General features: G+C 40.9%; 42 protein-coding genes. 10 read left to right on the top strand and 32 right to left on the bottom strand.

What is annotated here, in order from left to right:
• Positions 1 to 756: spore germination protein (locus BSG1_RS10550; protein WP_198008227.1), on the bottom strand; the 756-nt coding region annotated here is incomplete at its 3' end.
• A 342-nt stretch (positions 757 to 1,098) separates the two neighbouring features.
• On the opposite strand from BSG1_RS10550, the gene BSG1_RS10555 reads away from it, so the two are divergent.
• Positions 1,099 to 1,911: a hypothetical protein gene (locus BSG1_RS10555; protein WP_006837002.1), complete on the top strand. Its 813-nt coding sequence runs from the start codon at positions 1,099 to 1,101 to the stop codon at positions 1,909 to 1,911.
• Here the strand turns inward: BSG1_RS10555 and BSG1_RS10560 are convergent.
• From BSG1_RS10560 to BSG1_RS10590, 9 genes are all read right to left on the bottom strand, one after another.
• Complete coding sequence (locus tag BSG1_RS10560; RefSeq protein WP_044022736.1) at positions 1,905 to 3,440, bottom strand: rhomboid family intramembrane serine protease; 1,536 nt, start codon at positions 3,438 to 3,440, stop codon at positions 1,905 to 1,907. The genes BSG1_RS10555 and BSG1_RS10560 overlap by 7 nt on opposite strands.
• A 207-nt stretch (positions 3,441 to 3,647) precedes the next feature.
• Positions 3,648 to 3,824: a hypothetical protein gene (locus tag BSG1_RS20845; protein ID WP_006837004.1), complete on the bottom strand. Its 177-nt coding sequence runs from the start codon at positions 3,822 to 3,824 to the stop codon at positions 3,648 to 3,650.
• A gap of 304 nt (positions 3,825 to 4,128) precedes the next feature.
• Positions 4,129 to 4,920, bottom strand: coding sequence for a DUF92 domain-containing protein (locus BSG1_RS10565; RefSeq protein ID WP_006837005.1), 792 nt, complete (start codon positions 4,918 to 4,920; stop codon positions 4,129 to 4,131).
• Positions 4,913 to 5,476: a 5-formyltetrahydrofolate cyclo-ligase gene (locus tag BSG1_RS10570; RefSeq protein WP_006837006.1), complete on the bottom strand. Its 564-nt coding sequence runs from the start codon at positions 5,474 to 5,476 to the stop codon at positions 4,913 to 4,915. Before BSG1_RS10570 ends, BSG1_RS10565 begins: the two co-directional genes overlap by 8 nt.
• A 64-nt stretch (positions 5,477 to 5,540) precedes the next feature.
• Positions 5,541 to 5,690, bottom strand: a complete 150-nt coding sequence (gene rpmG, locus BSG1_RS20330; protein WP_006837007.1) for a 50S ribosomal protein L33 — start codon at positions 5,688 to 5,690, stop codon at positions 5,541 to 5,543.
• A 58-nt stretch (positions 5,691 to 5,748) separates the two neighbouring features.
• A complete protein-coding gene (locus tag BSG1_RS10575) occupies positions 5,749 to 6,366 on the bottom strand; it encodes a hypothetical protein (RefSeq protein WP_156791464.1) in 618 nt (205 codons plus the stop codon).
• 8 nt (positions 6,367 to 6,374) lie between these two features.
• Positions 6,375 to 7,412: a nucleotidyltransferase family protein gene (locus BSG1_RS10580; protein ID WP_006837009.1), complete on the bottom strand. Its 1,038-nt coding sequence runs from the start codon at positions 7,410 to 7,412 to the stop codon at positions 6,375 to 6,377.
• On the bottom strand, positions 7,409 to 9,730 hold the full coding sequence (locus BSG1_RS19840) for a glycosyltransferase family 4 protein (RefSeq protein ID WP_006837010.1): 2,322 nt from the start codon (positions 9,728 to 9,730) through the stop codon (positions 7,409 to 7,411). Before BSG1_RS19840 ends, BSG1_RS10580 begins: the two co-directional genes overlap by 4 nt.
• A gap of 9 nt (positions 9,731 to 9,739) precedes the next feature.
• On the bottom strand, positions 9,740 to 10,435 hold the full coding sequence (locus tag BSG1_RS10590) for a DUF4912 domain-containing protein (protein WP_044022737.1): 696 nt from the start codon (positions 10,433 to 10,435) through the stop codon (positions 9,740 to 9,742).
• 852 nt (positions 10,436 to 11,287) lie between these two features.
• On the opposite strand from BSG1_RS10590, the gene BSG1_RS10595 reads away from it, so the two are divergent.
• Both BSG1_RS10595 and BSG1_RS10600 read left to right on the top strand, forming a co-directional pair.
• Positions 11,288 to 11,647 (top strand): hypothetical protein, encoded by a 360-nt coding sequence (locus BSG1_RS10595; protein WP_006837012.1) that lies wholly within the window; start codon positions 11,288 to 11,290, stop codon positions 11,645 to 11,647.
• 11 nt (positions 11,648 to 11,658) lie between these two features.
• On the top strand, positions 11,659 to 12,123 hold the full coding sequence (locus BSG1_RS10600; RefSeq protein ID WP_006837013.1) for a hypothetical protein: 465 nt from the start codon (positions 11,659 to 11,661) through the stop codon (positions 12,121 to 12,123).
• Positions 12,124 to 12,155: 32 nt separating this feature from the next.
• On the opposite strand, the gene phoU is transcribed toward BSG1_RS10600, so the two are convergent.
• From phoU to BSG1_RS10650, 10 genes are all read right to left on the bottom strand, one after another.
• Positions 12,156 to 12,812: a phosphate signaling complex protein PhoU gene (gene phoU / locus BSG1_RS10605; RefSeq protein WP_006837014.1), complete on the bottom strand. Its 657-nt coding sequence runs from the start codon at positions 12,810 to 12,812 to the stop codon at positions 12,156 to 12,158.
• 164 nt (positions 12,813 to 12,976) lie between these two features.
• Entirely contained in the window at positions 12,977 to 13,804 is an 828-nt protein-coding gene (gene pstB, locus BSG1_RS10610) for a phosphate ABC transporter ATP-binding protein PstB (protein ID WP_006837015.1), read from the bottom strand.
• 18 nt (positions 13,805 to 13,822) lie between these two features.
• Entirely contained in the window at positions 13,823 to 14,707 is an 885-nt protein-coding gene (pstA, locus tag BSG1_RS10615; RefSeq protein WP_006837016.1) for a phosphate ABC transporter permease PstA, read from the bottom strand.
• 2 nt (positions 14,708 to 14,709) lie between these two features.
• Positions 14,710 to 15,657: a phosphate ABC transporter permease subunit PstC gene (gene pstC / locus BSG1_RS10620; protein WP_044022738.1), complete on the bottom strand. Its 948-nt coding sequence runs from the start codon at positions 15,655 to 15,657 to the stop codon at positions 14,710 to 14,712.
• A 125-nt stretch (positions 15,658 to 15,782) separates the two neighbouring features.
• Positions 15,783 to 16,745: a PstS family phosphate ABC transporter substrate-binding protein gene (locus BSG1_RS10625; protein ID WP_044022739.1), complete on the bottom strand. Its 963-nt coding sequence runs from the start codon at positions 16,743 to 16,745 to the stop codon at positions 15,783 to 15,785.
• A gap of 716 nt (positions 16,746 to 17,461) precedes the next feature.
• Positions 17,462 to 19,636 (bottom strand): peptidoglycan D,D-transpeptidase FtsI family protein, encoded by a 2,175-nt coding sequence (locus BSG1_RS10630; RefSeq protein ID WP_044022743.1) that lies wholly within the window; start codon positions 19,634 to 19,636, stop codon positions 17,462 to 17,464.
• A gap of 223 nt (positions 19,637 to 19,859) precedes the next feature.
• Complete coding sequence (locus BSG1_RS10635) at positions 19,860 to 21,077, bottom strand: MFS transporter (protein ID WP_006837020.1); 1,218 nt, start codon at positions 21,075 to 21,077, stop codon at positions 19,860 to 19,862.
• A 106-nt stretch (positions 21,078 to 21,183) separates the two neighbouring features.
• Positions 21,184 to 21,792 carry a superoxide dismutase SodA gene (gene sodA, locus BSG1_RS10640; RefSeq protein ID WP_044022740.1) on the bottom strand — a complete coding sequence of 203 codons (609 nt, stop codon included), beginning with the start codon at positions 21,790 to 21,792 and terminating at the stop codon, positions 21,184 to 21,186.
• A 414-nt stretch (positions 21,793 to 22,206) separates the two neighbouring features.
• Positions 22,207 to 22,689, bottom strand: a complete 483-nt coding sequence (locus BSG1_RS10645; protein WP_044022741.1) for a DUF456 domain-containing protein — start codon at positions 22,687 to 22,689, stop codon at positions 22,207 to 22,209.
• Between the two features lie 74 nt (positions 22,690 to 22,763).
• A complete protein-coding gene (locus tag BSG1_RS10650) occupies positions 22,764 to 24,374 on the bottom strand; it encodes a Na/Pi cotransporter family protein (RefSeq protein WP_044022744.1) in 1,611 nt (536 codons plus the stop codon).
• A 257-nt stretch (positions 24,375 to 24,631) separates the two neighbouring features.
• Here BSG1_RS10650 and BSG1_RS10655 point away from each other — a divergent pair, with 257 nt between their 5' ends.
• The 3 genes from BSG1_RS10655 to ispG all read left to right on the top strand — a co-directional run bounded on the left by BSG1_RS10655 (position 24,632) and on the right by ispG (position 27,277).
• A complete protein-coding gene (locus BSG1_RS10655; protein WP_006837024.1) occupies positions 24,632 to 25,402 on the top strand; it encodes a DUF1189 domain-containing protein in 771 nt (256 codons plus the stop codon).
• Between the two features lie 252 nt (positions 25,403 to 25,654).
• The gene (locus tag BSG1_RS10660) at positions 25,655 to 26,002 is read left to right on the top strand and encodes a hypothetical protein (RefSeq protein WP_006837025.1); all 348 of its coding nucleotides are present in this window, start codon (positions 25,655 to 25,657) and stop codon (positions 26,000 to 26,002) included.
• 162 nt (positions 26,003 to 26,164) lie between these two features.
• Entirely contained in the window at positions 26,165 to 27,277 is a 1,113-nt protein-coding gene (gene ispG / locus BSG1_RS10665) for a flavodoxin-dependent (E)-4-hydroxy-3-methylbut-2-enyl-diphosphate synthase (RefSeq protein ID WP_006837026.1), read from the top strand.
• Between the two features lie 134 nt (positions 27,278 to 27,411).
• Here the strand turns inward: ispG and BSG1_RS10670 are convergent, their stop codons facing one another.
• The gene (locus tag BSG1_RS10670; RefSeq protein WP_006837027.1) at positions 27,412 to 27,813 is read right to left on the bottom strand and encodes a DUF308 domain-containing protein; all 402 of its coding nucleotides are present in this window, start codon (positions 27,811 to 27,813) and stop codon (positions 27,412 to 27,414) included.
• Positions 27,814 to 28,156: 343 nt separating this feature from the next.
• On the opposite strand from BSG1_RS10670, the gene BSG1_RS10675 reads away from it, so the two are divergent.
• Positions 28,157 to 28,723, top strand: a complete 567-nt coding sequence (locus BSG1_RS10675) for a hypothetical protein (RefSeq protein ID WP_006837028.1) — start codon at positions 28,157 to 28,159, stop codon at positions 28,721 to 28,723.
• Positions 28,724 to 28,773: 50 nt separating this feature from the next.
• Here BSG1_RS10675 and BSG1_RS10680 read toward each other — a convergent pair whose 3' ends face one another.
• The 4 genes from BSG1_RS10680 to BSG1_RS10695 form a co-directional block, all read right to left on the bottom strand.
• A complete protein-coding gene (locus tag BSG1_RS10680) occupies positions 28,774 to 29,184 on the bottom strand; it encodes a Fur family transcriptional regulator (RefSeq protein WP_006837029.1) in 411 nt (136 codons plus the stop codon).
• Entirely contained in the window at positions 29,181 to 30,044 is an 864-nt protein-coding gene (locus BSG1_RS10685) for a metal ABC transporter permease (protein WP_006837030.1), read from the bottom strand. The genes BSG1_RS10680 and BSG1_RS10685 overlap by 4 nt, the downstream gene beginning before the upstream one ends.
• Complete coding sequence (locus BSG1_RS10690; protein ID WP_006837031.1) at positions 30,041 to 30,823, bottom strand: metal ABC transporter ATP-binding protein; 783 nt, start codon at positions 30,821 to 30,823, stop codon at positions 30,041 to 30,043. The genes BSG1_RS10685 and BSG1_RS10690 overlap by 4 nt, the downstream gene beginning before the upstream one ends.
• A gap of 748 nt (positions 30,824 to 31,571) precedes the next feature.
• Positions 31,572 to 32,450, bottom strand: a complete 879-nt coding sequence (locus BSG1_RS10695) for a YitT family protein (RefSeq protein WP_006837032.1) — start codon at positions 32,448 to 32,450, stop codon at positions 31,572 to 31,574.
• 109 nt (positions 32,451 to 32,559) lie between these two features.
• Here BSG1_RS10695 and BSG1_RS10700 point away from each other — a divergent pair, with 109 nt between their 5' ends.
• Entirely contained in the window at positions 32,560 to 32,814 is a 255-nt protein-coding gene (locus tag BSG1_RS10700; RefSeq protein WP_006837033.1) for a DUF2624 domain-containing protein, read from the top strand.
• A 46-nt stretch (positions 32,815 to 32,860) separates the two neighbouring features.
• Here BSG1_RS10700 and BSG1_RS10705 read toward each other — a convergent pair whose 3' ends face one another.
• Together BSG1_RS10705 and BSG1_RS10710 are read right to left on the bottom strand one after the other, a co-directional pair.
• On the bottom strand, positions 32,861 to 33,754 hold the full coding sequence (locus tag BSG1_RS10705; RefSeq protein ID WP_006837034.1) for a deoxyribonuclease IV: 894 nt from the start codon (positions 33,752 to 33,754) through the stop codon (positions 32,861 to 32,863).
• Positions 33,755 to 33,789: 35 nt separating this feature from the next.
• Complete coding sequence (locus tag BSG1_RS10710; protein WP_006837035.1) at positions 33,790 to 35,094, bottom strand: DEAD/DEAH box helicase; 1,305 nt, start codon at positions 35,092 to 35,094, stop codon at positions 33,790 to 33,792.
• A 365-nt stretch (positions 35,095 to 35,459) separates the two neighbouring features.
• Between BSG1_RS10710 and vrrA the strand changes: the two genes are divergently transcribed.
• Together vrrA and BSG1_RS10720 are read left to right on the top strand one after the other, a co-directional pair.
• Positions 35,460 to 36,101, top strand: coding sequence for a VrrA/YqfQ family protein (gene vrrA / locus BSG1_RS10715; RefSeq protein WP_006837036.1), 642 nt, complete (start codon positions 35,460 to 35,462; stop codon positions 36,099 to 36,101).
• Between the two features lie 289 nt (positions 36,102 to 36,390).
• On the top strand, positions 36,391 to 37,347 hold the full coding sequence (locus BSG1_RS10720; RefSeq protein ID WP_006837037.1) for a 4-hydroxy-3-methylbut-2-enyl diphosphate reductase: 957 nt from the start codon (positions 36,391 to 36,393) through the stop codon (positions 37,345 to 37,347).
• Positions 37,348 to 37,518: 171 nt separating this feature from the next.
• On the opposite strand, the gene BSG1_RS10725 is transcribed toward BSG1_RS10720, so the two are convergent.
• The 5 genes from BSG1_RS10725 to BSG1_RS10745 all read right to left on the bottom strand — a co-directional run bounded on the left by BSG1_RS10725 (position 37,519) and on the right by BSG1_RS10745 (position 42,030).
• Entirely contained in the window at positions 37,519 to 38,637 is a 1,119-nt protein-coding gene (locus BSG1_RS10725; RefSeq protein ID WP_006837038.1) for a Nif3-like dinuclear metal center hexameric protein, read from the bottom strand.
• Positions 38,624 to 39,337: a tRNA (adenine(22)-N(1))-methyltransferase gene (locus BSG1_RS10730; RefSeq protein ID WP_006837039.1), complete on the bottom strand. Its 714-nt coding sequence runs from the start codon at positions 39,335 to 39,337 to the stop codon at positions 38,624 to 38,626. The genes BSG1_RS10725 and BSG1_RS10730 overlap by 14 nt, the downstream gene beginning before the upstream one ends.
• A 128-nt stretch (positions 39,338 to 39,465) precedes the next feature.
• The gene (gene cccA, locus BSG1_RS10735; protein ID WP_006837040.1) at positions 39,466 to 39,849 is read right to left on the bottom strand and encodes a cytochrome c550; all 384 of its coding nucleotides are present in this window, start codon (positions 39,847 to 39,849) and stop codon (positions 39,466 to 39,468) included.
• Between the two features lie 321 nt (positions 39,850 to 40,170).
• Positions 40,171 to 41,313: an acyl-CoA dehydrogenase gene (locus tag BSG1_RS10740; protein WP_006837041.1), complete on the bottom strand. Its 1,143-nt coding sequence runs from the start codon at positions 41,311 to 41,313 to the stop codon at positions 40,171 to 40,173.
• Positions 41,314 to 41,490: 177 nt separating this feature from the next.
• Positions 41,491 to 42,030: a hypothetical protein gene (locus BSG1_RS10745; RefSeq protein ID WP_006837042.1), complete on the bottom strand. Its 540-nt coding sequence runs from the start codon at positions 42,028 to 42,030 to the stop codon at positions 41,491 to 41,493.
• Positions 42,031 to 42,199: the final 169 nt, after the last annotated feature.

The raw sequence follows: 42,199 nt of genomic DNA on the forward strand, positions 1-42,199 counted from the left end.
CTGTAAGTGGTGCCAAAATGTCGTTGGGGTAATCAACACACTTGGTGACCCATCAACAATTATACAGACATGGCCCTCGTATAAATGGGCTGCTGCAGTATCAGGCCTCTCTGTATACCTGACCATCGGGTATGGATTCCAATGCCTCCCCGAAATAAACTCTTCAAGGGTCTTTTCCCCCATTGGAAGGCCGTCGGTATCCACTTTTGATAAATCTTCTTTAATTCGTTCCACTAATTCCGGGTCAGCTATATCTTCTAAATAACAGACAACGATGTCTGTTTTGGACCTTCTGCCAATCTGTAAATATTCCATCCGTAATGAGCGGTCTCTGATTCTTCGGCGGGTTAAGGCCGTGTTGAACACAAGGGTTTCCACAAAACCATCCCGGGAGCCCCGTACAACCCTTTCCATGTCCGGCTCTTGAGGTCCCCTGACTGGATAGGTCCTTGCATCAATCAAGATAACTTTATCTATCCCATCCACAACGAGTGCTGTTGGACCAGCCAACACCATGTCTACCACATTGTTCAAATCATCTGTTTCTTCCACTTCTACATAAGGAATATAGGTTTTCATCAGTTTTTGCAATGTATCCCCATCGAGCTGTTCCTCATCCAAGTCTGCCAGCAGCTTCATCAAGAAATGCATAATATCATCTTTGACAAAACCGTCAACAAGATACATCGCCATATTTCTTCCGGCATAGAACAGATCCAGTTGTATGACGTCGAAACTTTTGTCCACAGCCAGCATATCTTTAAGGTAATCCGTATTTTCCTTAATTGAAGCAGAAACCGGCTTTTTCTTATCTAACACAAGTAGTTCACCTCATTCTGTAACAAAACTCGCCAACAGTGTCATGCCGCTTCCTTTCAGACTGAACCATTGACGGTTTTTCCAACTAACTTAAACATATTTACCATCCTAGACACTGGCTGCTAAATTCATACATTATGAACATAATATTTTTGCCTGTCTCATAGAATGGCACTAAAAGGGACAAACCTGATTAAGTGGGTGAAGTAGATGAAGGGGAAGTTATTAATACATATACTCTTAGGTTCGGCAGGCCTCTTTCTTACATGGTGGCTATTCATGTGGGGGAATCCTCCTGCGAGGGAGAGCATCATTTTCTTTCCTTTGAATGAGACAGCACAATACAAATCAGCAAATACACTATTAACCCTCAATGATAAAAAGGTAAATGACTTTTATGAAGTGAATTGGAAGATATCTTCCGTGCTTGATCAAGACGCATATTTAAGACAGGATATAGGATTTCTTTATTTTAATGGAAGATTAAAGGCCAGGATGAGTGAATGGGAGCAAAATACAGACAGAATAGTCGAAGAGGAAACTGCCGAGGGAAAGGAGAGCAGTCTTCTGCAGGCAATTTCTTTTCATTATTCGGAAATTCATGAGGATGATGAAAATTATACAAGCGCACAAAGCATGTCAGAAGATGAATTGTATGTCATAGATTCGAATTTCAGTCCCCTAAGTTCATTTAGAAAGCCGGATACTTCTGCAGAAGCAGAGTGGAAATCGATCTTGGACAGAGTGACAAGCCAGCAGCTCCAGTACAACTGGGAGAGAGCAATGAAGGAATTTAATATTGACAGTGAAGGTTATCTGCAAATACCTTTGATTGATCTTCCTGAATACAGCAGCTCGCCTCCGGAAGGTCTGCAAGCTGAACAATGGAATAGAATTGTGGGGAATTTATGGGAAGGGCTTTATAAAAACTATTTCCTTGGCATTAAAACAAATTCCGGAAAAATCGTGGACCCGACAGACAGTTCTATGCCTCTTATCTTAATCGGGCCAAAAACCGGGAACTTGCTCGTCCTCCTGACGACAAAAGAGGGCGAGCCGGCATTGCTTCAGCAAAAATTCCCTGTTCAGTAACCTTCCAGTTCATCATACAGGTCTTCGAATTGTTTATTATCTTTTTGAAGCCTGTAAGCTTTTTCAGCATGTTCCTTCGCTTGGCCTTCTTCTCCTCTCTCAACAAGGAGAACCGCTAAATTATAGTGCGCCTCGGGAAAATCCTCATCAAGGTCCAATGCCTCGTGAAGAAGCGTTTCCGCTTCGGCATATTGCTCATTCTTAATCTTAACGATTGAATATAAGAAGTAAGTATGGGCGTTTCCCTTGTCCTCTTCAATCATTTCCTTAAGAATGGATGAGGCACCTTCCGTGTCTCCATCATTGAGCAGCTGCTGTGCTTCAGCGTTGTTGATTGAAGGGTCCGAAAATACAGGTCCATTTTGATACCCATAAAATAACAGTGCTGGTATGATAACCACGGCCAGTAACAGTGCTGCAAGCTGCATGACCATTCTTTTGGCCCTGGGTAAATGAACGATAGCTGCTGAGAGGGCCCCGCCTGCCAGTCCTCCGATATGCCCGGCATTGTCAATCCCCGGAATCGTGAACCCGAATGCAAGGTTGATTCCGATGACAACCAGGATATTAGTGCCCATCGTACGAAAGAAAATCTTCGGATGCGCAGTGCCAAAGTACAGCAGTGCTCCAAAACAACCGAAAATTGCTCCGCTGGCTCCCGCAGATAATGAATCGTTAAAAACAAAACTGGCCAGGGTGCCACTGAAACCTGCAAAGAGATAAATAAATAAAAATCTTGCGCTGCCGAATATCCTTTCAACTGCAGGACCTAAAAAGTATAGTGCAAAGGTATTCATCAACATATGAAGGAAACCGATATGGATCACAATCGGGGTAAAGAATCTCCACCACTCGCCATCGACTATTAACGGGTTATATTTCGCCCCAAATCTGATTAAGTTCTCTGTATCCTGTGTTCCTCCAGCCATCTCCATAACGAAAAATACCAGCAGCTGCAGAGCAATGAATATATAGGTAAAAAACGGTTTTCCTCTTGTGAAAAGTGACTTTTCTTCGTTTGCCTTATTAGCTGCATAAGATAAGACACTTTCTTTTAAAGCATGAACTTCAATCTCTTCTGTATCTTCTTTCACTTCCCAGTTCTTCTCATCATTAAAAAGATCTGATACTTCCCTTGCCTCGTTTTCATAATCATTCCACGTGATAATGGATGACTGCACAGTTGTCTTAGACGCCTTTGGAAGCGTAACTGTTTCAGAAACCAACGTTTCATAATCATCAACTGGCGGATAAGCAGTTATATAGTAATTTCTAAGAAATAATTTGTTTTTCTTTAGGGCTCTTCGGATTTTTTCTCCATTAACAGCTGTTAAATGAACGTCCCGTTTCATCTTGCTGCCCCAATCAAGGTCCTGACGCAGAAGCCTGATAACAGGTGCCTGCTTATTAGATGGATTTTCAAGCCAAAGCTGTTGTTGGTCTTGAGACATATTTATGATGCGAAACCCTTTTTCTACTATTAAATAGTGTGCGATTCTCCAGAATAAATAGTTAAGATTGGTATTCAAAAATTCTCCTCTGCCTTTTTTGATAATTTTGACTTTCTTCTACTAAATCACCAACCGGATTAAAAGTAAAGGCATATGATTTTTGAAAGCCTTTTTTAACAAAACAAAAAAGATGTTCTCCGAAAATAGATGGCCCATTGTTTCACAGACTACTAGCTGCCTGAGGACAGAACCCCTATTTATGTTGAACATCTTTCTTATTGCCTGTTAGCGAAATGCTGAATTCAGGAACTTCGAACGCAGCCATGGCAAGCTCATAGTCGCCCTGACCACCAGTCTCCGGATTGTAAAATTCCCAAGAATCACATTTAAAAGTTTATAGCGGTACTGGTAAAACACAGAAACAAAGCTGGCGATGATGAGCCATTTAATAATTCCGTTCATAGTAATCAGCCTCCTCGTTCTATGTTGTGTACCTTCCTGAAATTTTATTCTTGGGTTTTATCACATTTAGTTCGCACTTTTCATTCTTAATTATGTAGTTTGTTTCCACTACAGACATGATACTTTGAGAGGGTGGAAGCTGCAGAGGACGTTTCATTCAATCTAAGGATCACCCCGTTGTTGCAATCTGACCAATATGAATATAAAAAAAGATATTCGTTTGCATTAGCGTATTTATCAAGATGATGATTGTTAGTTCTTTTCTCAAACGGCGTTAAAGAGGACACTTTTCAACCGAAAAAACTCATGCAATTATCTGCACAAAAACGGCCGCTGCTAAACCAGCCAGCAGACTGGCGGCAAAATTAACAAATTCATTGTTCACGACATATGTCCCTTTTATTTTTTGGCACTTCGCTCGGCAGTGAACCGGTGCCTCTGTTACCAGCCCGCAGCGGGGACATTTATATTGCACTTGCAGCGTAGCACCAAGCAGAGTATCGATGAGACTCCCAGAAAATCCTGTGACGGCAATGATCACTCCACCCATCCAGCCTATATCCTTAAACACTCCAACTGAAATAAAGGCGATTACTATAGCACCTGCAAAGCTGGCAAAGGTTCCAAGCAGTGAAACAGCTCCGGATGTGCCGCTCTCGACCCTTCTCCATGTCTTAATCGAAACAGGACTGACTTTGCTTAAAGGTCCTATTTCCGATGCCCAGGTATCTGCATTGGATGCAGCAAGTGAGGCGAACGCTCCCAGCAAGTAACTAATGTCTTGTGTTGAACTGTACAATAGGGCAAAAACCATAGCACTTCCGCCATTGGCGAATACTTGCTGCCAGTCCCTCATTGAAGTCTTTGCCAGCTTTTGCTCTATTGCTGATTTTTCGCTGCTTTTGAATTTGGACCAGAAACTGGATGAGGCAAAAAAGACTCCCAGTACCAGCAGCCCCGGCCATCCGAAAGCCCATGCGACCGCTGTTCCGGTCATTACAGCAGCTACACTTCCGCTGACACTTAAATTTTTCGTCTTCCATCCTGCTATGCTTACCAAAACAATTAACGAAAAAAGCAAAACAGGATCACTCACACTTCATTACAACTCCCTCACTGACTATTTTATCAACCGGAATATCAAATTCCTGGACAGGCACTTCTTCTACTAACTGTTCCTGAAATGCCAAGGAAAGAGTGCTTCCTTGGTAATTTACCAGAAACCGGTCATAGTAGCCTCCACCAAAGCCCAGTCTGTATCCTGAATTCATGAACGCCAGTCCCGGAACGATAACCAAATCGATATCAGCTGGATCTGCGAGGATGTTTTTCTCTGGTGCCGGCTCAAACAAGCCATAGAATACCTTTTCCAGTCCGGCAAATGAGTCCAAATAATAAAAATTAAGCTCTTTGTCCATCGGCACACACTTCGGGACCAGCATTCGTTTTCCTTCTTCCCAGCCTTTGCGGATGATCTGCCATGTATCTACTTCAGGAAAGTTCGAAACGGTAACGGCAATCGTTTCAGATCTTTTCCATTCTTCCGTCTCATACAAACGGCTGGCTATAAGATAAGATTTATGTTCATAGACATGACGCTCAAGGGCAGACAGCAGAGCCTTCTGTTTCTTTCGCAATTCTTTCTTGTCCATATAGGCAGCTCCTCATTTTGTTATTTTAAAGCACAAAAAAAGCAGCAGGAAAAATCCCGGCTGCTTACTTTGTTTCACGATGCACTGTAGTGCGTTTTTCTCTAGGGCAATATTTTTTTAGCTCTAAACGGTCTGGGTTGTTACGTTTGTTTTTTGTAGAAATATAGTTACGCTCACCGCAATCAGTGCAAGCTAAAGTAATGTTTACACGCATTGTTTATTTCCCTCCAAACTTAGCTATCTTCATCTGTTCATACGACTTTTCTATAATATCACTTTTTCAGATGAAATGCTAGTCTGTTTTTAAAGTGTTTGTGTAAATTTCGTAAATCTTCTTTGGATTGTGCTTCAATCCCTATAACATGGCCCTGAATCTTCTGCTGGGGAGTGAATATCAGGTCAAAACAAACAACTGTCAGTGCAGCTTCTTTCAACAGAGGCTGGTAAGGAATTGACCCGGTCCTTAATGTTTCTTTCCAATGGTAAATTCCCTTATCGGAAAGCGGATAAACGGACCTTCTGATCATACCGTTGCTGTTATTCACCTGGTAATCCACCAACGAATACTTAGTTGAAGAATAATGATAGACAGGATGGTTATCTGGTGAGATGAAGCTGATTCGATCATTTCCATCATTTCTCCAATCCAGAAGGAAGAAAAGTTTCACCCTGCGATGGTGCCTCTTTTTGTTTTCTACTGAAAAACTGAGGATACTGCCCTCCGGAAGGACTTCCTCGTTAACCACAAAATTGAAATCCTTCCAATTCGAGAAGTTCGAAAGCTGCTTCGATTCAATTCTGTTATGATCTCCGGACCACGCAAAAATTTCATAATTAAAACTCGTGACAGGACTGCTATACGGTTGGGCATGTGATAAATTGGTTTTCATCTCCATCTCTACACCCTTTGCCATTGTTTTATTTTATTGAAATAATATCCGGCGAACTCCTTGGCAAGGTTTCTGCGCTCTGCTTTTGAGTAGATGATAAATCCATTGCTTGGCTTATCGATGATTCTGGTCCACCCGCCAACACTATGGGAAATCAGGATCCCATCAAGATTTAAGACCGGTGCTTCTTTTTGTTCTTCCACCAGTTTACTGATAATCTGCTGTTTTTGGTGGTCAGGACATGCAACCATCATCCTGATCAGGTATTTAAGGGTGCTTTCAAAACCATCTTTAATGGAACCAACCTCTTCGATTGAATCCGCTCCTGCCTTCTCTTTCATTTTTCCGTTTAAGTAATCTTCCCTCGCAAGCTTATATTGTTCAGGATTCCCAATATCCCGCCAGTAATCTTCGGTTTCAAATACATAGATATTGTCCTGTTCCCTTATCATCCGGGGAAATACATCTCTACTGAAATCTATGTTGCCCTCGAATGGATACTTTCTCAGCAATTCAGGCTGAATGACATAGATTCCTGTATTGACTAATTTGCTGTTGATTTCCCCTGATTCAGGTTTTTCTGCAAATTCGATTAACCTTCCTTCCGAATCTGTTTTGCAAACCCCATAACCACGTGGATCCTCCATCTCTTTCCCTACAATTGTTAACGGAGATCCCTTTAGCTGGTGAAACTCGATAGCGTCCCGTAAAGAAAGGGTAGTGAAAGCATCGCCACTTATAACGACAAAAGGCTCATTGAGATAATGGCTGGACTCAAAAACTCCTCCAGCTGTACCGAGCGGGAAATCCTCATGAAAATATGTGATATCCACTCCGAATTCACTGCCGTCACCAAAGTACTCTGAAATTTTATCAGCTTTATAACAGGTTGTAATCATGATAGAGGTGATTCCATTTGCCTTTAGCAAAGCAATATTGTACTCGAGGATGGGCTTATTCATGATCGTTACCATTGGCTTTGGTACTGTAAGGGTATACGGCTTTAAGCGCGTCCCTTTACCGCCTGCCAGGATGACCCCTTTCATAACCTGGAACCTTCCACTTTATAGTTAAGGGTCGACTCTTCGTAAACTTCAATAGTCTGTTTTGATATACGTTCCCAGCTGAACATCATCTCAGCCAATTTGTACCCGTTTTCCCCCATTTCCTTCTTCATACCATCCGTTTCCTCAAGATCCAGGATGCAAGATATGAGGCTTTCCGGATTGCCGGGATCAAAAAGCAGCCCTGCATATCCATGGTTCACTAATGATTTCAGGCCGCCTGTTTTGGATGCTATTACAGCTTTCCTGGCTGCCATTGCTTCTAGGGCAACAATGCCGAATGGCTCATAGATGCTTGGAAAAATAACCGCTTCACTCTGAAAAAGGAGAGCGTTCCGTTCTGGGTCACTTACATATCCCAAGAAGTGAACGAACTCTTCCAACCCTCTCTCTTTAACTAGAAGGCGGTACTGTTCCAACAGCGGGCCTTTACCGGCAATGACAAAATGAATGTTTTTCTCTTTGCTGATCAGGTCTGCTGTCTCAATAATCGTTTCAAACCCTTTTTCATGAACAATTCTTCCTATAGAAAAGTAATATTTTTTATCACTAAAAGATTCCTTTAGCGGATAATGATTGTCCGGGAACACATTTTGTAGGTTGACCCCATTTGGGATGACTGAAACCGCCAGATTGTCCCTCGGCTCCAGTTGTAAAAGCTCTTCTTTCATATGGTCACTGCAGATGATCACTTGATTCGAAGCGGCAACCAGCTTCTTTTCTTCTTCGTGAATTCGTTGCTGCAGGTTATTGAAAATTCCTTGGTTTCTGCCAGCTTCGGTGGCATGTATTGTCGTCACCAAAGGTACACCGTAATGATCCTTTAACATCCCTGCCGATTTGCCGACTATCCAGTCATGAGCATGAATGAGATCGATTTGTTCTTTCCCAAAAATCTCGCTCGCTTTCTCGACAAATGAGAGGTTAAGCTGGAAAACCCAGTTCAGAAAATCTTCTTCCATCGGGTGAAGAGGCCCGGTCCGGTATACATGGACCCCTTCATCTACTTCATATTCCGGCACACTATCAGTAGAGGCAGTAAGCACGATCACCTTGCAGCCTTTTTTAACCAGGGACTTGGACAGGTCATGTACGTGCCTGGAAAGCCCGCCCACAATATTAGGTGGATATTCCCAGGAAAGGAGAAGCACAGTCTGTTCTTTTGATGAAACAGATATTTTCTCTCTAGTTCCAGTTTCTCCCAGCACTACCGGAAGATGCTCAAGACTCTCTCTATACTCCAACAACCGGCTGTTTTCCAACCCTGTTTTCTGTTGTGACAGCTCCTTGAAAGCCTGTAAACACGAGGAGTCCAATTCATTTTTGGTTTCCAGATGATGAAGGCTGGAAATCCACTCTCTTACCAGCTGTTGTACAACCTTTGGAGGATATGATGCAGAGGAGCTTATATCTCTAAGGGTTCGTTCCATATTGTGCATTTCCCGCATATTCACCAGAGCCTCATCGGAAATAACTCTCACACCCTGTTCCATCCCCATGAAACCAAAGCCTGCTCTTGTGAGTGCTCCGTGTTTAGTCAAAAAGGAATTCTCCTCAAAATGATTTACCCTAAAGCCTGCTTCTTGTAATACGTCAGTGAATTGATTCATGTTTTCAAAAGCATCTGCCCGAATGACAATAGGTTTATCGTTCATATCCAAATCTACAGGGATAAGACGAAGCCCCCTAGGTGTACGGAGGATTGAAGAATTCATATCATCCCTCTCGCTATACTCAAATGTTGACCTGGAAATAAACGAATATTCAATACCCAATTCCGTTAAGAACAAATCGATACCTGGAGTGTAGGCACACTTGGGAAGCCAAAAACCTCTGAGCCGCTTTTCAAAATGTTTATTGTGAAGCTGCACTGAGTGTTGAAGAATCATCTCTATGCCCCAGCCCGTGAGAAGGTGAGTGACCGGGAAGTTCGTCACTGCAGAAGGAATGACTGTCAACCTGCTTTGTTCTTGAAGGGTGTTAAGTGCTGAAGGTACATCACGTTGGATGTTCATCCAGATTGAATACAACTCTTCGATATTCCCATTTTCCTTATGTCTATTTTCCTGCATGGAAGTCATGAAAAATTGTTCTATAATTTCTTTCGCTTCTTCAGTTGACAGCCAATCGATAACCAATGGGTTTACTACGTAAGCAATGCCGGGATTACCTTCTTGCACCCTTTTCACAATCAACAGACACTCATTCATTAATTCATAAACGAACTTTGTACTTCGCTTTATATCCGAAGGGAACCGAGAAACTGTATTAGATAATTTCAAAACGGATATATTTTCCATGACGTCCTCCTAATTTTTCAAATAATATGAGTATGTACTTACATGCTCCACCCACTGAGGTTTCTTTGTTATCCCTGCTTCAAATTCATGGAGCGGCTGTAATTGGTGATATTCCTGGTCATGGCCGGTCCGCGGTGTATGAAAGACACTGGACCTGGTGATTCCTGTAAACTGGCCACTTTCATCAACTATCCCATACTCAACACAATATGATCGGTTTGGTTTAAGGCTGTTTATAAACCAATGAGAGGATTCATGGTGGATGATGATGTCTGTATGACTATGATGATTATGACCATTAAAGGAAATTGAGGTGATATCAAATACTCTAAGGCAATAGTAAAATTGGTCTTCTTTAAGCCTATGAAAATCTCTTACCTGTTTAATAATCGAACCTGGAATATTCCAGTAGCACAATACCCTGGTTGGTTCAGAGAACATTACTGTTAATTCTGCTTTTAATGGCTTTAACTTTTCTATGTTTAAAGAAACCCTGCCTTTATACTTTCCCTGCCTCTTAGGCTTAAGCTTAGGCTTCTTTTCTATCTTCTCTGAGGCTACAGCAACAACAGATTTGGTTTCTTCGAGCGTTTTTTGATACTTCACCCATTGATATTGTACCTTCCCGACTGTTGTGTTCATTTCTTTAGCGATTTTTCTAAAAGATAAGCCTTGGTTACGGTATTCAATAATTTGCTGGAGCATCAGGTTCACCTCTGAGATAAATTTTTGGTTTATATGCATTAGTTACAATATTTATTCGTCCATTTAATCGTATCACCAAGGGCAAAAACCTACAATAAACGCATTTTGTCGCATTTTGCTGGTATGCATTAAGACAATGAAAAAAGCACAAAAAAAATTCATTTTCTATTGATTTATTGAACTTCCCACCAGTTCAACAACGGAAAACGACAAGTTTCTTCTATTAATTTCAAAACCTTTACTAAAGAATGATGTTGTTATTTTAAATTATGAACAGTGATTTCTGTTCCAGGTGCGCGACTCCGCGGGACGGGCGGTGAGCCTCCTAAGCTTCATAAAAAGTGGAAGCGCCATGATTAGCGCGGACAGGCAAATGTTCCTAAGAGAAAAAAAGGCGATCTTCCTTTTATTCTCTTAGGAACATTTGACCCCGAGGGGCTTCGCGCTGGAACTAGACGTCCCGCTAATCCCGCAGGAGATCGCACACCTTCCACTACAACCGTTCAAACCTTGCTTTTATAACTAATTTATAACTAAGGGCTGATCGAGTAAAGAGAACCCGTTTAATATAAAAGAAGTAGAATCAATACTAAATAATAATTCTCATATAAAATTGGGATAACAACATCAACAACTAACTAAGCCAACGGCCTGCTTGCTTTACGTGGCCAATCCACGTGGAACCACGCTGGGAAATTGAGATTTCCACTCCTGTTATGACTAGGGGGAACCACAGTATCCTTCTGTTCACTCACAACTGTTCATATTCATGATTAATCATCATGCAAATCTAGAGAAATGATTCAATCTATGCTATAAATAATAGGTAGCAAACACATATGAGGTGAATTTATGACAACTGTTATCATCAGCCTGCTCTCACTCTCTGCATTGCTTTTTATCCTCTCTTTTTTTCAGAGAGATCGCTATAAAAACCTGGAAAAAGAGGTAGAAGAGCTTTCAATGAATTTTCTTCAGGAAAATTATACGTTAAAGAAAAGGGTTAAGATCCTCGAGGAAGAGCTGTTAATGGATGAAGGTCCGATCTTTCAGGCACCTCCGGCGGCACGTCCCAAAAAGAAAGTACATGAAATTGTAAAAAATCAGGTTTTGGCACTGCACGCTCAAGGAATGAACTTAGAGCAGATCGCCAGGCAATCAGCATTGCCAATAACCGATGTTCAAGATATCATCAGGGATAAAAGCGTCTGAAAGGAGTTTTCATGAACAAACAAAGCACGAGGGCTCTTGCAGCCGGAATATTTCTTTCTGCCATAATTCTGCTTATCTTTTCTTACTTTATAGATGATAAAGCAGACCCTAAAAAGCTCTTGGAAGATCAAGGATATGTCATCCTTACAAAGGAAGAAGCAAAGGAACAAAATGAAGAAATAACTGCCATGCAGAAGCAAGTAGACACACTGACGCAAGCGAATAATGAGAAGGAAGATAAAGAGAAACAGATTAATAAAGATGCAAAGAGGACCGAAATGACACTGACCGTTTCACCAGGTATGACTCCCATGGAAATTGCGGACGAGTTGGAGAGCAGCGGTATCATTCGAAATGCCAGTGATTTGAACAGTTACCTGGTCAATGGCGGTTTGGCCGATAAAATTCAGATTGGGGAATATGACCTTCATTCTGATATGACGCTTGAAGAGATATCAAAACTTTTAACAAACTAAAAGGCAGCCCGGGAGGCTGCCTTTTAATATGGTTATGAATTCAAATCAAAACGTCTTCCTTTAACCAGATAGAAGACTCCTTCTGCCACGTTCGTCGCATGGTCTGCAGAGCGCTCAAGGTAGCGGCAGACAAAGGATAACTGGGTGATCTGGTCCGTGAATTCAGGCTTCTGCTTATTCAGCGTAAGCAATTCTCTGATTGTTTCACCATACAGATCATCAATTTCATCGTCAAGATCAGCAATCTTCTTAGCTTTAACAACATCTTCTTCTACAAAAGATTCCAGCGTAAGGTTAATCATATTAGAAGTCAGCTGGTACATCTTTTTAATATTCTGGATTGGCTTAATTAATGGTTCCTTCCCGATTCTGATTGTCGACTTTGCAATATTCACACCAAAGTCAGCGATCCTTTCAATATCAGAAGCTACTTTAATCGTAACAATGATTCTGCGCAGATCGGTAGCAACCGGCTGCTGTTTAGCAATTAGCAAAATGGCGATATCATTAATTTCTTCTTCCAGCAAATCTGCGTGCGTATCATCTTCAATGATTTCCAAAGCTTTTTCAATATCCTGCTCTTCAAGTGCTTTTACACTCGCATCAAGTGCCTTATTGGCAAGTCTGCCAAGTTCCATTAATTTTGACTGTAAATCCTGTAAACTTTCATCAAATTGACCTCTAGCCATGAGTACCCCTCCGTAAATAGTAATGGTTAATGACAGCAAGTATTATGCCTCAATATAATTTGACAATTAGGCTCGAACTTCACAGTTTTTCTTCCTGAGGCATTCCTTTAAGAGGAACGGCATATCAAAAAATCCCTAGCTGAAAAACTAAGGATCTTTTCACATCAACCGAATCTTCCTGAAATATAATCCTCTGTTCTCTTATCACTTGGAGTCGAGAATATAGTATCAGTCTTATCGAACTCGATGACCTCTCCATTCAAGAAGAAAGCTGTTTTATCTGAAATACGGGCTGCCTGCTGCATATTATGCGTGACGATAATGATGCTGTAGTCCTTTTTCAGATCTTGAACAAGCTCCTCAACCTTCAACGTCGAAATCGGGTCAAGAGCAGAAGTTGGTTCGTCCATCAAGATGACATCCGGTTCGATTGCTAAACAGCGTGCAATACACAGACGCTGCTGCTGACCGCCTGAAAGACCATAAGCATTTTCTTTTAAACGATCTTTTACTTCATCCCAGATTGCCGCACCGCGTAAGCTTTTTTCCACAATCTCGTCCAGAACTTTTTTATTCTTGATACCATGGATTCTTGGTCCATAAGCAACGTTATCATAAATGGATTTCGGGAATGGATTTGGCTTTTGGAATACCATCCCGACTCTTGTTCGAAGATCCTCAACTGTGAAGGATTTGTCGAGTATGCTTTGGTTTCTGTAATTGATTTCTCCTGAAATGCGGACAACCGGAATCAGTTCAACCATTCTGTTCAACGTTTTAATGAAAGTCGACTTACCACAGCCGGATGGCCCGATAATCGCCGTCACCTCATTTTCATTAATCGCAAGGTTAATGTTTTTTAACGCTTTGTCTTCTCCGTACCAAAGATTTAGATCTTTTGTTTCATATACAATATTTTTCTTTTGGCTGCTGCCTTCATTTTCATTTATCGTAATTGTGCTTTTTTTATCGTTTCCAGATAGTACTGCCATTGAAAAAACCTCCTAAGATTAAAATCTCTTCTGAAACTTGTTTCTGATAACGATTGCGATTGAGTTCATAGCGAACAACACAACCAGCAATACAACAATCGTAGCCGCTGCTAAATAGGCGTATTCATCTGTCAGAGCAGAGTCAACAGTCCAATAATATATCTGCATCGGCATTACGGTAAATTTGTCAAAAACACCATCTGGCAGAGGAATCAATAACGCTGGAATACCGATAACAACAAGTGGTGCAGTTTCACCAATTGCACGAGATAAAGCCAGGATTACACCTGTTAAAATACCTGGAATCGCTGTCGGCAAAACAATATTCTTAACCGTTTGCCATTTGGTAGCGCCCATTCCGTAGGAAGCTTCCCTTAAAAATTGAGGGACAGATCTGAGTGCTTCCTGGCTTGCTACTACAACAATCGGAAGCACAAGGAGTGACATAGTCAAACCTCCGGCTAAAACAATGTTTCCTAAGTCAGCCATGCGGACGAATACAGTTAAACCAAGAATACCGAACACAACAGATGGGACACCTGCAAGGTTACTGATGTTTGTCTGAATGATGCTCTTAAGCTTGCCTTCTTTTGCGTATTCTTCAAGATAGATCGCCGTCCCTACACCAAGGAACATCGTAACAGGTGCCACAACGAGCATGAGCCAGACTGTTCCAAGGATAGCCCCCAATATACCGGCTTTTTCAGGGTTAACAGAAAGCTTTCCTGAAAGAAATCCCATATCGATCCACCCTATACTGTCAGAAACAACTCGATAAATTAAGGTGACTAATACGACCAATCCGAAAAGAATCGAGAATAAAAATATTGTCTTGGCGAGCTTATTCTTAAATAAGCGCTGCCCCATTTGCTTTTGTACTTGTTCTACGTCTACATATTTCATAATTAATATTCCTCCCTGAATCTACGAGAAATATACTGTGCAATCAAGTTCATGATTAACGTGAATACAAACAGTGTCATAGCGACTGCATACAGACTGTAGTAAATCGTTGTTCCGGCAGCAGCTTCCCCGCCAGTTACTTCTACGATATATGCAGTCATGGTCTGCATGGATTGAGTAATATCAAAGGTGAAGTTTTTGTTACTTCCTGATGCAATCGTAACAATCATCGTTTCACCGATCGCACGTGAGATACCAAGTACAAAGGAAGAAATAATTCCAGAAATAGCAGCTGGAATAACTACTTTCCAAGTGACCTCAAGTTTTGTTGCACCCAGTGCAAGCGCTCCTTCTCTCATTGAGTTTGGTACCGAACTCATAGCATCCTCAGAAAGAGAAGCCACCATTGGGATGATCATAATTCCCATTACTATTCCCGGGCTCAGGATATTCGTGGGCTCAAGTCCAGGGATAAATGATCTTAATAGAGGAGTCACAAATGTAAAAGCAAAGAATCCATAAACAATCGTTGGAATCCCGGCCAGGATTTCAAGTATCGGCTTCAATGTTTTTCTTACTTTTTCTGAAGCATACTCACTTAGATATACAGCAGACATCAAGCCTACCGGTATAGCAACAAACATAGCGATAACGGAAGATATAATTGTTCCTGTCAACAGCGGCAGCACCCCAAACTGCGGCTCTCTTCCGATTGGATTCAATTCTGTACCTGTAAAAAAATCCAGAAAAGGAACATTTCTGAAAAAATTAACCGTTTCGGTTAATAAAGTAATGACAATTCCAATCGTAGTGAATATTGATATTGCCGCAATGGCAAATAAAAACTTCGGAACGAACTTTTCCATGACAGAATTGATGTTCACGGTGCTCTTCTTTTCTTGAATCATTTCGCGAACATTCAATTTACCATTCGATCCTGAATGTTTCATTTTGTTAACCCCTTTCATCCTTCAACCCTTTAAGGAAAAAAATTACTCTACTATGAATAACACACAAGAAGATGAGAAGGAATCATCTTCTCATCTTCCGAGCATTACAGGTAATTACTCTATCATTATTGAATTTCTTCTAACTTGCCGAGATTCTCTTCAATTGTTTCATCAGAAAGTGGAGCAAATCCAGTTTCTGCAGCTACGTCTTGAGCATTGTTCATAATGAACTTAGCATAGTCAAGAACCTGCGCTTTTTCTTTCGCCATGTTCGCGTTCAAGTAAGTGTATACCGGACGAGTGAATGGTGCGTATGGAGCATCACCCAAACCGATTGTTTCAAGGTTCGGTTCAACAGGACCATTACCAAAGTCAACTGCTACTGCACCAAGCTTGTCTTTATTGTTTTCATAATATCCATATCCGAAAAATGCGATTGCATTTTTATCTTTTGATACAAGGTCTACCAGTGTTGAATATTCTTGCTGTAAGTTCACAGAATCAACGAAGTCTTTTTCTTCCATGATTGATTCAAACATGAATTCATTTGTTCCATGGTTTTCGTTTGGACCCATAGGCTTGATTTCTTCATCCGGCCATTCAGGGTTGATATCAGACCATTTCGTTACGCCACCTTCAGCTAGGAAGATGTTTACAACCTCTTCTTGAGTCATTTCAGCTGCCCAGTCATTCTCAGGGTTGATGACAAATGTTAAACCGTCAAGTGCAACTTGGAATTCCATAACATCTATACCAAATTCATCTGCTTGGGCTTGTTCCTCTTCTTTAATATGGCGAGATGCATTATTGAAGTCTGTGCCGCCACCTTCAACAAGGAATTTCTTAAAACCGGCAGAAGTACCTGCACGGCTTACTTCTACAGAAACTTCTTCATTTTCAGTCATGTAGTTCTCAGCCATCTGAGCCATGAACGGATAAACTGTACCAGAACCGTCGACTACTACGCTTCCTTCAACTGAACCAGTTTCTCCACCTTCACCATTTCCATCATTATTTCCACATGCAGCAGTGAAGATTACTAAAACTGCCATTACTACTAGAAGAAGTAGTGCCTTGAAGTTTTTCATTCTAAATTCCCCCTAAAGAAATTTTGTTTTCTTGCCTACGAGTAATAGAATAATAGAGAAGTGTTAATTCGGTTTTAATCGTTTGTAAAGGTTTTGTAAATTCGACTTATTTCATGTTTATTTCCATGCATTCGAGGAAATTTTCATCGGATAATGGTATTGGTTGCTTGCTGGAGGTTATTATTAATATAAACACCCACATCTCATTGTAGGAAGTTTTACTGTGCTTCTTCTTCACTTTTACTTTCCAATGGTCGTTTACTCTGTTTAGGGGCTAACATTCTCTCATAAATTGATTTTCAGTGGTCCATTTACTTGTTTTATGGGCCAACGCTCTCCCATAAATTAAATCTCACTGGCCCATTTATCAACTTTATGGGCCAACATCCTTCCAAAACTTGATTCTCATTGGCCCATTTACCACCTTATTGGCCCAACATCCTCTCATAACTTGATTCTCATTGGCCCATTTACCACCTTATTGGCCCAATATCCTCTCATAACTTGATTCTCGTTGGCCCATTTACCACCTTATTGGCCCAATATCCTCTCATAACTTGATTCTCGTTGGCCCATTTACCACCTTATCGGCAACATCTTCTAGTAAATCCATTCTTACCGACCCGTTTATGCTTTATAACTCACATCGAAGATCTAACGAAAGCCAAGTTTCCATAAAAAAGAACCTTCCAAAGCTGGAAGGTTCCTTAAAAAGTCTATTCTTCGTTTGTATCTTCTTCTGTAGTTTCACCGTCGGCATTTTCTTCTCGGGTCTCTTCCTGCATTTGTTCTGCATCGTCTACATTTTCAACTTTTCTTTCGACCTCGGAGGAGTTCATGCCTTCGTCTTCGCGTTGTTTCTTCAGCTCAAAGTATTTGTCCATGACTTTTCTGGAAATAATCTTATTGATGTAAGGATCTTGATTGCCATTATGTGACCAAGGGACTACCGTAGAAAATGCTACTTCCGGCTGGTCATATGGAGCATAACCAATCAGCGTAGTATTGTACGTATCATAATATCTGCCGCTGACAGGATCTCTGTACTTGGCTTGGGCTGTTCCTGATTTACCTGCTGCGACATAAGGGGCATCATTGAACTCTCTGTATGCAGTTCCGTCAGGGTAATGATATACCTGATAGAATCCTTTTTGTACGTGTTCCATTTGAGACTGAGTCACATTTACCCTGTTTAAAATCTCCGGCTGCTTGACGGTTTCAATCGCCCCCATGCTTTCATTGTCACTGCCAGGCTTACGGATTTCCTTCAGGATATGTGGTTGAATTCGATAACCATCATTTGCAACAGTAGATACATACTGAGCCAACTGTAATGGTGTATAAGTATCAAACTGCCCAATTGCAAAGTCGAGCAGGTTACCTGGATTGGTAAAAGCACCTTTGTAGCCTTCTACTTCACCTGGTAAATCGATTCCAGTTTTTACACCGAGCCCAAATTGATTGAAATGGTTTCTCATATTATTTAAATCTGACAAAGACCCATTAATCGGTGCCTTAGGATAATAAACGGGATTTCCGGCAATCTTCATCGCTATCTTAAACATATAGGAGTTTGATGACTTTTCAAGAGCAAACAGGTCATTCATACTCTGTTTCCTGTATTTATTAAACCAGGAAGTCTTAACTTGCGTACCAGCAATGTCAATTGGCTCATCCACTAAATATTGACCTGGTGACAGTACACCTGTCATATAGCCTGTAAGAACGGTCGCACCCTTCACTGCAGAACCAACTTCATAGAAGCTAGTGTAAGTCCCTAGCGCATAGTCTTGGATACCGTATTCGCCAGTGTTAGGGTCTTTGGCATATCTTTTTCCTACCATTGCCAGAATTTCACCATTATTAGGGTCCATCATCACCACAAATGCCCGGTCAAGGTGAGAAGACTGCGGATTGTTGACGTTTTTTAATAACTCCTCAGTCACAATTTTTTCCACTTCCTGCTGCAGTTCCATATCAATTGTAAGAACAACATCTTTTCCGCGCTGCCCTTCCTGCATCAAGACTGATTCCAGTACACTGCCGTTCTTAGTTATATTTTTGATCTTTTCTTTTTGGCCTTTTAGCACATCTTCATATTGAAGTTCCAAATAGGTCTTTCCAACACGATCATTCCTGCTATAATCTCTCGCTAAATAGTAGTCTACCAATTCACTTGGAAGCCCTTCTCGTGAAGAAGATACATTTCCAAGAATAGATCGCAGAGTTTTATCAAATACATACGTTCTTTCCCAGTCAGTTGTCGTATTCACACCAGGAAGTTCGGAAAGGTGCTCACTGACTCTGGCGAACTCTTCCTGTGTTACCCCTTTATTCTTTACCATTTGCGGGGAAAGGGCATATCCGCTGTTCATTTCACGGAAAATAGCCAGGTCTTCCATATCTTGTTGTGATAATGTGGCCAAATCTTCTTCCGTTATTCTGTCCAGTGTCAGCTTATAAATTTTTGAGTTGGCTTCGTCTTGTGAAAGTTCTTCATCACTGCTTATCTTGGCTTTCTCATCTTCAGATACTTTTTCGGCAGCCTCTTCTTTATTAATCAGCATCCAGTAATCCTTTTTGTCACGTTCAGTCACCGCTTCAGTCTCCATATCGATCAACTGCGCAAGTTTGCGCGCAACCTCGATTATCTCAGTAGTTTTCGTGGACTGTGTACGTGTGTACGTAATTGCGTTCATCGGTGTATTATCGACAATCACATTCCCTACACGATCATAGATCTTCCCTCTCGGAACACTATTGTTGACAAGTACATCTTCCGTCCTTTCAACTTCTCGTTTATATTCTTCCCCTGAAACGATCTGTACGATGCCGAGACGCAAGATCAGTAAAGAAAATAATAAAAAGACCGCGAAAAACAAGATGTTCATCCGAACGGGCACATGTGTCTTTTTCTTTTTCTTATTATTTTTTTTCAACCTCTTCCAGCCCTTCCTCTATTTAAATTCCAAATAACGTTCTATTCTCATACCTCTTATATTATAGAAAATAATGGGCTATTTCCACCCATAACATCTCATGGATTTATAATTAATATTTTCCAGCACAGTAAAAAGCAGAGAAGAGATGCTCTCTTCTCTGCTGCAGGATCTACTATGCCGTAGAGAGCTTAATTTTACGGACAAACAAGTAAATCAGGGTATGGCCGGAGCCGAGGATGAGGAGCAGAATCGGGATGCTTTTCTCCTCACTGAAAACGGTGATCGCAAATATAAAGGAGAGAATCGATACAATTCTCCCAAGGTTCAGAAAGATCTCCCTCACGACGATATATTCGATTCTCATTTCTGCAGCCTTCCACCCCTTGCCAATCACATCATAGGTCATTGAAATGTAAGGCACTAACAGAAGAGGATAGGCAACGGCAATCACTCCTGCATACAACAGAAGCTTTGCATAGGTGACATCAAAGACAATTAAAAAGATGGACAGATATAATCCTAAACCACCCACCAGTATCGCCTTTTTCCTATGCTTCTTTTTAATCATCCGTGACGTCAGGAAATACCCGATAAAAGCGATTCCTGAATTGATTAACCCAAATGTTCCAATCGCAAATTCGCTTCCCGTACTGATGAAAACAAATACTGAAATGACAAAGATGAAAGTCCCTTCCCTCAACCCCTGAAAAAAGTGGGCATTTGTAATCAACCGCCAGTTCTCGTTATTTTTCCTTTCTTTTAAGATCCGCCTGAAGAAGTACTTGCCATGTGCAGGACGTCTCTTCAAAAAGAAACTCAAAATCACAGCTAATGAAAACAGGCCAAGGGAAATTCCGAAGACAATGGTATAACCCTGAAAGGAAGTGAATCTGGAAATAATATACCCGGCAAGGATCGGTCCCACCATCCCCCCTGCTGAAGTCAGAGTCCCTAAGAACCCATTAAAGAAATCTCTCGTCTCAGGTTCGGTGATTTCGAATGTGAGCACATTAAAGGCAAGCCAGTAAAATCCATACCCTATTCCGAGCAGCGCACCCAAAATAACAAGATTGTCCCCTGCATTCTCACCAAAAAACAGCACAGATAAATAGAAAGAAGCCAAGAAAATGACTCCTATCCTTAATACAATTACCCGATCTATCTTTTTAGCCCACCTGCCAGCCAATATAAATGTCAACGGTTGAAAAACGACTACAGTCAAGTTGTATATGCCGAGGTCAAGGAACTCCCCTGACTGCTTCCATAAGTAAATGTTCACGAAGGTATTTGATAAAGCGACACTCATGGAATATAAGCCGCCGATCAACAGAAGAAACATAATATCTTTGTTTAACTCAATATCACCTAAAAGCCTGTTAAACCTTGTCATTTTTATTACTCCCCTTTTTCGTACGCTTATTTTTTGAAAAAGGGGTGTAAGTTATACCCATTAAAAAAAGAAGGTCCCTTTTACTGGACCTTCTTTTAAAACTAAATTATTTTGCAGCGCTGAAACGCTTTGAAACTTCATCCCAGTTTACTACATTCCAGAATGCGTTGATGTAGTCCGGACGACGGTTTTGGTAGTTAAGGTAGTAAGCATGCTCCCAAACATCCAAACCAAGGACAGGCGTTTTGCCGTCCATTAGAGGAGAATCCTGGTTAAGAGTGCTTGTTACTTCAAGCTCTCCATTGTTTACAACTAGCCAAGCCCAGCCAGAACCGAAACGGCCTGCAGCTGCAGCAGCGAATTCTTCTTTGAACTTTTCAAAGCTGCCGAACTTGCTTTCAATAGCGCTTGCAAGTTCACCTTCAGGGTTTCCGCCGCCATTTGGAGAAAGGATTGTCCAGAATAAAGAGTGGTTTGCATGGCCGCCGCCGTTATTGCGGACTGCTGTGCGTGCACCTTCTGGTACAGCATCAAGGTTGGCAACAACTTCTTCCACAGACTTGCTTAGAAGTTCTTCGTTTCCTTGAAGAGCGTCGTTTAATTTAGTTACGTAAGCATTATGGTGCTTCGTATGGTGAATGTTCATTGTTTCCTTGTCGATATGAGGTTCTAATGCATCGTAAGCATACGGTAATTGCGGTAATTCAAATGCCATGATAAAATTCCTCCCTATGTAATATTTAGAATCCTTTAACGATTCCGGTCTTTTCATTTTTAGATTACCAAATTTAGCTTATTCCATCAAACGAAATGCTCTAAAAAGGAATAATGTTTGATGACATAGTTATCATCACCAAAAAATAAGCTTCTATTCTTACATTGAAATCAACTCTTAAGTTAATTTCGCACTCACTGCTAGTGGTGGTGTACATTTTATTAATACGGGCCAATACTTCGCTCAAAACCCTATTGCATAAGGAGTTCCCTTTTTAGCAGTATAATTAGATCTCTTGCCAGCAATAAGCTGTTTATCCGCTATCAACCCATTATAACCCACTCCTATCTTCTATAGTACGGTGTTTCCCCAGTAAAGACCTTTCAACCCTCACTCAACGCACAACGTCTCAGTTTATAGAACCAAAGCAACAAAATAAATAACCATAATGATCTGGATTATCCCTTTGGTGAATACGCTGGATATGAACCCGACTAACGAACCCGCCCCAACTTTCAAGGCTTGCTTAAAGCCTGTACGGTTTACAAGCATTTCACCGATGACCGCGCCGAGGAATGGACCTGCAATGATGCCGACGAGAGGGATAACAAACGGACCAACCAACAAGCCAATGGTACTTCCCCAGATTCCTGCTTTCGTTCCGCCATATTTCTTTATTCCGATAAGATTGGCCGCATAATCCGCACCAAACAACAAGACAACAAAAAGACCTTGAATACTCCAGAACAACCAATTGAACGTTTCAAAGCTGAAAAATACTCCATAGAGAAGGAACGCTCCCATAAGCACCAGTACGCTTGGAATGATCGGATAGACCAATCCAATAAATGATGCAGCAATCAATATAGTAATGACAGCCCAATAAATGATATCCAATATTCTTACCTCCATATAAAAAAAGACTGGCCAAGAGATTACACTCCAGGTCAGTCTTATTATACACTCAAATCTTATTCGTTTTCTCCAAGTACCGCTTCAGCGATGTTAACGGCATGGTCACCTATACGTTCCAGGTTGCTGATAATGTCAACAAAGACAATCCCAGCTTGACCTGAACATAATCCTTCGTTAAGTCGCAGGATATGCTTCTTACGGAGTTTACGTTCCATCTTATCAATCATATCTTCTTTTTCTGCAACTTCACGTGCGAGCTCGTGATCATTGCTGTCTAATGAGGAAACAGCTTTTCTGACTGTCTCGATTGTCAGTTCAAACATACCATTTAGATCAGCCATTGCATCCTCGGTGATTTTCACTTTATTTCCCTGCTGATATTCAACAAGTTCAAGAATATTTTCGAAGTGATCTCCAATTCGTTCGATATCCCTCACTGTATCCATCAGTATAGAATGCTTTTCTGATTCAGCTTCTGTTAAGGAAGCGGCTGAAAGATCGACCAAGTAGTTCGTAATTTTTTTATCCAGATTATTGATTGCATCCTCAATTTGATAAGCAAGCTCTGAATGTTTGTTTTGCTTTGTTTTCAAAAAGCAGTGAGACTCTTCCAACCCTTTCACCGCAAATTCACCCATGCGCAGGACTTCTTCTTTTGCTTGTCCAAGTGCAATGGAAGGCGACTGTTCAATGAACATAGGATCGAGGTGCTTCGCTTTATAATCAACAAGGGCATCTTCTCCCGGAATCAGCTTGGTCACAATAAGTGCTAGCAAACCAATGAAAGGAAATTGAATGATTGTATTCGTAAGGTTAAATGTTCCGTGTGCAAAAGCAATCGTCATTTCAGGATTGAGATTCAAGGCATCCTGCAAGAATGAGACTAACCTGTGATATAACGGTAAAAGAACCAAGAAGAGCGTTGTACCAATCAAGTTGAACAACACATGCGTTGCTGCAGCTCTGCGTGCCGCTACAGATGCACCGATAGCCGCCAACACAGCTGTAATTGTAGTCCCGATATTATCACCAAAAAGTACCGGTAGAGCAGCATCAATATCTACCAATCCTTCAGCATATAGCCCTTGAAGGATTCCGATTGTAGCTGATGAACTTTGGACAATAACCGTAAAAACAGTCCCGATTACTACACCCAAAATAGGATTCGAACTCATGCTTACAGTTAAATCTGTAAACGCTTCTAATGAACGAAGAGGCTTCATTCCACCGCTCATCAGTTCCAGACCATAGAATAAACCCCCAAATCCAAAAACGATTTGTCCAAGGTACTGAACCTTTTTGTGCTTAAAGAAGAATAGCATCACTGCCCCAACTGCAATAATAGGAAGTGCATATTCTCCCAAATCAATACCAATAATGAAGGCTGTAACAGTTGTACCGATATTCGCCCCCATGATGACACCGATCGCCTGTCGGAGTGTCATGAAACCTGCACTTACTAAACCGACCGTTATGACAGTAGTACCACTACTCGACTGAATAAGAATGGTTACAATAATACCTGCCAATACACCCATAAAAGGATTGGTCGTAAATCTATCGAGAATATCCCTTAAACGGTCACCAGCTGATTTCTGCAATCCATCTCCCAGGTACTTGATACCAAAAAGGAAAATCCCAAGACCGCCAAAAAATTGAAATAACATCTCTTGCCAATTTAATTCCAAAGATTTCAACCCCTAAATAAAATTTTCGACACTAAATAACAAAAACCCCTATCAATTATTAATGCATTATTATGATATTGTAAAGTGTTTTTTGAAATTTTTTCACTACCCGGTTTGTCAAATCATTAAACCCATTTTCCGCTAAATAATATAAACTTTATTATCTGCTTGAAGTAAAGCCTTGGACATGCATAAAATGAGAAAGGAAATAACAATTTAGGGAGTGTAAAAAGTAAATGAACATATTCAAACAGTTATACAAAAGTCTGTATTCACCAAAGGATATAGCTGCTTTTCGATTTCAAGGCATTGGAAAAACCATTTTATACATTTTTCTCCTAGTACTAGTGTCTATCTTACCTGCCGCTTATAATCTTACAATATTTGCTGATAAAGCCATCGAAGAAAGTATCGACGTAGTAGAGGAAGACCTTCCATCATTTTCTATACAAAACGGCACGCTTGCTACAGAGGCCCCAGACCCGGTTACGATTGAGAAAGATAACGTGACAATTATCTTGGACAATTCCGGGACCATTCAACCTTCAGAATTGAGCGGGGAACTAAATGCTGTTGCACTTTTACATGACGAATTTGCTATTGTAACTGCGGGCGAAGTCCAAATCTTTCCATATTCCCTTTTTGACGGACTAAATGCTGATAATGGGGATATAGTAAATTTTCTATCCACACTTGACTCTTTAAAAGGCATTATCCTTTCTGTCTTTATTATTATCTTGTACCTTTTCTCTGCAGCTATTACATTCATTAAGGTCAGCATTTTTGCTATCCTCGGCCTGTTATTGGCTAATACGTTAAACAGAAAGCTTCCTTACAGGCAATCCTGGAGAATCACAGCGTACAGCATTACGCTTTCAACCATCTTTTTCACTATTATGGAAATGCTAAACACTTTTATTCCAGCAAGTTTCTTCCTTGACTGGATGGTCATTGCTCTCGTTCTATACTTATCGATCAAGGAAATACCTCAAAGGAGAGCGAAATAATTCTATAAAAAAGAGTCCCTAGCTTTGGGACTCTTTTTTTTATATCAATACATACCTCTTGATAAAGAAGCGAGTGAGTCAAATAATGATTTGAGTTGGATACCGATCTCATAGGTCGTTTCCATTTAAATTAGAGAAGAAGTAGGAAACAAGCCAACAGGTGCCGAATGAATATAACAATGAACATACAATGTCGCTTTTATTGAACTGACACATATCGTTTTTACCAAAACGGAGATTGGGGGTGGTCCTTTGAAACGGCTGAGCATTTTTTTTCTGGTTATGATTGTTTCCTATAGCATATATTATGATTTAAAAGCAGGTACACTTCCTAAAGTGGAAGAAACGGCTGCCCAAGTCATTGCAACGGATACTGAGGAAACACCTGTTGAAGAAACAGATGAAGAAGAGTTCGAAATAGAACACATGGAAGTAAAGATAAAATCAGGAGATACAGTTTTATCTCTAATGGAGCAAATGCTCGATGGCCCTCTTCCTGTTTCCATCGACCAATTGATTGAAGATTTCGAGACTTTGAACGAAGGACAGTCACCACAGGATATTCAGGTGGGTAAAGTATATAAGTTCCCTAAATATTAACTGTTAGCACCTGCTGAAAAGCTAAAAAAGAATCGGATTCCTATTTTCTTTACTGCCAAATCTAATTCTTGTCAACCACAAGCAAACATTGTTACAATACTGACGTACGCCAAATTATTTTGTTTCACTATAAATGAATTATCCAAAAGGAGCGAATAACCCTTGAGTGAAATAATCCATCGTTCTAAAACTCGTCCCGTCAAAGTTGGAAACCTGACCATTGGCGGCAATGACGAGCTTATTATACAAAGCATGACAACGACTAAGACCCATGATGTAGAAGCGACGGTTAAAGAAATCCATCGCCTGGAAGAGGCAGGATGCCAAGTAGTCCGTGTCGCCTGTCCTGACGAGAGAGCAGCAAATGCGATTGCCGATATCAAAAAACAAATCAATATTCCACTAGTTGTGGATATTCATTTTGATTACAAGCTGGCTTTGAAAGCAATTGAAGGCGGAGCAGATAAAATCAGAATCAACCCGGGCAACATTGGCCGCAGGGAAAAAGTTGAAGCAGTTGTTAAAGCTGCCAAAGAAAAAGGGATCCCGATCCGTATCGGAGTGAATGCGGGAAGCCTTGAAAGAAAGATCCTTGAAAAGTATGGGTATCCTACAGCTGACGGAATGGTGGAAAGTGCGCTTCACCATATCAAAATCCTTGAAGACCTGGATTTCCACGATATCATCGTCTCCATGAAAGCATCTGACGTCAATCTTGCTATTGAAGCCTATACTAAAGCAGCACAGACATTTGATTATCCCCTTCACTTAGGGATCACAGAATCCGGAACACTTTTCGCGGGAACTGTCAAAAGTGCAGCCGGTCTTGGCGTATTACTGAGCAAAGGCATCGGTAACACACTTCGTATCTCCTTGAGTGCCGACCCTGTGGAAGAGGTAAAAGTTGCAAGAGAATTACTGAAATCTTTCGGCTTGGCTTCAAATGCAGCAACCTTGATTTCCTGCCCGACGTGCGGAAGAATCGAGATTGATTTGATCAGCATAGCAAATGAGGTAGAAGAGTATATCTCTAAAATCAAAGCACCTATCAAAGTTGCCGTCCTTGGCTGTGCGGTAAATGGTCCTGGAGAGGCAAGAGAAGCTGACATAGGCATCGCCGGTGCCCGTGGGGAAGGACTTCTGTTCCGCCATGGTAAAACAGTAAGGAAAGTTCCTGAAGAAGTAATGGTCGAGGAACTAAAGAAAGAAATCGATATTCTTGCTGAAGAGCACTACAGAAAACAAAGAGAAGAAGAAGAAAAACAAGAAGTATAAAAAATGCGACTCTGTTCTGATCTTGGCTTTGAAGTTCACCAGCATTGAACTGAACATAAAAAAGCTTGGCTGATATCTCAGCCAAGCTTTTTTCATTGCTGCCGGAATGCTCCCAATTCCAGGCGGTCAATTGTCTAGAAGAACGGCAAAACAAAGATCCCGACAATGATGGAGACTGCACCAATACCGATAGCCCAGGATCCAAGTGTCTCTGAACCCCTGCGTCGGGCTACAAATCCAAGCACAATCCCCGCTGCCCCAAATAAGACAGGTACGATGAAAAGCGACAAAACAGAAAGTGCCAACGCTGAGTATCCGAGAATCCTTCCTGAAGTCGTCGTTTCTTCAGCTGCATCTTTTTCAAAATCGCTTCCAAGCGCCATCGGAGTAGTTATCTCTGCTGCAGTTTCTTCGTTATACTTATTTTGAACCACTTCAACTTCCGGATTGTCGTTCACATTGATATAGTCATTATAGATGTCTATATTTTGAAGATCTTGATTAACGCTGTCGTTTTTGCGTCTCTCATTATCCATTACAATCCCTCACTTTCCGTGTTCAGGAGCATTTATAGTGTTTGCCAATATTACTTTTTTACCTATGCTAATGTTTGTCAATAAAGAAGAACCAAAAGACGAATATCCTATTATCAGCAGGAATATGGTACACTTTACTCTAGGTTCCTTTTATCATCATTATTGCTTATATTAACTTCGGACGAACCTCTAGCGAGCCCATTATTAATGTGAACGATAAGGAGCCATTTTCAACCTATCAATTGATGTTTTTTAAGCCAAATGGCAAAAATACATATTGGCGGGAAAAACATTTGTAACAAAAAAAAGCAAATCATCCTCAGAATAATAAGGAGATGTACATATGAAAAAAAGATTTGGTATAGATATTGACGGCACTGTGACTTGTCCAACATCTCTCCTTCCTTATATCAACAAGGAGTTTAACTTGAATTTGACTTTAAACGACATTACACAGTATGAACTGACTGAAGTATTGAATATCACACCTGAAGTGTTCGGAGAATGGTTCAAAAAAACAGAGGGTACAATATACAAGGAATCACCCTTGGCACAAGGGGCAAAATCAGTGCTGGATTATTGGAAAGATGTACATGAGCTTTATTTTATCAGTGCACGCCCCTCTCACTTAGTGGAACTCACTAAAGAATGGTTTGATTACCAGGACATTTTATATCACCATATCGAACTGATTGGTTCTCATGATAAAGTGTCGACAGCGAAAAAATACAATGTCGATATCTTTTTTGAAGACAAGCATGATAATGCTGTATCCATCCATGAAGAATTGAACATTCCGGTCATTCTCTTCAATACTCCTTATAACCAGGACAAGGTTCCTGATGGAGTAATTAGAGTCAATGACTGGCAGGAAGCCCGGAACTGGGTGGATGGTTGGCTGAAAAAATAATGCAGAAATTCAAAAACGCCGGCAGACGACTAGTCTCCGGCGTTTTGCTTTTAAATACACTCAGGGCATTTCCCATAAATTTCAAACTTATGTCCTGACACATCATAGCCACTCAAACTTTCTTGAAGCACTTCCATAGGACAAGTATGAATGGCTTTTGTCTTACCGCAATCCATACAAATAAAATGGTGGTGATGGTGATTATTTGAGCAGGTGAACCTGAAATGTTTTTCCCCTGAAAGTTCGGTTTCCTCTAAAATTTCCAAATCTACAAATAAGGAAAGGTTACGGTAGATGGTATCAAAGCTCAAGCCTGGATAATCATCCTTCATGCTTTCAAGGACATCTTTGGCCGTTAAATATCTGTCAGAGTGTGAAAACAGCTCCAGCATCTGCTCTCGTTTCCCGGTATGCTTATATCCTTTTTCCTTCATCAACGTCAAGGCTTCATCCAGTTTCATATGGTCACCCCGTCCTTTTGTAATCCTTTATTTGATGTGAGTTTTTTATATAAGATCGTCAGTAACAGAATGAGAATGGCGGATAGCACAATCGTACCACCAGGAGCTAGATCCAAGTAATATGCGGATATTAAACCGGTAATGACAGCCAATTCCCCGAACAATAGTGAAAAACCGATTGTTTGCTTGAAGCCCCTTGCCACCCGGATGCTTGCTGCAACAGGCAGGGTCATTAACGATGATACCAGGAGAATACCAACTATTCTCATAGAAGCTGCAATGACAAGAGCAACCATCACCATGAAGATAAAATGGATTGTCTTTGCCGATATTCCCGAAGCTTTTGCAAACTCTTCATCAAAAGAGAGTAAAAATAATTCTTTATAAAGAAATATTATGATAGCTATTACAAATACCGCAACGGCTGTAATTAAATATAAATCAGTCCGGCTTACCGCACTTACACTTCCAAAAAGATAACTGAACAGATCAGTATTAAATCCATCCGCCAATGAAATGAATATGACGCCTATCCCGATTCCCCCAGATAGGATAATTGGAATGGCAAGTTCCTGATAATGTTTATAAAGGCTTCTGAGCCGTTCAATGAACAATGATCCCGTCACGGAAAAAGCCATACCCAGGTAAAGAGGATTTAATCCTGCCAGTGCACTGACATTTTTACTTAAGAACAAACTTGCCGCGATCCCTGAAAGTGTTACATGGCTCAGGGCATCCGCAATAAGAGATAACCTCCTTACCACAATAAACGCTCCGATCAGCGGAGCAATAATACCTATAATAAGGCCCGTCAAAAAGGCATTTTGTAAAAATTCATAATTCAGTAATGCTTCTATCATCTTTCTACCTCCGAATGATCGTGGTCATGATGAAGCAATTGAACATCATGTCCATAAATACCGGAAAGATCACTTTCTCTCAAATTTTCAAACTCCTCGGTATTTCCATGGAAATGAAGCTGTTTGTTCAAACAAGCTACATGTGTGACCTTGCTAGAAATGGTGCCGATATCGTGGGTAACTAAAAGCAATGTGATGCCCAAGTCCTTATTTAAATGTTCAAGCATCTCGTAAAACGCCTGAACATTTTGGCTATCCACCCCAACAGTAGGTTCATCCAGGATTAGAACTTCCGGCTTGCTCACCAGTGCTCTCGCGATAAACACCCTTTGCTGCTGTCCCCCGGAAAGTTCCCCGATATTCCGGTTAGAAAATGCTGACATTCCGACCGAATCGATCGCTTTTGCAATTTGATCAGTATGTTTTTTTCCAATCATCTTGAACATCCCGACTTTTTTTGTCAATCCGCTCGATACAACTTCCCTAACGGTAGCAGGAAATCCAGAATTAAATGAATTTGCTTTTTGTGAGACATAGCCGATTCGGTCCCGATCCTTGAATTTTTGCTGAGACTCTCCAAACAAGTAAATCTCTCCGTCTTTAGGCTTTAATAGTCCAAGGATCAGTTTCAACAATGTCGACTTCCCCGACCCATTGGGTCCAACGATACCAAGAAAAGCTCCTGATGGAATCGACAGGTTGATATCCTCCAAAACGACTTCCTTATCATAGCGAAAACTTATATGTTTTATATCAATAACTGATTTGTTATTCTCCATGAGATAAAATCTCCTTCATAAGAATCATTCCGATTTACTATTAGAAGTATACAGGATGAATAATTTAATGTAAACCGAGAAATATTCCTTCTAGCCTGTGTAAATCCTGTGGTTTATGAGATGAAACGGTTCTCAAAGAAATTGTGCAATGATTCCCGCTCCTTGTGCCCGACTCCGCGGGGCGGGCGATAAGCCTCCTCAGCTTCGCATGCGGGGTTACGTTCCAGTGGGTGCGTAACCTCGGGCTTTGAAACTAGACGTCCCGCTAATCCCGCAGGAGGTCGTTCACCTTCCGCTTCAATCAATCGTTGTTCCTTTATGTAATGAAACCTTAGTTTTTATAACTAAGGTTTCATTGTTATCTTCGCATGGTTTCCAGATAAACTATCCAATAATAAAAGACTCTTTTCGTAAGCTTTGTTGCTATTTAATACAAACTCTTAAAAATATCTACTTAATTAACCAGAGATAGCCTGATAAACAAGAAAGAAAAGAGCTAACTCACCTTTTAAGAGAAAAAAGCCCTTGTCTCCAAGGGAAAAATCCGGCTTTTTGGATTTTTCCGAGAGCAACAATATATACGAAAACAGCGTAATAAAAACAGGAAAACATAAAATTTTGATTTTAAACCTAATTACAAAATCATTAACTAAAGAAAAAAGAGAACAAAATCATTAGAGATTTCATCCTCGATTTGCTAAGCAATTCAGCCTTTTTCTAGAACTGTGGTAGCTCTTATACACTTCTTTTAATGTATCGCTGACTTAAACCTCGCCCCTTTGGTTTCCTGTGTACTCATGATGGTGATGAATGCATTCGGATCCACATCGCCAACGATTCCCTTAAGCTTCATTACTTCGAGCCTCGTCACTACGACGTAAATGACCTCTTTGTCATTGTCCGTGTATCCGCCTCTCCCCTTCAACATGGTGGTTCCTCTCCCCAGCCTGTCAAGGATAGATTGCGAGACCTCGTTGTAGTAGTCGGACACAATAATGACCGCTTTTGTTTCATCCATTCCCTGTATGACTGTATCAATCGTTTTGAAAGCAATATAATAGGTCATAATCGAATACATCGCCTCTTCAATACCAAAAACAAAGGCAGCCCAGCCAAAAATAAAGATATTAATGAACATGACAAATTCACCAACTGAAAACGGCAGCTTCTTTGTTAACAGAATTCCAAGGATTTCTGTCCCATCCAGAGAACCTCCATGCCTTATGACTAGGCCGACCCCCACTCCAAGTGTCAAACCGCCAAAAACGGTAGCAAGGATTTCTTCTGTCACAAAAGGCTCAACATGATGCAGGAGGCTTTCTATGATAGCAAGAGCAACAACACCAACCAGCGAAGAAATCACAAACGTTTTACCAATATGTTTATAGCCGGAATACATAAATGGCAGATTCAGAACCACCAGCAGGGTAGCAAAACTAATAAACGGAATTTCTGAAAATAAATAATCCAAAATCAATGATATACCAATGATTCCGCCATCGATAATATTATTGGGAATCAAAAAAAGCTCAATTGACATTGCTGCCAGCCCAGCCCCGACAATGATAAAGAAGAAGCGGTAAATCAAATGGAAGACACTTTCTCTTTTATGTATACGTTGTGCCATCTTTCTCTCCCTTCCCGTGGTAAAGCATAAATAAATCCAAGCCCCAAACTATTTTTTAGTCACAATCGACCTGTCCCGTTCATAAGTATCCTATGAGGAGTGATGGTCGATGAAGCTATTGCAAAATGTGGTAAATCATAAAATCAATAATATTACCGGTGACGACTTATTAGGTTACGGAAAGCAGTTTGGAGTAAAAATAAATCCCGATCAAGCAAAAAAAATCGCTGACTACTTAAGAGGGAAAAACATTAATATTTTTAATAACACAGAACGAAGCAAAGTGATTAAGGAAATAGCAAAAATTGCAGGACCAGCCACAGCCAAAGAGGTCAATAAAATATTCGCTAAGTTTGTAAACTAAAAATCAGCGGGGCTTCTCTCAAGAGAGAAGCCCTGACTGTTTTCAATCATGATTCCTGAATTTTAGATATTAATTCTTCGTCCCACGTTTTGTTTTTTAGCATTTCGATTTCAAATTTATAGGGAGCTTTTTTGTTCTTTTTATCCTCACCGACAAAAGGAGTTTCAAGTATCTTTGGAACGTCAGTCAATTGAGGGTGATGGACAATTCTTGCTAAAGCATCAAAACCGATGTGACCAAAGCCGATATTTTCATGCCTGTCCTTCGCAGCCCCGCGTACGTTTTTACTGTCATTAATATGAAGGACCTTTATTCTGTCTATGCCTACGATGCGGTCAAATTCATCAAGGACACCGTCAAAGTCATTTACGATATCATAGCCTGCATCATGGGTGTGACACGTGTCAAAACAAACCGACAGCCTGTCATTATGCTCTACGCCTTCAATGATCATGGCAAGTTCTTCAAAGGATCTTCCGCATTCGGAGCCTTTCCCGGCCATCGTTTCGAGGGCTATCTGAACTTCCTGATCCTTGACCAGAACTTCATTTAGACCTTCAATGATTTTTTTGATTCCCGCTTCTGCACCTGCCCCCACGTGGGCACCAGGATGGAGGACGATTTGTTTTGCGCCGAGCGCTGCCGTTCTCTCTATTTCAGATTGAAGGAAATTGACACCCAGCTCAAATGTAGCTGGATTTGTTGTATTACCGATATTGATAATATATGGTGCATGCACTACAATTTCGTCAATACCGTTTTCTTTCATATGAAGCAGGCCATTCTCGATATTCAGATCTTCAATTTTCTTTCTTCTTGTATTCTGAGGAGCACCAGTATAAATCATAAAGGTATTTGCTCCGTATGCAACTGCCTCTTCACTTGAACCAAGGAGCATCTTCTTCCCGCTCATTGAAACATGTGAACCTAACTTTACCATCTACATCCAACTCCCTTGCATATTCCTCTGTTCTATCAAGAATTATTCCGTCTTTTTACACGTCTTTCACGTTTCTTGATTTGATCCATTTTATATTGCATCTTCTTCTTATAGCCAGGCTTGACCTTTTTCGGCTTACGGACAAGTGATTTCGCCTTTTGGTCAATTTCGTCCCCTGTCTTCTGGCGGTGTTTACGTTTGTTTCGATCGGCCAACTCTTTCCATTCTCCACGGATGAGGTCCTGATTTTCAAATGTGATTCCCATCTTTTCCAACTGATTCAGAGCATCCTCATCAGAAGGCTCATAAATCGTCACAGCTATACCTGAATAGCCAGCTCTTGCCGTTCGTCCCGTTCTGTGAATGTAGAAATCAAGTTCACCGGGAATCTCGTAATTGATAATATGGCTGACGCCTTCAATATCAATTCCTCTTGCCGCAAGATCTGTTGCGACAATGTATTGATACTCCAATGCACGGATTTGTTTCATCATTTTCTTTCTTTCACGCGGGGAAAGGTCTCCATGGATCCTTCCAACTTTCATCCCTTTGCTCAATAAGTAATCAGCGACTTCATCTGCCTTCGCTTTTGTATTTGTAAAGACGATAGCCAAATAAGGGTTAAGGGAAGATAATGCATCATAAAGAAGATCATCTTTATTGCGGCTCTTTCTTGGCAGCAAAATATGTTTAATATTCTTAGCTGAAATATGTTCAGGTTCTACATGAGCATACTGAGGATTTTCCATATACTTCTTCAAGAAAGGCTTTAATTTCTCAGGGATTGTGGCAGAAAAAACAAGTATCTTTAGCTTCTCAGGCATTCTAGCAGCTATTTGGTCCACATCAAAAATAAAGCCCATATCAAGCATCAAGTCCGCTTCATCCACTACAAGCATGTCTGCTCTATGGACCAGCAGAGCCCCTTCTTTAACAAGATCATTGATTCTTCCAGGGGTACCGACTACGATTTGCGGCTGTGTCTTCAGCTTATCTATCATACGCTGTTTATCTGTTCCGCCAATAAAGCAGCGGGATGTAATTTCCTCTTCATTGGTGATTTTCAATATTTCCTGATAAATCTGCTGTGCAAGCTCTCTAGTCGGCGCTGTGATTACGGCTTGCACCTCTTGAGAATTCCTGTTGATTTTGTTCAAAATCGGCAGCAGGTATGAATGGGTTTTCCCTGTCCCAGTCTGTGACTGACCGATTGCACTTTCTCCTCTGTTGATCAAAGGAATCATTTTCTTCTGTATCTCAGTAGGCTCTATAAAGCCCAGCCTCTCAATGGCTTCATTGATAAATGGCTGAAAATCATATTGTTCAAATTGATTTCCCATGTTATCACTCCTTAAATTAGCATTATTTATTTGAAGAGATTATCTTTGATTTTTCCGCTTTGTTATTCATACAGTTTTTCTTAAGTGTTCCGCATTTGGGAATAGACAAAGAAGCATATTGAAAGCTAAAAAGCCCTTCTTATACTACAATACCGTTTTTTCCCGCAAATTCAAAATATACCTGCATAATTTTACAAATCAATTCTTCTCAGACAAAATTTCATCTCTTCATTATAATAAACAATTTTTAAAAGTTCTAGCAGATAGACAAATTTATTAAATTCCGCCTTTTCTTTAGACGTTTTTTCCCGATCTGCATATTGTATTAAGAGACCTTATGCGCGAAAACAGAAAGGAGGCCTATTATGCCGCCAAGACAGCAAATGCCATTTAATCCAAACTCTTTCCGACAACATCCTTATCAAGGAATGAGAGGGATGAGGGGGCCCGGCCCTTCAGGATTTGGGATGATGAATCCTAGAGGGATGCAAGGAAACTTTCAGGGAGGCGCAGGCAGGAAATCCGGTGGGCTTTTAGCAAAGATCCTTAACAGGGGCGGTTCATCACAAACTGCCGCATCTCAATTCAATCCACTTCAAGGAGCTGCAGGATTTCAACGAAACACACAAGCCGGGGGAGGTTCTTTTTTAAAGAACATGCTCAACCCAGGTTCTCTCAATGGTTTTCTCAACAATACCCAGCAAGTTTTAAAAACAGCCCAGCAAGTAGGACCCATGCTTCAACAAGTTCAGCAATATGGACCGCTGGTTAAAAACCTTCCCGCCATGTGGAAGCTTTACAGGGGACTGAGTGCCGCTGAAGTCGAAAATGAGGATTCTGGTGATGAATCCAGTAATGAGATCCAAGAAGAAGAGAGTATTGAAGTTCATTCTGAATCCGAACCCAAAAGTAAAAGACCTAAGAAAAAACAGAAGAAGACCCATGTGTCGGAAAGAACAAAAAAAACACAGACAAAAGGCGGTTCTCAGCCGAAATTATATGTCTAACTGACTGCTCTCCATTGAGGGCGTTTTTTATTTGGGGTTCTCTTCTTTTTCTTACTTGGATGATGGCCTGGACTTGCGGCGGGCGGGGCATCATTTCTTTTTCTTTCTTCAATGATGCCTTCCTTACTTCTTCATAATCTCCTTACTTTCATGTGAATTAGTAAGGCCTTCAACGAGTCTTGTTCAACGGCCTGTAGAAAAGATTCTTTGTCATCAGTACAAATCTACTTTATAATGAACCTGTAGGTTTATGTAAACATCCGACTTTATCCACAGGAGGATTTCAAATATGAATGTAAAAAAAATTACGCCGAGAGGCTATTGCTACGGTGTCGTGGACGCGATGGTCATTGCCCGCAACGCTGCATTAGATAAATCCCTGCCAAGGCCGATTTATATCCTTGGTATGATCGTCCATAATAAACATGTTACCGATGCATTTGAAGAAGAAGGCATCATAACACTGGACGGAAAGAACCGCAAAGAAATCCTGGACCAGGTGAATGAAGGAACGGTTATCTTCACAGCTCACGGAGTTTCTCCGGAAGTGAAAAAGCTAGCCAAAGAAAAAGGACTTGTCACTTTGGACGCAACTTGCCCCGATGTAACAAGGACACATGATTTAATCCGAGAAAAAGAAGCTGAAGGGTTTGACGTCATCTATATCGGTAAGAAAGGACACCCCGAGCCGGAAGGTGCTGTTGGTGTAGCACCGGAAATTGTTCACCTTGTTGAAACAATGGAAGATGTCCAAAAGCTTGATATCAAAAACAAAAAAATCATTGTAACGAACCAAACGACCATGAGCCAATGGGACGTTGCGGATGTGATGGAAATAGTCAAAGAGAAATACCCTCATGTAGAAGTACACAAAGAAATCTGCCTGGCGACACAAGTAAGACAAGAAGCTGTGGCTGAGCAAGCAGGCGAAGCAGATGTCCTTATTGTAGTCGGTGATCCCAAAAGCAATAACTCCAACCGTCTTGCTCAAGTGTCGGAAGAAGTTGCTGGAACAAAGGCTTACCGCATTGCCGACATCAGCGAACTGGAGATTGACTGGATTAAGGATGCAGAGTTGGTGGCCGTCACAGCAGGCGCTTCCACTCCTACACCGATTGTCAAGGAAGTCATGAACTTCATAGCACAGTTCGATCCTGAAAATGAAGAGACATGGACACGTGAAAAGAAAGTGCCGTTGAATAAAATACTTCCTAAAGTCAAGAAACCAAAAACAGCTGTAGAATAAAGAAGAAGGCATTCGTGACGAATGCCTTCTTTCATTTTATAATAGGTTGTTTCCCTGCAGATTGTTGCTTGCGGAAAAGTCCCCCCTGGGTACAGAGTTTTTCTCTCTGGATAGGGAAAGCAGCTCTTTTTTTATTTATATTAAATAACAAGGAAGTTTAAGAAAAGAGCCTTATAAAAATGTAAATGGATCAGTATTCACTTCTGAAACCAGGTACTCCACATTCATACCCTTCTCCCGGCTCTTTTCAGTCATCCACCGGGCGACTCCTTCTTTCATGACCTTCTCGATGTGATGCCCGGCATCCAGAACATTCAACCCAAGCATCATCGCATCATGTGCCGTGTGATAATATAAATCCCCTGTTACAAACACATCGGCTCCGGAGAATTTGGCATTATGAATGAATTTATTACCATCACCGCCAAGGACTGCTACCTTTTGGACGGAGTCCTTTAAATTACCCGTCACTCGAACATTTTCAACTTGCAGCTTTTCTTTTGCGTAAGCAGCAAATTCCTTCAGGGACATAGGCGCTGCGAGTGTCCCGACTCTTCCAAGTCCCAGGGTTTCCCCCTCATTTTCTAAAAGCATGATATCGTAAGCCACCTCTTCATAAGGATGACTTTTGAAAAGCGCAGACAACACCTTTTTTTCCAACTTTGTAGGATAGATGGATTCAATTTTTACTTCCTGCACTTCTTCCAATTTCCCTTGCTGCCCTATATGAGGATCTGTGCCTTCTCCAGGTAGAAACCTGCCTGTTCCCTCACTTGAAAATGAACAATGGCTATAGTTGCCTATATGGCCTGCACCGGCATCACCCAAAGCTTTTCGTACTTTTACAGCGTCTTCTTTAGGAACAAATACGGAAAGCTTCTTTAGTTTCTCTTTATACGTAGGCAATAAAAGTTTGGTATCTTTCAGTTCAAGAGCTTCAGCCAATAAGTCATTTACTCCGCCTTTAGCTACATCCAGATTTGTATGCGCCGCATAAACAGAAATATCATTTTTAATGAGCTTTTCTATCATTCTGCCTTGAACAGTGTCCGTTTTAATCGCCTTCAAAGAACGGAATAAGGGTGGATGGTGAGCGATGATCAATTTCACACCCTTTTCAACGGCTTCGTCCACTACTTCCTCAAGAACATCAAGGGAAACCATCACTTTATCAACTTTTTGATTTAGGCGGCCTATCTGAAGCCCGATCTTATCACCATCTTCAGCCAGCTCTTTCGGAGCCAGCGTTTCGAATAGAGATATGATTTCATGACCGTTAACGCTTTTCATCCAATACCTCCTCAACTATCTCGATTTTTTTCACAATCTCAGCTTTTCTCTCCCTTAATTCAGAAGAGTCATCAGCTTGTTTCATGTTCTCTAAAATGTTTCTCCACTGTTTTAATTCCTGCCCCCATTTAGTCTTAAACACGGAGCTTTTCTCTTTCGAAAGAAAAGGACCAAGCAGCAACTCAGTTTCCAGCTGTTCATATGGCGTTTCCGGATTTCCTTTATCAGCCACTAACACTTCATAAATTTTATGATCTTCTTCTAATATCCTTTCAGCCTTTAACTCCCATCCGTTTTCAAGCAGCCATTTTCTGATGGCAATGGCGGCTACGTTGGGCTGGAGAATCAGCCTGCTGACCCCTTCCAGCTTATCTTTACCTTTTTCCAGGATACTGGCAATCAAAGCGCCGCCCATACCCGCAATCGTGATGCAGTCTGTTTCGTTCGGGGAAATGACCTCAAGACCGTCTCCTTTTCGAACAGTGATGACATCTTCCAACTGTGAATACTTTACTTGCTTAACTGCAGACTGATATGGCCCCTCTGCTACTTCTCCAGCTATGCCGGAAGCAGCGATTCCTTTGTCTACTGCATAACAAGGCAGATAGGCATGGTCAGAGCCGATGTCGGCGATTCTGGAGCCCTCAGGAATAAACGAAACTACGGTTTCTAATCTTTTCGATAATTTTTCAGCATTCATATTTTCACCTTTTTATATGTATTTAGTAATTAATTGCCGCCAGTAATAGTTAAGGTTTACGTTTCTCATTCTAACCAAGTTTTGCAACAAAAAAAAGTTCTTTGCACATGCAAAGAACTTTTTAAGGATTATAATGACATTAACCATTCAGTCATAGCATCAAGATTTTCAGCCGGAACAAGATTTCCAGGCATAATGCCTTTACCATTCTGAAGTATATTCTTAATCTCATCAGCTGACAAACGTTCACCTACTCCAGTTAATGCAGGACCTGCACCGCCTTCATAGTTACCGCCGTGACAAGAAATACATGCCTGCTGATAATGTGCCTCAGGGTCAAATTCTCCGCCTTCAGCAGTTCCGCCGCCCTCAGCTTCACCTTCAGCTCCTTGCTCACCATGCTCTTCTGCCATTTCTTCAGAGTTGTTCAAACCTTCCAAAGACATGAAGAAAACAAGGCCGATTCCAAAAACCATAATTAAAATGAATGGAATGATCGGATTGCGATTCATAGATTAACCTCCCTTATGTAACGATTGATAATACAGAATCTGTTTATTATAAACAATATATATTTTACTTTAAAAAGGACGAAAGTAAAAGTCCTAACCCCAATTTTTCGACGTTTGTCGCAAAATAGTCAAAAACTAAAGCGAAGCTGCACGGATCAGCTGCTGCAACCACTGGAGAATATAAAGAAACAGGGGTATTATCCCCGTGAATCCGCTAATCCGCTTACCTTTAAATGGTAAGGAAAACAGTTTCTAAGAAAAATACCCTACACCGAAATAAAAAAAAGCCCGGAATCAGATTCCAGGCTTGGATCATTCTTATTAACAGCCGATTAAACGGGAAATGACCATTCTCTGTACTTCAGATGTACCTTCCCCTATCTCAAGCAGCTTCGCGTCACGCATGTAGCGCTCCACTTCATACTCTTTCATATAGCCATATCCTCCATGGATTTGAATGGCTTCATCCGCAATTTCCATCGCCACTTCAGATGCATACAGTTTGCACATGGAAGCTTCTTTTGCGAAAGGCCTGCCTTGATCTTTAAGCCATGCTGCTTTAAAGATCATGTTTCTCGCCAATTCAATTTTCATCGCCATATCCGCTAACTTAAATTGAGTCACCTGAAACTGTGATAAAGGTCTGCCGAATTGTTTTCTTTCCTTAGAATATTGAAGAGCTTTTTCAAATGCCGCTTCAGCAATTCCCAATGCCATTGCCCCGATACCAATACGGCCGCCGTCCAGTGTAGAAAGGAACTGCTTAAAGCCTTCTCCTTTTTTCCCAAGAAGATTTTCTTCGGGAACTCTTACGTTTTCCAAAACAAGCTCAGTTGTGTTGGAAGCATTCAGTCCCATCTTTTCGTAATTATCAACGACTGTAAACCCTTCAGCATCCGTTGGTACGATAATGGCACTGATCTCTTTGCTGCCGTCTTCACTCCGGTTCGTAATTGCTGTCAGAGCAAGATGTTTGGCATAGCTAGCGTTCGTAATAAAACTCTTATTTCCATTGATTACATATTCATCGCCCTCTTTGACAGCCGTGGTCTGAGTTCCCCCTGCATCAGATCCGGCATTGGGTTCCGTCAGCCCAAATGCGCCAAAAGATTCACCGGTACAAATAGGTGTTAAATACTTGTGTTTTTGTTCTTCTGTTCCAAACATATTTATAGGGGCACCGCCCAAAGAAATATGAGCAGAATATGTGATACCAGTAGAGGCACACGCTTTGCTCAATTCTTCTGTCACAATGGCAAAACTCACCGTATCTCCGCCAGCTCCGCCGTATTCTTCGGGAAAAGGCAGTCCCATCATTCCAAGATCAGCTAACTTTTTAAATGCTTCTTTTGGAAATTCTTTTGTCCGATCCCTTTCTAATGCCCCGGGAGCAACTTCTTCCCTGGCGAAATCCCGTATTGTTTTTTGAATCATCTGTTGTTCTGAAGTCAAATCAAAATTCATGTCCATCCCCCTTAATATGCAAACATCTTTGACATCGAAAAATCAAAGTGCAACGTACATAAGCAAACAACACCCGAAATTTACTGTGCTAAAAATCATTTGTACGCGCTTACACTATTATTATAAAAGGATAGATGTAATTTTCTCAACTTTTAAAAACTTTTTAAAATTGCGATATTATATCACGATAGAGATAATCAAAATAAGGATTCCTGCTGCCCCTGCTATTGTGAAATACAGCATTTTAAAATAGAGGCCCGCCAAAGACCAAAGGAAACAATTGCAAAACAGGATAATATATGTAATCAACTTGTCTCCCTGAAAGATTGCATCACTGAAGTTCACGGAGTAAATAAGGACAATAATAGCTGTAGTTATATAAATAACAGGTGAAATTATCTCTTTCTTAGAATAATAAATTGCAGCAAAAATTAATAAGACGACAAAACCCGTCAAAATCGCTGTTTGCAAAACAAATGACAATTCAGTAAAATAAATGACAAATAATGAAAACGGAATCAGCGACATAAAAAGGGCTGACGAAAAAAGAACAGCCGGCAGGCGCTTTGATTTCTTCCTGTCCATATTCTCCATGTCTTCACCCTGATTATAGAGTGCAAGCAGGTAATCGCAATAATGGTCAGGCAGCATCTTATTTTGTTTCCAAAAAAGAATTTCGTTAATGATGATGTTTGTTTTTTGTGATTTAGTATCCATAGATCCACATCCCGTATTGTAATTTTCGCCGTAAATACATCGGAACCCTTTTTTAAAACAAAAATAGTTTACCCCCCTGAAGGAAAGTAAACTATTTGCTAAAATTATTCTATTCCAAGAAGTCTTTCAAGCGCTTGCTTCGGCTTGGGTGACGCAGCTTCTCAACGCT

The organism is Bacillus sp. SG-1, assembly GCF_000181495.1.
Classification (GTDB): Bacteria; Bacillota; Bacilli; order Bacillales; family Bacillaceae_B; genus Rossellomorea.

Coding starts and splice junctions, on each gene's coding strand:
- BSG1_RS10625 (WP_044022739.1), bottom strand. CDS start 16,745: ATGAAAAACTTCAAGGCACTACTTCTTCTAGTAGTAATGGCAGTTTTA.
- BSG1_RS20845 (WP_006837004.1), bottom strand. CDS start 3,824: ATGAACGGAATTATTAAATGGCTCATCATCGCCAGCTTTGTTTCTGTG.
- BSG1_RS10705 (WP_006837034.1), bottom strand. CDS start 33,754: ATGGTAAAGTTAGGTTCACATGTTTCAATGAGCGGGAAGAAGATGCTC.
- BSG1_RS10590 (WP_044022737.1), bottom strand. CDS start 10,435: ATGCTCCAGCAAATTATTGAATACCGTAACCAAGGCTTATCTTTTAGA.
- BSG1_RS10680 (WP_006837029.1), bottom strand. CDS start 29,184: ATGAAACTGGATGAAGCCTTGACGTTGATGAAGGAAAAAGGATATAAG.
- BSG1_RS10670 (WP_006837027.1), bottom strand. CDS start 27,813: ATGGATAATGAGAGACGCAAAAACGACAGCGTTAATCAAGATCTTCAA.
- BSG1_RS10580 (WP_006837009.1), bottom strand. CDS start 7,412: ATGAAAGGGGTCATCCTGGCAGGCGGTAAAGGGACGCGCTTAAAGCCG.
- BSG1_RS10730 (WP_006837039.1), bottom strand. CDS start 39,337: ATGAATGCTGAAAAATTATCGAAAAGATTAGAAACCGTAGTTTCGTTT.
- BSG1_RS10600 (WP_006837013.1), top strand. CDS start 11,659: ATGAACAAACAAAGCACGAGGGCTCTTGCAGCCGGAATATTTCTTTCT.
- cccA (WP_006837040.1), bottom strand. CDS start 39,849: ATGAATCGCAATCCGATCATTCCATTCATTTTAATTATGGTTTTTGGA.
- BSG1_RS10690 (WP_006837031.1), bottom strand. CDS start 30,823: ATGGAGAATAACAAATCAGTTATTGATATAAAACATATAAGTTTTCGC.
- vrrA (WP_006837036.1), top strand. CDS start 35,460: ATGCCGCCAAGACAGCAAATGCCATTTAATCCAAACTCTTTCCGACAA.
- BSG1_RS10650 (WP_044022744.1), bottom strand. CDS start 24,374: ATGTTATTTCAATTTTTTGGCGGTCTTGGGATTTTCCTTTTTGGTATC.
- BSG1_RS10675 (WP_006837028.1), top strand. CDS start 28,157: ATGAAAAAAAGATTTGGTATAGATATTGACGGCACTGTGACTTGTCCA.
- BSG1_RS10700 (WP_006837033.1), top strand. CDS start 32,560: ATGAAGCTATTGCAAAATGTGGTAAATCATAAAATCAATAATATTACC.
- BSG1_RS10695 (WP_006837032.1), bottom strand. CDS start 32,450: ATGGCACAACGTATACATAAAAGAGAAAGTGTCTTCCATTTGATTTAC.
- BSG1_RS10725 (WP_006837038.1), bottom strand. CDS start 38,637: ATGAAAAGCGTTAACGGTCATGAAATCATATCTCTATTCGAAACGCTG.
- pstB (WP_006837015.1), bottom strand. CDS start 13,804: ATGGCAGTACTATCTGGAAACGATAAAAAAAGCACAATTACGATAAAT.
- BSG1_RS10655 (WP_006837024.1), top strand. CDS start 24,632: ATGAACATATTCAAACAGTTATACAAAAGTCTGTATTCACCAAAGGAT.
- BSG1_RS10555 (WP_006837002.1), top strand. CDS start 1,099: ATGTGGGGGAATCCTCCTGCGAGGGAGAGCATCATTTTCTTTCCTTTG.
- BSG1_RS10685 (WP_006837030.1), bottom strand. CDS start 30,044: ATGATAGAAGCATTACTGAATTATGAATTTTTACAAAATGCCTTTTTG.
- sodA (WP_044022740.1), bottom strand. CDS start 21,792: ATGGCATTTGAATTACCGCAATTACCGTATGCTTACGATGCATTAGAA.
- phoU (WP_006837014.1), bottom strand. CDS start 12,812: ATGGCTAGAGGTCAATTTGATGAAAGTTTACAGGATTTACAGTCAAAA.
- BSG1_RS10740 (WP_006837041.1), bottom strand. CDS start 41,313: ATGAATTTTGATTTGACTTCAGAACAACAGATGATTCAAAAAACAATA.
- BSG1_RS19840 (WP_006837010.1), bottom strand. CDS start 9,730: ATGGAAAATATATCCGTTTTGAAATTATCTAATACAGTTTCTCGGTTC.
- BSG1_RS10575 (WP_156791464.1), bottom strand. CDS start 6,366: ATGAAAACCAATTTATCACATGCCCAACCGTATAGCAGTCCTGTCACG.
- BSG1_RS10635 (WP_006837020.1), bottom strand. CDS start 21,077: ATGACAAGGTTTAACAGGCTTTTAGGTGATATTGAGTTAAACAAAGAT.
- BSG1_RS10745 (WP_006837042.1), bottom strand. CDS start 42,030: ATGGATACTAAATCACAAAAAACAAACATCATCATTAACGAAATTCTT.
- BSG1_RS10720 (WP_006837037.1), top strand. CDS start 36,391: ATGAATGTAAAAAAAATTACGCCGAGAGGCTATTGCTACGGTGTCGTG.
- BSG1_RS10630 (WP_044022743.1), bottom strand. CDS start 19,636: ATGAACATCTTGTTTTTCGCGGTCTTTTTATTATTTTCTTTACTGATC.
- BSG1_RS10710 (WP_006837035.1), bottom strand. CDS start 35,094: ATGGGAAATCAATTTGAACAATATGATTTTCAGCCATTTATCAATGAA.
- pstA (WP_006837016.1), bottom strand. CDS start 14,707: ATGAAATATGTAGACGTAGAACAAGTACAAAAGCAAATGGGGCAGCGC.
- BSG1_RS10595 (WP_006837012.1), top strand. CDS start 11,288: ATGACAACTGTTATCATCAGCCTGCTCTCACTCTCTGCATTGCTTTTT.
- pstC (WP_044022738.1), bottom strand. CDS start 15,657: ATGAAACATTCAGGATCGAATGGTAAATTGAATGTTCGCGAAATGATT.
- BSG1_RS10570 (WP_006837006.1), bottom strand. CDS start 5,476: ATGGACAAGAAAGAATTGCGAAAGAAACAGAAGGCTCTGCTGTCTGCC.
- rpmG (WP_006837007.1), bottom strand. CDS start 5,690: ATGCGTGTAAACATTACTTTAGCTTGCACTGATTGCGGTGAGCGTAAC.